This window comes from Pseudomonas sp. BNK-45 (genome assembly GCF_047456255.1).
Taxonomy (GTDB): Bacteria; Pseudomonadota; Gammaproteobacteria; order Pseudomonadales; family Pseudomonadaceae; genus Aquipseudomonas.
The window spans coordinates 3920723-3978393 of record NZ_CP179909.1 but is presented as its reverse complement, the minus strand read 5'-3'; the positions used below and the strand labels follow the sequence as shown (position 1 = coordinate 3978393).

Here is a 57671-nt window from a genome sequence, read left to right as displayed (position 1 = left end):
TGAACCGTCCAGACTTCTGGAGTTCGCTTATTCGTACGCTCAATGAATATGTGCAGATCGATAACTGGGTTGTACTGATCTTCAGCAATCAACAGGTGCAAGTGATCAGTCTTCCCGAGATTGCCGATGTGGAAGAGGTGGACGCCTTCACTCATCTATATGTAAAGGGACTTTACTTGCTGGACCCCTTTTACATCGCCAACCGGGAAAACCCGCAAAGCGGCTTCTTTCACTTATTGGACATTGCCCCGGAATACTTCGTTGAAACCGAGTACTACCACCAGTACTTCGCCCAATACATTTCCATGGATGAAGTGCAATACAACGTGCAACTGGATGCCGATAGAACCCTGTGCATTTCCATCGGCAGCCGGGTTCGTTTCAATCAAGAACAAATCACCATGCTCGACCTCATCAAGCCTTGGGTGATGGCACTGATGCATCAACGCATGTGCTTTGAGATCGATCTGGAGAAGAGCCTCGCCGCCCCGCCGCAATGGCCGGAAACCATCGGCCAACTGGGCACCCAGATAACCACGCGGGAAAGCGATGTACTGCGGCTGTTGCTCAGCGGCTTCTCCAACAAGGAAATCGCCGGCAAACTCTCCCTCTCCGCGGAAACCGTCAAGGTTCATCGCCGTAACATCTACGCCAAGCTGAACATCAAGTCACAATCCGAACTCTTCGCTCGCTTCTTCATGCCCAAACAGGAGGTGCTCTCTTGACGCCAACAACCTCGCTGACGCTCCTTCCCGGGAAGCCGTAAACAAACCACTGCTTAGCCTGGATGCCTCACGAACCCCGCATCCCATCAGCAACACCCTCCAAGCCCCTCTCAACACGGATGTCGAACACCCCATGTTTAAAGCCATTGTCTTCGGCCTGCTCTCCTGCGCTTTGGTGCTGCCTGTGTTCGGGCTGGCCATTTCGCAGTTTCTACCTCCTGCGTTCGTTGCCCTGGGCGAACCGGGTTGGAGACAACAGCACGATCAACTGGTCAGCCTCAACACCGTTCAGTGGCTGACGGTGCTTGGCTGGGCCCTCGCGGCGGGCGTTGGGGGATTTGTCAGCACCCGGACCCAGGCGACCCGCACCTTGCGTCCCGCCATCTGGGTCGGGGTCATCATCCTGCTGGTCTGGGGCATACCGGTGGGGTTCTTCTCGGGAAGCCAAATGGGCTGGGTGCATTTCACCTGCTGCCTGGCCATCATGCCGGCGGTGCTAGCGGGAGGTTCGCTGGCGCGCAGAAAGGCTGAATCATTCACCTGAACATCAACAGCAAGCAGGTAGCCCTTCGATGGATATCCAATTTCGCGGTAACGCAATGCCTGGCAACCCCGCTGCCGGCACCTGCGATGAGTACAGCCTGAGCGGCATTTCCAGCCTGGACGAGCTGATCGACGCCTACCGCCAGATCGCTGGCAACCACCCGGGCTTCAGGCCCCTGCTCTCGCTGGATGACCTGCCCCAGGCCCGCTACACCTCCGGGCATGCACGCAACAACCTGGGGCTGGACGATGCCTCGGAACAGGACATCGCCCAGTTACCGGCAGAGTGCTTCGAACAGGGCGAATACCTGGGCTATCCCACCACCAAAGCCGAGTTCGCGATCTGCTTGCGCAACTTCACCGATCTGGTGGCAGGCAGCTCGTTCGAAGACGCGTGCGCCCACGGCCTGACCCTTGACCCGCCCGCCCTGCAGGAATGGATGGACTATCAGGACCACCCTGTGTCACTGCTCGACCAACCCCTCTCGGCACTCCTGGTTCCGGTCGAACATGCCTGCCAGGCCCTGGCGGCGTTTCCCAACGGCTATTTCAGTTGCGACCTGGGCCCTGCGCAAAACTATGCGGTAGCGCGCCATTTCGCCCAGGCCCACGGTTATGAATTGATGGGGGTTGGCGCGTCTTACCTCGGTTTCCTGCGTGCAGTGCCTGCCGACCTGAGCGTAGCCAACGCAGTGGCGAGCGATTTTTGTGCGCTCTACAACACCCCTGAGGAGAACCGGCAAACGATGATTTCAGCAGTCGTCCCAGCGATCCGCGACCGGACACACCTGTGGCTACGTTACGTGGAATGACGCTCGGAGAAAGGGCACTACCACAGCAGACGATTGATGGTGGCCGAGACGGGTCATGAATCGACTAGAAAAGCCGATCGGTTAAATCTGCTTCAGCTTTTCGGCAAACAGAGCGATTTGGGGCGGGGTAAGCAACAACGACCCATTGATCTGCCAATCACAATCGTCATCTGACGTTGAGCCTAAGTAGATGCGTAAAAAAACACCCTCCGGAAAAAATGGGTCTTTGCTGGCAGAGAAGGCCAAGTCCTGGCCTTCAGAAAGCCAATCTTGAGTAACGCCCTCTTCAAGTTGCGCTGCCAGCATTAAGAACTCCTCCAGCGGTTGCGGCACATCCCCCGCTGAGTTTTTTTCCGAAGCTATTTCTGCTTGCAGCGCAGTGCCGGTGAGCCGAACCAGAACACAGCCCGGCCGGCCGCTTGGGCATGGCAGGATGGTCAGCGTCAGTCCATCCTTTTGACTTATTTCTGCGGGCATAGACTCTCCATTGTCGCCTGTATGAGTCCTTCAGGACGCACGCATCGTTGTCTCGTAGCGGGTTAACGGGTTTGCCAGAGGATCAGGTCGATCTTCTTCAACTGAGTGAAATGTGCATGATCTGCAACCAGGCTATCGAACTGTTGAATCCAGTTTCGAGCTTCGCTTGTGCCGAGGAAATCTTGGTACCAGCCCTCGATAGCGAGATAACATTTTTTCAAATCGTCGAGCTTCGTTTTGCTGTTGCCGGTAGGTGCCTTCAAACCGAGATTTTGCAACACATACATGTCCCAAACAGGTTTGTGAGGATCAAGAGTCGCAACCATCTTGCTGGAGAACGATGGTTCAAAACGGCCGGTCGCGGCGTAAAGCGCATCAATCACCGTATCGAAGCCCGGCTTGCTACCCCGCAACTGCTCCATAAGCTGATAGTAGGCCTGGTAGTAGAGCGGCGTCCGCTGACGCATTCTGTAAAAGCCGTTATACGCACGTTGGAAGTCTATATCTGAGGTTACGTTCACCTGGCCGTATCGGTTCATCAGCGCTAGGTACTTTGCAATCCCTGGCTTCGCCTTCTGAATCGCATCCGTCACATCCTTGCTCATTTATACGACACCCTCACGATATGAAGGGCATATTGTAGCGTCTAAATCGCCCCGTTTTTTGCTCAAGATATTGAGACCTCCAAAGAAGGCGAGCCAAATAGGCTTTCATCCATCCACCCTTAACCGAACGCAGGCACCTCGCAAGCGCAGGGCCTTGGCCTCTACGCCGACTCACCTTTATCAACCGGCAACGACGCCAACATTTCAGCACGGCACACCTCAAGAATCTCATCCGCCAGCGCGGAATCATCCGGGCAGGCTCGCGACAACAGGACCGCACCGACCGCACGTGACAGCAGGTCGATCATTTTCTTTCTGCCCTCGCCCGCCAGCGCGTCCGGCCCGGTCGGGTATTTCTTCCCCAGGGTTTGCAGGGTGTGCTCGATTCCTTCGGCAAACGTCGCTTTCAGATCATCCGACTGACGCGCCGCATCGCCTCCCAACGCGGCCATGGTGCATCCATCGCCACGCCGGTCCCGGTGCGCTCTCGACACATAGACATCAATGAACCCCGGCACATCAAGCGCCGCCGCCGCGGCCAGGGATTTGGACAGGCTGCAGGCCGAGGCTTCGGCCATCAGGTCGGCCTTGGAGCCGAAATGCTTGTAGAAGCCGCCGTGGGTGAAACCGGCCGCCGCCATCAGATCCGACACGCCGACCCCGTCGAAGCCGCGCTCACGGAACAGTTCAGAGGCCGTTTCAACGATGTGCTCTCGATTGGCCTGCGCCTGGGCCTTGCTCACTCTCACGTGCAATACCTCATGTTCATTGGGAAATCATGGTCCCAATCATACATAGATGTCGACCATAATCAAAACCGTTGACAGTTTAGATTTCGATCATCATCCTAATTGCACGCACCACCGACCTCCACCACCAGGCACGGAAGAGACACCCGATGACCGATCAGAATCTGTTCACCCCTTACACCCTTGGCACCCTCGCGCTGTCGAACCGCATCGTCCTTGCGCCACTGACACGCAACCGCGCGGGCGAAGGCTTTGTTCCAAGCGAATTCGCGGCCACCTATTACAGCCAACGCGCTAGCGCAGGCTTGCTGATCAGCGAAGCCACGCAGATCTCCCAGCAGGGCCAGGGCTATCAGGACACCCCCGGGATCTACACCCAGGCGCAGATTGATGGCTGGCGCACGGTGACCGACGCGGTGCATGCCAAGGGCGGCAAGATCTTTATGCAACTGTGGCATGTCGGCCGCGTATCCCACGTTGATCTGCAAGAAAACGGCGCCGCCCCCGTGGCTCCTTCCGCGCTGCGCGCGGCCACCAAGGTGTTCGTCAATAACCGCTTTGAGGACGTCTCCGAGCCCCGTGCGCTGGACATCAGCGAACTGCCGGGGATCGTCGCCGATTTCCGCCAGGCCGCGGCAAACGCTGTCGCTGCCGGGTTCGACGGCGTGGAAATACACGGCGCGAACGGCTATTTGCTGGATCAGTTCCTCAAGGACAGCGCCAACTCGCGCACCGACGCTTACGGCGGTTCGATTGAAAATCGCGCCCGTCTGTTGCTTGAGGTGACGGCAGCCGTGATCGACGAAATCGGCGCGGATCGCACCGGGGTACGCCTGTCACCGGTGTCGCCGGCCAACGACGTTTCCAGCCGCGATCCGCAGGCGCAGTTCAATTACCTCGTCGATCAACTTGATGCCCTGGGCGTGGTGTACCTGCATGTGGTCGAAGGGGCGACCGGCGGTCCGCGCGAGGTGGCGCCGTTCGACTTCAGCGCCCTGCGCCAGCGCTTCAAAAACACCTACATCGCCAACAACGGCTATGACCTGGAGTTGGCGACGTCGAGGCTGGCCGAAGACCAGGCCGATCTGATCGCCTTCGGTCGCCCGTTCATTGCCAACCCGGATCTGGTGGAGCGCCTGCAAAGCGGCGCGCCGCTGTCCGCCTTCAATCCCGCCACGCTCTATGGCGGCGGCGCGACGGGCTATATCGACTACCCGACCTTGGCTGAATCGGGCACCAGCGCCAGCTGAGCCCTACCTGATCGCACAACCTGCCTTTGCCACCCCTGAAAGAGAGATGAATCCATGAGCACTCGCCCTACCGTTCTCATCACCGGCGCCTCCACCGGCATTGGCGCCGTCTACGCCGAGCGCTTCGCGCAACGCGGCCACGATCTGGTGCTGGTCGCCCGCGATCAGGCACGCCTGGACGCACTGGCCGCCCGACTGCGCAGCGAACACCGGGTCGCCATCGATGTCATCGCGGCGGACCTGACCCAATCCGGCGATCTGACCGCCGTGGAAACCCGCCTGCGCGACGACGCTCGAATCGGCATCCTGGTCAACAACGCCGGCGCCGCCCTGTCCGGCAGCTTCATCGAGCAAAGCACCGACAGCGTTGCGCAACTGGTCGCCCTCAACACCACCGCGCTGGTGCGCCTGGCCAGTGCCATTGCCCCGCGCCTGGCCAAGGCCGGCGACGGCGCGATCATCAACATCGGTTCGGTGGTGGGCCTGGCGCCGGAGTTCGGCATGACGGTGTATGGCGCGACCAAGGCTTTCGTGCTGTTCCTTTCCCAAGGCCTGAGCCTGGAGCTGGCGCCCCGGGGCGTGTACGTGCAAGCCGTGCTGCCGGCGGCGACCCGCACGGAGATCTGGGACCGCTCAGGCGTCGACATCAACACCCTGAGCGACATCATGGAAGTCGGCGATCTGGTGGATGCCGCCCTGGTCGGTTTCGATCGGCGCGAACCGGTGACCATCCCGCCGCTGCAACAGGCCGAACGCTGGGATGACCTGCAGAACGCGCGTCAGGCCCTGCTGGGGCAGATCCGTCAATCCGAGGTTGCCCAGCGTTACCAGGCCCAACAATGATCGTCAGATAGCGAGCATTCGCGGCGGATTCGCGGCAGGCACTGCGACGAATCCGCTCCGCTGTTCGGAGTAGCAATGAATCCCATACAGACAACTCGCACCCCGGCTGTGCAGACCTCGTTCATCAACGCGGCGAACCAGTCGATCATGGTCAGGGGCATTCCCTTCGCCTACCGCGATACCGGTCCCGCGGGCGGCGTGCCCCTGGTGCTGTTTAACCATTGGGGCGCGGTGCTGGACCACTTCGACCCGGCCATCATCGATGGACTGGCCCAGACCCGGCGGGTCATCACCACCGACTATCGCGGCATCGGCGGCTCGGGTGGCAGCGCGCCACTGACGGTCGGCGAAATGGCGCAAGACGCCATCGAGCTGATACAGGCCCTGGGGTTCAAGCGCGTCGATGTACTGGGCTTTTCACTCGGCGGCTTCGTCGCTCAGGACATCGCCCTGAAGGCCCCGCAATCGGTGCGTCGCTTGATTCTCACCGGCACCGGGCCGGCCGGCGGCAGCGGTATCGACCAGGTCGGCTCGGTGACCTGGCCCTTGATGCTCAAAGGCCTGCTGACCTTGCGCGATCCCAAGTTCTACCTGTTCTTTACCTCGACGCCCCAGGGTCGTCGAGCCGCCGCGGAGTATCTGCAACGCCTCAAAGCCCGCAGCAAGCATCGCGACAAGGGCCCGACGCCCGGCGCTTTCCTGCGGCAGCTGCAAGCCATCACCGCGTGGGGCAGACAGGCGCCGCAGTCTCTCGAGCGCTTGCAGGCGCCAACGCTGATCGTCAATGGCGACAACGACATCATGGTGCCCAGCGTCAACTCCCATGCCCTGGCCAAGCGTATCCCCAACGCACAGCTGGTGATGTACGAGGATGCCGGGCACGGCGGCATTTTCCAGTACTACGCTGACTTCGTGGCCAAGGCCCTGGCGTTCCTTGACGACTGAGCCCCCATGAGCACCACGCCACCCAGCACCGGCCCCCTATTACAACCGACACGAGCCGCACACCGATGAAGGCATTTTCAATTGATCGCTATGGCAAGAACACCGGGCACATGCGCGAAGTGCCCACCCCCGAGGTGGGTGCCCACGACGTCTTGATCGAGGTGCACGCCAGCGGCGTCAACGCGCTGGACTCAAAGATCCGCAACGGCGAATTCAAGCTGATCCTGCCCTACGCATTGCCCCTGATACTGGGCAATGACCTGGCGGGCGTCGTGGTTGCGGTCGGCCCGCAGGTGCAAGCCTTCAAGCCGGGAGACGAAGTCTACGCGCGACCGCCGCAGGAGCGGATCGGAACCTTCGCCCAACTGATCGCCGTGCACGAAGACGCGATTGCCCTGAAACCGGCCAATATCGACATGACCCAAGCCGCGTCCATTCCTCTGGTCGCACTCACTGCCTGGCAAGTGCTGGTGGAAACCGCCCAACTGAAAAAGGGCCAGAAAGTGCTGATCCATGCAGGCGCGGGCGGGGTCGGCACCCTTGCGATCCAGCTTGCCAAACACCTCGGCGCCTTCGTCGCCACCACCACCAGCACGGCGAATGTCGAATGGGTCAAAGCCCTGGGCGCCGATCAGGTGATCGACTACAAGCAGCAGGACTTCGAAAGCGTCCTGCATGGCTACGACGTGGTGTTGAACAGCCTGGGCAGCGACGTCCTGGAAAAGTCCCTCAAGGTCCTCAAGCCCGGCGGCCAGCTGATCTCCATCTCCGGTCCACCCACCGTGCAGTTCGCCCAGGAGCAAGGCTTGTCCTGGCCGTTGCAGCAGGTCATGCGCCTGCTGAGCTGGGGTATCCGGCGCAAGGCACGCAAGCTGGGCATCCGCTACGCCTTTGTGTTCATGCGGGCCGATGGCGCCCAACTGCAACAGATCACCGCGCTGATTGAGGCGGGAATCATCAAGCCGGTGCTTGATCGCAGCTTCGCCTTTGCAGCCACGGCAGAAGCACTGGAGTACGTCGAGCAGGGCCGGGCCAAGGGCAAGGTCGTGGTCAGGATCAAATGACGACTCCATCGACCGATGACTCAACCGAGCGGGCCGAGCCTGAGCACCTTCCAGCACCTTGCCAGTCATCGCCAGAGCAGAATCCGGCGACGTCAGCGCCGGAGCGGAACAGGCAGGCACGGCAACCGGACGTGGTGCCTGTTGAACCGCGAGCGATCGTTTGGCGCAGCCTGATGCTTGAGCAGTAGGAGGAAACAGGGCGATCCCGCCCTCTTCCCCCGGACATTTGCCTAGTGCGCACCACCCGCTTCTGCAGCACCTAGCTCCCGCAAAATCCTTTCCAGCTCCGGCCGCGTCCACTTCTCCCAGGGCATGACATCCTGCGCGTCACCACGATGCCAATACTCCCCCGCATCGAACGCGAGATAGATGGAAAAGGCCGGCTCAGGCATGTCCGCGCTCAAGGACACATCGATGATGTCGCTGAACAAGGTGTTCATGATTGCATCGCAGTCATGAAAGTCGCGGCGAGCGCTGGTAAAGAGCCGGGCCACGGCAATGGCCACCTGGTTCAACAGCTCGCACCGTTCGATCTGCAATCCCTCATGGAGAAGATTCAGCTCCTGGCTGGAGCCGTTTTCGATGGTTTCCAACACCCACTGAAGATCAGCCTCACTCAACACTGTGGTCATTGCCCCGCATACCTTTTATCCGAATGGCCGACCTTGGCACCTGCCAAACGCCCTGTTCATTGACTTGCGGCCACCGATCAAGGCCCATCGGTCCCCCATCGCCAAAAACCGCCCCACTGGCGCGTAAAATCCCGGATAATGCCCGCCATTTTTTGCCTCGTCACGCCGGTGCCCCCCATGGAAATCAAGGTCAACTTTCTCGACAACCTTCGACTTGAAGCCAAGTTCGACGACTTCACGGTGGTGGCCGACCAACCGATCCGCTACAAGGGCGATGGCTCGGCGCCGGGGCCGTTCGACTATTTCCTCGCGTCCTCGGCGCTGTGCGCGGCGTATTTCGTCAAGCTGTACTGCCAGACCCGCAACATCCCCACCGACAATATCCGCCTGTCGCAGAACAACATTGTCGATCCGGAAAACCGCTACAACCAGATCTTCAAGATCCAGGTCGAGCTGCCGGCGGACATCTCCGACAAGGACCGCCAGGGCATCCTGCGCTCCATCGACCGCTGCACGGTGAAGAAGGTGGTGCAGACCGGTCCCGAGTTCATCATCGAGGAAGTGGAAAACCTCGACGCCGACGCCCAGGCGTTGCTGATGCCGCCATCGAGCGCGACCCAGAGCACCTACATCGCCGGCAAGGACCTGCCCCTGGAGCAGACCATCGCCAACATGTCCGGGATCCTCGCGGGCCTGGGGATGAAGATCGAAATCGCCTCGTGGCGCAACATCGTGCCCAACGTCTGGTCGCTGCATATCCGCGATGCGCAGTCGCCGATGTGCTTCACCAACGGCAAGGGCGCGACCAAGGAAAGCGCCCTGGCCTCGGCCCTGGGCGAGTTCATCGAGCGCCTGAACTGCAACTTCTTCTACAACGATCAGTTCTGGGGCGAGGACATCGCCAACGCCGAGTTCGTGCACTACCCGGACGAGCGCTGGTTCCAGCCGGGGCGCAAGGACGAGCTGCCCAAGGAGATCCTCGACGAACACTGCCTGGCCATCTACAACCCGGATGGCGAGCTGCGCGGCTCCCACCTGTACGACACCAACTCGGGCAATATCGAGCGCGGCATCTGCTGCCTGCCCTACGTGCGCCAGTCCGACGGCGAGGTGGTGTACTTCCCCTCCAACCTGATCGAGAACCTGTTCCTCAGTAACGGCATGAGCGCCGGCAACACCCTGGCCGAAGCCCAGGTGCAGTGCCTGTCGGAGATCTTCGAGCGCGCAGTCAAGCGGCAGATTCTCGAAGGCGAGCTGGCCCTGCCGGACGTACCGCAGGAGGTGCTGGCCAAGTACCCGAGCATTCTGGCGGGCATCCAGGGTCTGGAAGAACAGGGCTTTCCGGTGCTGGTCAAGGATGCCTCCCTGGGCGGGCAGTTCCCGGTGATGTGCGTGACCCTGATGAACCCGCGCACCGGCGGGGTGTTCGCCTCCTTCGGCGCCCACCCGAGCTTCGAGGTGGCGCTGGAGCGCAGCCTCACCGAACTGCTCCAGGGCCGCAGCTTCGAAGGCTTGAACGACCTGCCGCAGCCGACCTTTGAAAGCCAGGCGCTGATGGAGCCGAACAACTTCGTCGAACACTTCATCGACTCCAGCGGCGTGGTGTCGTGGCGCTTCTTCAGCGCCAAGGCGGACTTCGAGTTCGTCGAGTGGGACTTCACCAGCCAGGGCGGCTTCAGCGAAAGGGAACAGGCCAGCGCCGAAGAGGCCGCGACCCTGTTCGGCATCCTCGAAAGCCTGGGCAAGGAAGTCTACATGGCGGTGTACCAGCACCTGGGCGCCACGGCCTGCCGCATCCTGGTGCCGGACTACTCGGAAATCTACCCGGTGGACGACCTGATCTGGGACAACACCAACAAGGCGCTGTTCTTCCGTGAAGACATCCTCAACCTGCACAGCCTGGACGAAGACGGTCTGCGCTCACTGCTGGAGCGCCTGGAAGAAAGCGAGCTGGACGACTACACCGACATCACCACCCTGATCGGCATCGAGTTCGACGACAACACCGCCTGGGGCCAGTTGACCATTCTGGAACTCAAGCTGCTGCTCCACGTGGCCCTGGGGCAGTTCGACCCGGCCAAGGAGCTGGTGGAGATGTTCCTGCAATACAACGACAACACCGTCGAGCGCGGGCTGTTCTATCAGGCGCTGAACGCGGTGCTGGAGGTGGAACTGGACGACGAACTGGAGCTGGGCGACTACGAAGCCAACCTGCGACGCATGTTCGGCAACGAGCGGATGGACGCGGTGATCGGCTCGGTGGACGGTAGCGTGCGCTTCTACGGCCTGACCCCGACCAACCTGCAGCTCGAAGGCCTGGACCGGCACCTGCGCCTGATCGACAGCTACAAGAAGCTGCACGCGGCACGGGCCAAGTGGACCGCAGCCAAGCGCTGACACCCCGCCCTCCCCGGCACCTGTAGGAGCGAGCTTGCTCGCGAAGCCCTCAAGAACGCCGCGTTCCCCAGTGAACGCGGCGTTTTCGTTGGCGACCATCGCGAGCAAGCTCGCTCCTACAGTGACTCGTCAGGCCTTGGGCGCCCCGGGCGGCCAGGGCTTGCGGTCCTCTCTTTCCGGCGGGCCATACAACTCCTGCTCCCACTCCTCGAATGCCGGCACCGCGGTGTAATCCGCATCGCAATACTGGCGGATGTACTGCGCCGCGCGGTACTCGGCGTACTTGGCATTCACCGGCACGCCCTCCTCGTCCAGCTCCAGCACATTGGCAAAGATCGCGTAGACCATCTCCAGCATGCTCGGCTCTTCGCCAAGGCAACTGCGATAGTCGACGCCCTCCAGCAGCGGGTAACCGAGGGTGCCGTTGGCGACCCAGAAACTGAACGTGCGCAGGGCCCCGGAAAATTCCGGACTGAGCTTCTTCGGGTAAAGCATGCTGATCGTCTCTGATTGATGTCGGGCGGGGGCGGATTCCCAATGAGCGGCCGCTTTGCAGGCAAGGCACTCGCCGTTAGCTGACGGCCAATGAGCGCTGTTCGGCAACCACGCGATTACGCCCGCCCTGCTTGGCCAGGTACAGCAACTGGTCGGCCTTTTCCAGGGCGGCGGTGATCGAGCCCTCTCCGGGCTGCCACAAACTGACACCCAGGGACACCGTGATGTGACCCACGGTGTCGATGTCCGCGGCGGCGATCGAGGCCCGCAGACGCTCCGCCACCTCGGTGGCCGTGCGCAGCGAACTGTTGGGCAGGAGCAGGACGAACTCCTCGCCACCGGCCCGGCACGGCAAGTCGTCGGCGCGAGAGTTTTGCTTCATCAAGCCGGCAATCGCCCTCAGGGTTTCATCCCCCACGCCATGGCCGAAGGTGTCGTTCACCCGTTTGAAGTGATCGATGTCCATGGAAACGATGGCGAACGGCTGGCGGACCTGCTGCCAGTGCGCCAGGGCGTCTTGCATCGCGCGTCGGTTGGCCAGCCCGGTCAGCGCATCACTTTGCGCCTGCTGGTTGAGCCGGCCGATTTTTTCCTGGAGCAGGCTGGTGCCCAACAACAGCGCCCGGCGGATCTGCCAGCTTTCAAAATACTGCGCCGGGATTGCGCTGATGCGCGCATAGCTGTCCGGGCTGTCCAGGCGCTTGGCACTGTCGGCCAGCCGGGACAGCGGCGCCGAAATCCGCGCCCCCAGCCACCAGATCAACACCACCCCGAACAACCCCAGCGGCAGTATGCCCTTGGCCACTTTGGACATGGTTCCCTGCAGCAGGGTCTGGATATTGCCCAGGGGCTGCTGGGAGATCACCCCCCAACCGCTGCTGGGCACCCGGGCGAACCCCGCAAGCATCTCCACGCCCTGGGCATCCTGCGCCTGCAACGCCCCACCGCCCTGGCTCAAGGCCGCATCGACGATCGGGTCCTGGGCGACGATCTCGCCAATGCGCTCGGGGTACGGGTGATAGAGCACTCGCCGGTTGCCGTCGACCAGGTACACATGGGCGCCATCCTGGCGCACTTGACGGTCCATCAGGTCTTGCAGGGCGTTCTTGTGTTCCAGGCGAATGCTGCCACCGACCAGCCCCAGGTACTGGCCTTGGCTGTCGAACACCGGCTGGGAAACGAAGACCAGCAGGTTGCCGGCGATGGACTTGAAGGCCTTGCTGATGATCGGCTGACGCTGCTCCAGGGGCGCCGGGTCTTGCAGGGAACGGCCGTTGAGATGCAGGTGTTCGGGCGCCGAAGCGATGATGGTGCCGGCGGCATTGGTGACCAGCACCGAGTTGAAGCTGTTGTCCTGCCCGAGCAAGCGCCGGGCTTCGCCCTCCAGTTGCCGGGCATCGCCGAACGACCCGCCCAGCAGGCCGGCCGCGTATTCCAGGCGTTTCTGATCGGAGCTGAGCACCTGCTCCACACCGGAGGCGATCCGCGTGGCGTAGGCCTGATTGACTTGCAAGGCGCTATCAATCAGTTCCTGTTTCTGAATCTTGAACATGACCCAGAAGCTGTTGGCCAGGGTGGCCAGTGCCGCAAACAGCACAAAGACCAGAATCAGGACACGCAGATTAAGCTTGGGCTTGGGCCGGGTAGGCATTGAACGACATCCGGGTGAGCGAGCAGACAAAAAAATCGATGTGGCGGCCACCGCCTGCCAACACAAGATCATTTGCGTCCATGCACCCTCGACACACCAATCATCATGCGTCGGACATCGTCAAAACGCCTGCATCGCTTGGCTATAAGAACGCCTGGCGTTAGAGCCGCGCAGTCTACCGAGGTTGATCCGATTGGCAACTAGGAAAATAGTCTTGCCTCGCGCCGCGCGCAGTCCGCGGTTTTCACGCCCGCTGCAACCCGTCACAATGCCTCGCCCCAAGCCAGGGCTCCCCCAGCCTGGCGCCCGTATCACTGATCGCAAGGACCGCCCATGAGCTTCTTCAGCCAGTTGTTCGACCGCCTCAAAAAACCGGCCCCGTCGGCCATTGGCGCCACGCATGCCGCCGACACGGCGAGCCCGGCGCTCGACTCGGTCGAGCCCACGGCGGATGCCGAAGCAGCCAACCTGGCCTTGCTCGAAGCCGGCGCCGCCTGCCTTGAGCGTCACTGGCAAGCCGTCGGCACCTGCGAGGCAGACGTTCTCGGCTTCGCCATCAGCCCCAGCTTCATGGGCGGCCCCCACTGGCCCTCCACTCGCCAGGCATACCGTATCGTGCGCCGCAACGAGCGCATCATCCTCGCCACCGAGGGCCTGTCCGACCCGTTCGATGGTGTGCAAGGCGACGACCTGGGCAACGGTTTCGAGATGGAGCTGTTCATCGAAACCCCGGACATCCCGGCCCACGCCCAGGGCGCGGCGGGCGACGTTTCGCCCTTTGCCGACAGCTGGACCTTCGAACTGCTGCGCTGCGTGGCCGGCACCGTGGCCGATGCCGGCGGCTACGGCTCGCGCCTGGAGCGCTACGGCGTGCTGTCCCTGGAACTGCCCGGGGTCAGCCAGTCCCGGGCCATGAGCGAGCAACTGCCGGCGCACTTCGTCAGCACCGACGACTGCGCCGGGGTGCTGATCGGCGGCCCGGCCCCGGACTTCCCGACCCGCCTGGACGACATGCCCCTGTCGCCGGTGACCCTGGTGCCGGTGGTGCTGATCACCGCCTCGGAGCTGGACTACGTGCGCAACGGCGGTGCCCAGGCCCGGGAAGACCTGGCCGCGCGGCTGAACGCGGCTGGCCTGGGCCATGTCAGCCACCTGCAGCGCGCCAGCGTGATCTGAACGTGGGAGCCCTGAAGCCGATGCACGCCGCCGATGACTACTTCGCCTTTCACCTGTTCGCCGCGCGCTTCCCGAACCAGGCCGAGGCCGAACTGTTCACCTTCGAACAGTGGGAAGCCGAGCCTGCGGCGGATGCCAGCGCCGCCGAGTTCAGCGCCTGGGAAGCCCGCAATCCCAGCTGGCGCCTCAAACAGGAGCTGGGCTATTACATGGACGCCGATTTCGTCGAACTGATCGACCATGAAGATGGCCCGCCCTACCTGGAATCACTGATCCGCAGCGACGCCGAACAACAGCAACTGCGCACGCGTATCGACCCCGGCTACAGCCACTACATCCTCATCGCCAGTGATTCGATCCATGGCGATCGGCAATCGGATGCCCCCGGCCCCAACCAGCGCAAACCGGCAAACACGGCAACGCTTGTTTACCTGGGCGAGTTCAACGATTCCTCTGCACCGCGCTAAATGCTAAAAAGGCCCCCTGCTTTCCAGGCCACCCCTGTCGTGCCAAGCCGTATCACGAGAACCACCATGCACAGCCAATACCCGAAGACCCGCGCCCCGTTGCGCCCTCTTGACCTCCTCACCCACCAGCCAGCGGCGGTAGCAGCATGATCGAAGTCACTGAAGTGTCCATTGCCGACCTGCGCGCCGCCCTGGAATCGGGCCGGACCACCGCCGTGGAACTGGTCCAGGCCTATCTGGCGCGGATCGATGCCTACGATGGCCCGCAGACCGCCACCGCGCTGAACGCCGTGGTGGTGCGCAACCCCGAGGCCCTGAAGGAGGCCAAAGCGTCCGATGAGCGTCGCGCCAAGGGCCAGACCCTGGGCCCGTTGGACGGCATTCCCTATACCGCCAAGGACAGCTACCTGGTCAAGGGCCTGACCGCCGCCTCGGGCAGCCCGGCCTTTGCCGAGCTGGTGGCCTACCGCGACGCCTTCACCATCGAGCGCCTGCGGGCTGCCGGGGCCATCTGCCTGGGCAAGACCAACATGCCGCCCATGGCCAACGGCGGCATGCAGCGCGGCGTCTATGGCCGCGCAGAAAGCCCCTATAACGCCAACTACCTGACCGCGCCCTTCGCCTCCGGCTCGTCCAACGGCGCCGGCACCGCCACCGCCGCCAGCTTCGCCGCCTTCGGCCTGGCCGAGGAAACCTGGTCCAGCGGGCGTGGCCCTGCCTCCAACAACGGCTTGTGCGCCTATACACCGTCGCGCGGGGTGATCTCGGTGCGCGGCAACTGGCCGCTGACCCCGACCATGGACGTGGTGGTGCCCTTCGCCCGGACCATGGCCGACCTGCTGCAAGTGCTGGACGTGGTGGTGGCCGAAGACCCGGACACCCGCGGCGACCTGTGGCGCCTGCAGCCCTGGGTGCCGATCCCCAGCGTGACCTCGGTGCGCCCGGCGTCCTACCCGCAACTGGCAGCCGACGCCTCGGCGCTCAAGGGCAAGCGCTTTGGCGTACCGCGCATGTACATCAACGCCGACCCCGAAGCCGGCACCAGCGACAAACCCGGCATCGGCGGCCCCACCGGTCAGCGCATCCACACCCGGCCCTCGGTGATCGACCTTTGGCAACAGGCGCGCCAAGCCCTGGAAGCCTCCGGCGCCGAAGTGCTGGAAGTGGACTTCCCCCTGGTGTCCAACTGCGAAGGCGACCGCCCCGGCGCACCGACCGTGTACAACCGCGGCCTGGTGAGCAAGGAATTTCTCCATGACGAGTTGTGGGAACTCTCGGGCTGGGCCTTCGACGACTTCCTGCGGGCCAACGACGATCCCAAGCTCAACCGCCTGGCGGATGTCGACGGGCCGCAGATCTTCCCCCACGACCCGGGCACCCTGCCCAACCGCGAAGACGACCTGGCCGCCGGCATGGACCAGTACGTGACCATGGCCAAGCGCGGACTCAAGAGCTGGGACCAGATCGCCTCCCTGGCCGACGGCCTGCGCGGCCTGGAACAGACCCGGCGCATCGACCTGGAAGAATGGATGGACCGCCTGGGGCTGGACGCGGTGCTGTTCCCCACCGTCGCCGACGTTGGCCCGGCGGATGCCGACATCAATCCCGAGTCGGCGGACATCGCCTGGAGCAACGGCGTGTGGGTGGCCAACGGCAACCTCGCCATCCGCCACCTGGGCGTGCCCACGGTGACCGTGCCGATGGGGGTGATGGCGGACATCGGCATGCCGGTGGGCCTGACCTTCGCCGGCCGCGCCTATGACGATTCGAGCCTGCTGCGCCTGGCGTCGGCCTTCGAATCCACCGGCAGCAAGAGGCTGATTCCGCCACGGACGCCGGCCTTGCACCGCGCCAACTGAGCCGCTTGGTCAGGCCCGCACTGAAGCATGAGTGGGCCTGATCGCCAAGGCTGCAACGGCGGCGCCCAACGACAAAGCGTTAACCGCGCTGCATGGGGCGGCCCAGGCAAGCCTGGGCAGGCCACTGCCTGATCAGCCCAGGGCCATCACTGCTCATCCTCAGGCTGCAACGGCGAGTGCTGCCAGTCGAAGTGCTTGAGCAACTGGCGGCACAGGTCATCCAGTTGCGGATGATAGTGATGGGTATGCGGCACCGGCAGCTGCGGCTCGCCATGGCCGAATCCCAGTGCGCGCAGGGCCCTGGCGTAATCCTCGATGGGCCCGTAGGCGTAGATCAGATTGTGCCGGTCCCAGACCACGGTGGCCTGTTGCTCGGGCGAATACACCCACAGATCGAAGCGGCTATCGCCACACAGGAAGGGTTTGAAGTCATGGATGAAATCCTCGACCTCTTCCCGTGACAGCGGCGGACTGCAGTAGCGGCCCGCTGGCGATTCGTCCCGCGGCGTATGCAGAACGAAGAGCAGGACCAGGGGTTCGGCCAGGCAGCGCACCAGACTGAGCAGCACCTGCGGGTCCGAGCCAGGCGCCCCGGCCACCACGCGCTGTCCTTCACCCACGGGCTTGACCACGAATACAGGCGGATAACTGTGTTCCACCCACTGGTTGTCTATCCTGTGCCCAAGTCTGTACATACCAGCCTGATCCTCCTGATCGCTTCTGCGGTTGAGCCAAACGGCCGCGCATTATGCCGGCAAATGTACGGCTTGCGGCAGCGTCGTCGCGCCTGCAATTCAGGCACTGTTTCAGCCGGCGACTGGCGTACAATCCCCAGCCTTCAAGGACAGCCGCCACCAGGACAACGATGACCACACACCGCATTACCCTCGCCAATGGCTGGATTGCCGAATTTGCCGAACAAGGTGAATTCCGCATGGGCGCCATCAGCTGGAACCTGCACCTGCGCGGCCCCGAGCAACAGGCCATCCGCTATTTCGAAACCCAGATCGTGCTGGTCAACGACGAGGATGGCGAGCAGGCACGAAATCACATCAGCCTGTCCGAGGACGGGGTCTACGGCTACCTGGGCAACGGCATGAGTCACGGCTGGGTGATCGACTTTTCCCGCGGCATGATCGCGCCCCACCGGGTCACGATCAGCCACTATCACCACGCCTATGACGAGTACATTTCGCTGCTGGAGCAACCGGCGTACAAGCGTATGCGGGAGTACATCAGTGTCATCGGCCGCACCGTCTACCTGACCTTTCCCTTCACCCGGGACGAGGATTTCCCCAAGGTCTGGGACGAGTACCTGGCGATCCGCCGACGGCAGCTGGACGAGCTGTATTTCCGCAACTGAGCCTGGACCTGGCCGGTCAATGATGGGCCTGACCCAGGCGCCCGCCGCCGCGGGCACTTTTTTTTAAGGCGCGGCCTGCCGCGCTAGCGGGTCAACGCAAGCTCCAGGACACCCCCAGGTACACCCCCAGCCCTTCCCCCGGCGTCGAGCGCGCCAGATCCTGCCCCTTGTCGTCGTAGCCTGGAGTGACGGTGGCGGCGTAGCGCTTGTCGGTGAGGTTGCGCAGATCGATCCAGGTCTGCCAGTCGTTCTTCGGCGCGTTGTAGCCCAGGGTGGCGCCGAACAGTGCGTAAGGGTCGGCGTAATAGCTGTTGGCGTAGTCCACCGCCACCTTCGACACCAGCTGGGTGTTGACCGCGGCAAAGAAGCCCAGGGGCCAGTCGTAACGCAGCTCGCCCTGGTAGTAGTGCATGGGCAGGCCCGGCAGGCGGTTGTCGCCAAAGCGCGCGTCGTCGCGGTAGTGGAAATCGCTGAAGGTGTAGGCCTGGCGCAGGCTCAGGCGGCCCACACCCGGGCGCGACCACAGCTCGCTGTGCAGGCTGGCTTCCACGCCCTGGTGCACCGTGGGGCTGGCATTGAGTTCATAGGGCGTGGTGGCGCTGGGATCGGGCAGTACCGAGAGCAGTTCGTGGCGCACCTGGGCGTAGTACCAGGCCAGGCTCCACTGACCCAGGCCGCTGTCGCCACGGCCGCCCAGCTCCAGGGTGGTGGCGGTCTGGTTGCGCAGCGTGATCGGATCACGCTGGGCGCCGCTGGCCACTCCGCTACCGGCTGGAAAACGCAGGTTCGAGCTGTAGATCAGCGACCAGGGGTGCGGTGCTTCCACCGAACGGCTGAGGTTGCCGAACAGCTGTGCATCCGGCGTCAGCTGATAGCGCAGGCCCAGGCGCGGCGCGTAGTCCCAGTCGCCAAGGCTGGTCTTGCCGCCGCCCTCGGGGTAGGTCACCGCGCTTTCGCGACGGGTGTAGATGGCCGCCAGCCCGGTGGTCAGCCACAGGTCGTCGGCGATTTCCAGGTCATTGCCAACATGCAGGACAGTGTCCGAGCCCTGGTAGGTGAAGTTACGAATCCGCGTGCCCGGGGCATAGCCGGCGGTGTTACCGCCAGGAATCCGCACGAACTCACTGGCACCGTCATTGGGCAGGTGCTTGGTCACCCGCAGGCCCAGGGTGCTGCGGCTTTCCCGGCCCCAGAGGCTGTCGCGGCGCTTGTAGTCCAAGGTGCCGCTGACGTCGCTGTAGGCCACCTTCAGGCGGTTGGGGCCTTCGCGCAGGTCCATCGGGTAGTCGTGGTAGACCAGGCCGGTCTGGAGGCTCGAGTCATCGTCGATGTAGTAGGTGGTCTTGTTGCCGACAAAGGTGCTGCCCGGCTGCTTGCGACGGTCGTCGCGGCTGACGTAGGCCGGGTTGGCCGCCCGCGGGTCGTGCTCGATGGAACGCTTGCTGACCCGTCCGGCCAGATCGTTGTCGGTCTCGCGGTAGCGCAGGTAGAAACGGGTTTCCAGGTTCGGATTGAAGCGGTAGCCGAAGTTGCCGATCACCCCGCGGCTCTGGCTGCGGGTGTGGTCCTGGTAACCGTCGGCGTTGACATCGGTCAGCGAGACGTAATAGTCGAAGTCCCCCAGCACTTGCCCGGAGCTGACCTGACGCTGCTGGTAACCGTGGCTGCCGGTGGCGTAGCGCACCTGCAACAGCGGCGCGTCGTAGCCGGTATGGCTGACGTAATCGATGGCCCCGCCCAGGGCCAGGGCGCCACGGTCAAAGCCGTTGGCGCCGCGCAGCACCTGCACATGGTCGACCCACAACGGCTCCAGCAACTCATAGGGCGTACCGCCGGGGCCGGTCAGCGGCAGGCCGTCGAGCATCGTGTACAGCCCCGAGGCATGGGCGCCCGGCGCGCGGTTGATGCCCGAGCCGCGGATCGAGATCTTCACCCCTTCGTTGCCCGCCGACTGGGCGTACACCCCGGGCTGATAGGCCAGCACATCCTGGTTGCTGGCGACCCGGCCTTGCAGCGGCCGGCGCATGTCCACCACATTGCTCCCACCCGGCACCTCGGCCAGCCGTACCGCGGCCTCCTCCACGCCCTGCCCCTCGTCAACCGGCGCCTGCCCCAGCACCTGCGCCGGCGCCAGTTCCACGCTCCGGGTCTCGGCGATTGCCGGGCAGGCAAGGGCCAGGCCCAACAGGGCCGTGGGCAAGGATTTTGGCGAAGACATCGAGAAAACTCCGACAGGCAGAAAGGGGGCAATGCAAGTTGCGACGCAGGAAAGAACCAAGAGAACACAGCGGAATCAGGCTTTTTTCGCCAGGAAAGCGGATGTCGGCAGTCACGCCTTCACGGGCGAAGCCACAGCGTCCAGCACTCAGCGCTAAGGGTTCTTGGCCCCCGCCAGAAAGTGCGCCACCAAGGCATTGGCATGACCATGGCCCATGCCGTATTCGGACTTGAGCCAGGCCACCAGCTCCATGTGCTTCTTGCCGCTGACGGCGCCAAGAAGCTCCAGCCAGTGGCTGATGGGCTGACCGTAGTTTTTTTCAATGGAAGGAAAGTACGACGCCGGGCCTTTGACCTGGCTGGCTTTGCTCTTGCTGTCTTCACTCATGCTTCACCCCGTGCTTTTTTGCTGCTCTTGATGTTCTCGATCAGGTCGACCACGTAGTTCTGGTTGAAGCCCGCGACAAAGGACCAGAACAGCAACTTGCCGTAGGCGGCATAGCCGTCGGCGTGCTGGCAGAAAATCACATAGAAACTGTTGTCCGGGTACCTGCAGCTCCTGTCACCGACGATCTCGGGAAACAGCTCCCCTTGCACCACGCCGGAGATAAACAGGATGTACAGCAGGCCCGCGAGGATGCCGCCGATGAACGACGGCAGCAGCACGTTGAACCAGGAGCTGCACAGGCTGACGATTTCCTCCTCGCTGAGGTGGGACAGCTGCCGGTGAAAGCCTACGTAGCCGCCGATGTTGCCGACGATGAACACCACCGAGGGAATGGTGTAGCCGTCGGCCATGGCGACCGCCCCCAGGGACGCCGCCAACAGCAGCACAAAGATGATGAACAGTCGCTTCCAGAGGATGTTCAGCGCGTCCTGGCGGTTCATGTTCGGCTCACCGGTTCAGGTTGTCGTAGGGTTCCGTCCACCTGGATGACGATAGTTGAGCCGTGCCGCGCGGGGGTGTTTTTTCGACCGGGAACCCTTGCCCTACTGGCCGCGCCCGCCGCGCCTTCAGGCCGGGTAGCCGGTGATCTCGCGAATGCTCTGGTACAGCGGCTTGAGCTGGCGATACATGCGCAGGTAGACCTCGCGGTACAGCCGCTGGTACATCTGCTGCGCCTGCGGCTGGGGCTCGAACACCGCGCCGACCCGGGTCATGGCGCTGATCGCCGTGGGGAAGTCCGGGTACAGGCCCAGGCCCACCGCACAGGCAATCACCGCCCCCAGCCCCGAGGCTTCATAGACATGGGGGCGTTCCACCGGCAGGCCGAAGATGTCTGCGGTCAGCTGCATGGCCGCGTCGCTCTGGGAGCCGCCGCCGGCCACCCGCAAGCGGGTTATCTTCAGCTTGGAGCGTTGTTCCATGCGTTCCATGCCCTGGCGCAGGGCGTAGGCCAGGCCTTCGAGAATCGCCCGGTAGATGTGGGCCCGGGTGTGCACGTCGCCAAAGCCGATCATCGCGCCCTTGGCCTCCATGCCCGGCTCGCGGATGCCCGGCGACCAGTAGGGTTGCAGGGTCAGGCCCATGGACCCGGGCGGCACCGCCTGGACCAGGGCGTCGAACAGCTGTTCCGGCTCCAGCCCCTGCTCGGCCGCCTGCTGCACTTCCCGCAGGCCGAACTGCTGCTTGAACCAGCTGACCATCCAGTAGCCGCGAAAGATCATCACCTCGCAGTTGTAGTGATCCGGCACCGCCGCCGGGTACGGCGGGATCAGCGGCACCACTTCCAGGTAGCGGGAACGGGTGGTGGTGATGGTGGCCGTGGTGCCGTAGGACAGGCAGGCCGTGGTCGAATCCTGGACGCCCGAACCGAGCACCTCGCAGGCCTTGTCGGCACCGGCGGCAATTAGCGCCAAGCCCTCGGGAATACCGGTGTGGCGACTGGCTTCGGCGCTGATCCGGCCCAGGGTTTCGCCGGGTTTGAGCAGGGTCGGCAACTGCTCGCGACGCACCGCCAGGGCCTGCCACTTCCAGTCGCTGGGAGCGGCCCAGCACAGGCGCTTGTAGTCGAACGGCAGGTAAGCCACGGAGCAGCCCACCGAGTCGACGAAGTTGCCGGTCAGGCGATGGGTGAGAAAACCCGAGAGCAGCAGGAACTTGTCAGTGGCGGCCCAGACCTCGGGTTGCTGCTGGGCCACCCAGTTGGCTTCGGCCTGGGCGCGAAAATAGTCCACCGTGGCCTCGGCGCCGATCAATTTGAACAGCCAGCCCCAGGGGCCCTTGATGCGCCCCTCGACGGCGGCCTGGCGCTGGTCGAGCCAGAGAATCGCCGGACGCAGGGCGCGGCCCTGGGCGTCGACATTGATCAGGGTGCCGCGCTGGGTGGTCAGGGACACGCCGCGGATCTGCGAACGGTCGATGCCGGTCTGCTGCCACAAGAGCTGGCAGGCTTCGCCGAGCTTGGCCCAGTAGTAGTCCGGGTGCTGTTCGGCCCAGCCGGGCTGGGTCGAAAAATACGCCTCCAGCTCCACCTTGCCCTTGCCCAGCAGGTTGCCTTGGAGGTCGAACAGCAGTGCGCGAACGCTCTGGGTGCCGTTGTCGATGGCCAGCAGGTAGTCCTGCTTCTTGTTGTTGTGGTTATCCATGGGGCTCTCTTGGTTGAGCATCGTTAGGCATTGGCGGGCAGGCTGTGATGGCGTTGCCACAAGGCCCGGTAGCGCTGTTCCTCGGCCTGCCAGCGGCTATCGTCCCAACCCAGCAGCGGCTGGCACAGGCGGCGGATGGCCGGCAGGTACTGGGCGGCGCCCTCGGCCAGCAGCAGGCCGATGCGGGTGCGGCGCAGCAGCAGGTCGTCCAGGTGCAGGACCATCTCCGTCTCGGCGGCGAACGCCAGCTCGGCCCACAGGGTGTCGCTGGCACCGATGCAGTCGCCGCCGAGGCGCGCCACCTGTTGCGCCAGGCGCGGCAGGTCGCGGCCATAGCGGCCGGCCAGACGCCGAGTCTGGGCGCGACTCAGGCCGGGGATGTCCAGCGCGGCCACGGGCGCGAACACCGGGGCGCCGTCATCCACCACGTCCCGCCCGAGCATCGCACCGCAGGCTTGCAGCACTTCGATGGCCTGGGGGCGGAAGGTGGTGAGCTTGCCGCCGGCCAGGGTCACGCAGCCGGGCTCCTGCCACAGCACGTGTTCACGGGTGACGTTGGACGGCTTGCTCTGCTGCCCCTCGCTACCGGCCACCACCGGACGTACCCCGGCCCAGGTCGACAGCACGTCCCCGGGACCGATCTGTGCCTGGGGAAACTGCTGGGCGCAGGCGGCCAGCAGATAGCGCAGTTCTTCCTGGCTGATGCTGGCGCTCTGGTCCAGGTCGTCGCGGTGGTCGAGGTCGGTGGTGCCCACCACGGTGGCACCTTCCCAGGGGAAGACGAACACCGGCCGCCGATCCTCGCCATGCATGAAGCTCAAAGCCTGGGCCACCGGCAGGCGCCAGCCCGGCAGCAGCAGGTGACTGCCGCGCAACGGTCGCAGCTGCCGACGGCTGCTCGCCGGGCGCAGGCGCTCGGCCCAGGCCCCAGTGGCCACCGCCAGGGCCGCGCAGCCAAGGGTGTGCACGGCGCCGGTTTCACTGTCCTCGATCGCCACCCCGCACACCCGCCCGTTCTCCCGCAGCAGGCGGGTCACCCGCAGGCCATTGATGGCCACGGCGCCGTCAGCCCGGGCCTCGGCCAGCACCCGCAGCACCAGCCGCGCATCGTCGGTCAGGGCATCGAGAAAGCTGGTGCCGCCGAGCAACCCCGGTTCCTTGACCCCGGGGGCCAGGTACTGCAGTTGCCGGGCATCGTGAAAGCGATGATTACGCCGCCCGGCGAGGGCGTCATACAGGCTCAGCAGGCCGCCAAACAGCTTGGGCCCGGGAAACTGACCGCGGTAATGGGGCATCAGGAAACTCATGGGCTCCACCAGCCCCGGGACTTCCTGCAACAGGCGCTGGCGCTCGCGCACCGAGTCCCGGGTCAGGCGCCACTGGCCCTTGGCGATATAGCGCAGCCCGCCGTGGACCATCTTCGAGGAACGGCTGGAGGTGCCCCAGGCAAAGTCCCGCTGCTCCAGCAGCAGGCAGCGCCAACCGCGCCGCGCCGCCTCGCGCAGAATGCCGGCGCCGCTGATGCCGCCGCCGATGACGATCAGGTCCCACGGCTGCGCTGCCAGCTCCGGCAGTACCTGTTGCCGCCACTGGGCATTCCAGTCCTGGCTCATGACCTCACTGCTCCAGTAGCGTGCCGGGGTTCAGGCGCCCGGCGGGATCGAAGTGGCGACTCAGCGCCTGCAGGGTGTCGATCGCCAGCGGGCCCTTCTCCCGCAGCAGGTACGGCGCGTGGTCCTTGCCCACCCCGTGCTGGTGGCTGATGGTACCGTGGTGATTGACGATGGTCTGGCTGGCGGCGTGCTTGAGCGCCTGCCAGCGGGCCAGGGTCGCCGGGTACTGGGCGTCCGGGCGGAACACGTAGGTGGTGTAGATGCTCGAACCTTCGCCATAGACATGGGACAGGTGGGTGAACACATGCACCTGCTCGCCCTCGGCGGCCAGGCCATCGCGCAGGCTGCCCTCGATGCGCTGCAACAGGCGGTCGACATTGCTCCAGTCGGTGGCGGTTTCCAGGGTGTCCACCAGGTAGCCGGCGTTCCACAGGCTTTCGCGCAGGTAGGGAAAACGAAAGCGGTTCTGAGCCCACTTCTTGCCCAGCAAGGTGCCGGTGAACACCCCGCCGAAGGCCTTGAGCTGGCGCCGGGCGTGACGCAACGACAGGGCGTTCTGCTGACGATTGCCGGTGACGCCGAAGGTCAGCAGGCACTTGCCCGCCCCGGCGCCGCGCAGGGCCAGGTATCTTTCCAGCCAGGCGATCTGCGTCGGATGGCCGGCCAGGGCCAGTTGGGTCTCGGTCTCCACGGCATTGGACAGGCGCAGCATCGACAGCGGCACCCGAGCCTGGGCCAGGGCGCGCACCGCTTGCAGGGCCTGGGACCAGTCGGGCAGGAACACCCCATAGAAGCGCTCGTCATCGGGCAGGCGGCTGACCCGTACCTTGACCTCGGAAATGATCCCGAAGCGCCCTTCACTGCCCAGCACCACCTCGCGCATATCCGGCCCGGCGGCAGACGCCGGAAAGCTGGCGATGGGCATCGGCCCGGCAAAGGTTTCCAGGGTGCCGCCGGCGAACAGCTGCTCGATGCGTCCGTAGCGCAGCGACTGCTGGCCACTGGAACGGCTGGCAACCCAGCCGCCCAGGGTCGACAGCTCCCAGGACTGGGGGAAATGCCCCAGGGTGTAGCCCCGGGCGCGCAGCTGGCTTTCCACCTGCGGGCCGCTGGCGCCGGGGCCGAAGGTGGCCAGCAGGCTGTCTTCGTCCAGCTCCAGCAGGCGGCTCATGCGCGCCAGGGACACCGTCAGCACTGGGCGTTCGGACCAGGGCGGGTTGATGTGCCCGGCCACCGAGGTGCCACCGCCATAGGGAATCAGGCACAGGTCGCGGTCCTCGGCCAGGGCCAGCAATTGGCGGATCTGTTCGGCGGTTTCCGGAAAGGCCACGGCGTCGGGGTAGACCCCCAGCGCGCCTTCGCGCAGGGCCAGCCAGTCCGCCAGGCTCTGGCCGCGGGCGTGCAGCAGGCGTTCCTGGGGATCGATGCAATACAACGGGTGGGCAGCAAGGCGTGAAGCCGGCACCTTGGCCAGCGCCTGTTCCAGAGTCGCCTCCGGCAAGCGGCGCCCCGGCCCCAGGCGTTCGGCGAGAAACCCCGCGCCCTGGGCCGGCAATTCGACCACCGTGGATGCATCCCCCCAGCCGTTCCAGCGTCGCATACGTGTGTCCTTGTGCTGTTCTTATAGGTCTTGCTTCAGGCTCCCTATACTAGTGCGCGGCTGAACGCTGTCACGGTCGCATCGCGCCAGAGGATGTAGCCGATTGAGTCAGACACAGGTGACATCCGGCGCCAGTTACCGAAGAATCCGCACCCTCCCCATCACAGGCTCGCGTCCATGCCGACAACCCTGAAAACCTGCGCACCGCTGTTCTGGTCCACCGACCTGGGCATCGACTACGGCGCGCCGACCTTGCACCTGCACGACTTGCTGCCCGTGGTGGGAGAGGAACACTCGGCCTTCTTCCAGCACCGGGACGGCATCCTGATCGGCGAAACCCTGCAACTGATCTGGTGCCCGCCGGTTGCCGACCTCAATGGCTGGAACGAACAGCCTTCGGAAATTGCCCTGAGCCAGCTGCTGCGGGTGCGGATCACCGGCCCGGCGCCCGAGCCGCCGACAGCACGCAATGCCATCCACCATGGCCGGCCGAGGTACCGCTTCCTGGTCCTGTCCTGCCAGCCACTGCCGGCGGCACTGCGCGCCCAACCGCTGGCACAGGACGCCTGGCACATGCCGCTGATCGAGAATGGACAGGGCAGTTGCCTGACCTGGGAGGCCATCGACAACTGCAGTCGCGCCGAGGTCCAGGGGCTGATCTACCTCAGCGCCTACCGCCGCGACGAAACCTATATGGAAATGTTCATCGAGGACCTGGGCGGACAACTGTTCGGGCTGCTTTCGGTGCACCTGGGCCCGGGGGGCGACGACTATGATTTTGGCCGGCGCCTCCTGCAAGGCGCGGAGTTGCGGGCCATCCGCCGCGCGCTGGCCATGGCCCGGCCCCTGAAGGATTCACAGCCCGACTACCTGGTCCCCTGACCCCCGGGGCGGATAAAAGCGCCCAGAAAAAGACTAAGCAGCTGTTTTCAAACTCATTTTTTTGCATTGGGGGGCTTCACAGCCCGTCTATAAGTTGGTAAATTTGCGCCCGTTCTTGCAGCGGACCTCCCCGGACCGGCAATCAAGGCAAGTAACGTCGCAACAGCTACAGGGGCGTCGCCAAGCGGTAAGGCAGCAGGTTTTGATCCTGCCATGCGTTGGTTCGAATCCAGCCGCCCCTGCCATTTTCTTTATGTCTATCCCATCAAGTGTTCTGCCAACAGCTCCAGCAAGGCGCTGACCTTGGGCAGTGCCTGACGATTCTTCATCCATAGCAGATGGATTGCCTGTCCCTGGGTTGCACAGTGCGGCAGCACCTGTACCAGGCTGCCCTCATCCAGCTGGCGCTTGACCAGCCACGACGGCAATTGGGCAATCCCGTAGCCCGCCATCACCGTCATCAGCAACCCCTGCCCATCCCCCACCACGCAAGCGGCCGGCATCACCCGACGCTCGATCTCCCCTGGCCGGCTGCCGGGAAAAGTCCAGGGGTTGACCCGTCCATCCACCCAGCCGTAGGCGATGCAGCGGTGGCGCAGCAGATCGGCATCGGTCAAGGGCGTGCCCTGATGCTCCAGGTACGCCGGCGAGGCACAGAACAGGTGCCGCTCGTGGCCCAGCTGACGATGCCCCAGGGCGACGGGCCATTGCGCGGGTCCGCCGAGTCGCACGGCAATATCGACACCGGCCTCCAGGGGATCGGCAAAGGCATCGGCAAAGGTCACGTGGGGTTGCAGCAAAGGGTGCTCCCGGGCAAAGCGCAAGATCAGCTCCAGCACTTGAGTGCGACCAAAGGCCCCCGGCAGATCGACGCGCACCTTGCCCCTCAGTTCGGTGTTTTCCGCCTGCAACGCCCACTCGGCCTCTTGCAGATCGGCCAGTACCTCGGTGCAGGTGCGATAGAAGGCCTGCCCCGCATCGGTCAGCGCCAGACTGCGAGTGGTGCGCTGCAACAGCCGGGCCTGCAGGCGGCCTTCCAGGCGGGCGATGGCCTTGCTGACAGCGGACGGCGTCAGGTTCAGACGCTCGGCGGCGGCCTTGAAGCTGCCGGAGTCGGCGACACAGACAAAAACATCGATGCCCTTCAGGCGTTCGGAAGCAAACATGCAACGTCCTTATTCATGAATCAGTTTCCATTCACTAAAGAAAAATCATCATAAAACAGAAGCCAATTCCTCAGTAAGCTCAATCCCCCCGACTCAACCTGCACCACTTGAAGAGGCATGGATGCTGTACACCCTGAAAAACTACCCGGGCACCATCAAGCTGTTGCTGTCGGGTTCGCTGATCCTGACCCTGGCGCGGGCTATCACCCTGCCCTATCTGGTGATCTACCTGTCCGCCAGCTACGGCCTGAGCGTCGCCGACATCGGCCTGGTGATCGGCAGCAGCCTGATCGTCGGCTCGCTGCTGAGCCTCTACGGCGGTTACCTGGTGGATCGGATCGCCACCTACCGGCTGATCCTGGCCTGCGTCGCGGTCTTCACCCTGGGCTTTGTCGGCGCCTTTGCCGCCCCCGGCCTGTGGCTGCTCTACCTGTGCCTGGTATCGATCAACCTCGCCTACGCAGTGTTCGATATCGCGGTCAAAGCCGGTTTTGCCCAACAGTTACCGGTGACCGAGCGCAGTGAAGTGTTCTCGATCAAGTACACCCTGACCAACATCGGTTATGCCGTCGGCCCGTTGCTCGGCGCCTGGCTGGCCCAGCAAGGCATGAGCCTGCCCTTTGTCGCGTCGAGCGCCCTGGCGGCGGGATTCTTTGCCCTGTACCTGACACAGGGCGACAGGCAGCTCCAGTCCGGCGCCAGCCCCCATCAGCCCCTGTCCTTTCTCGCGCTGGGCCGCCAGCTGCTGCGGGATTACCGCCTGATCTGCTTCACCCTGGGCGGCTTGCTCAGCGCGGTGGTCTTTGGCCAGTTCTCGGCTTATCTGTCCCAGTACCTGGTGGTCACCGAGTCCGCGCAAGTCGCCTACACCACCATCAGCACCCTGGTGGCGACCAATGCGTTGCTGGTCATTGCCCTGCAGTACGCCATTGGCCGCAGGATCACTCCCAACCACCTGAAGCAGTGGCTGGCGGCAGGCCTGAGCCTGTTCCTGGTGGGGGTCGCCGGGTTCGCCCTGTCCACCAGCCTGCCGCTGTGGGTGCTGTCGATGGTGGTGTTCACCCTGGGGGAAATCATCGTGTTTCCCGCCGAATACATGTTCATCGACCTGATCGCCCCCGAGCACCTGCGAGGCCTGTACTACGGCGCGCAAAACCTCTCCAACCTCGGCGGGGCCCTGGGCCCGATACTCTGCGGCATGGTCCTGGCAAGCCAGCCGGCGCACTGGATTTTCTACATGCTGGGGGCGTTCATTGTCCTGGGCGGACTGTTCTACTGGCTGGGCGCGGCCAATCTGCAACGGCCCTCGGTGAACGAAACCCAGGCAGACGTCATGCCCTGAGGGCCCCGCCCGGCCAACCGGGCCCTCACCTGCCATTCACAGCGCCCCTGAAGGTTCGTTCCCCTTTGTACCCTCCCCTACAAAGAGCAACGCGCCATGAAAAATACCGATCTCAGCCACCTGATCCTCAGCGACCACGCGCGCATCGAAGCCGCCATCAGCACCGGCGCGGCCTGGGAAGTGTGGTTTCAGGTGGAGTTCCTGATCCTGCTGCGCTCGGTCCATGTGGCCGCCGCCCGCGAGGTGCCCTATCCGGCGCCCAACCAGGCCTTGCGCCTGGACGTGCTGGCGCAACATAACGTGGAGAACTACGCGATCGAACTCAAAGTCGAAAGCGCCACCAATGCCGGCAACAAACTCTTGGCCGAAACCCAGAAAGACATCGACAAGCTGACCCAGTACACCGACCCGGTGGCTGCGCGCTGGGCCGTCGCCCTGGGCTACAGCGACGTGGCCAAACGCGGGCTGCGGGATTTTGCCAACACCCACAAGGGACGGGTGATCTATCAGGAGTCCGGGGCCCTGGGCTGCATGATCGCCACGGTTTGAACAGGCCCGCCAAGGCAAGGCCATGCCCGACGCCTTCCCGATCTGGTCGCCAGCATTGGCCCCCGATCTTGAGCAACAGGTGTCCACGCCGGAGACGGTCATCGACTAGCGACCGGCGTTGAGGCGGGACCGGGGCAACCCGCCGACTTGAATCAGCGGACGGCAGTATCTTTTCGCCAAAACGTTCAGATAAGTCCGATGACGGTGGCCGCCCGCTCCTTGTTAAGTTGTCCGCTGTTTTTCAGCTGTCCGCCGCTGATCGACAATCTTCTCGTTGATCAGCGGCGCTTCGGCCAATGGAATCAGCCGCAATACGTCAAGGAGCGACCCATGTTCAGCCCGGCCGACCAGACCCACTTCAGCCTGGACATCCAAGGCATCCAGCACGACTTCCAGGTGCTCTCGTTCCAGGGCACCGAGGCCATCAGCCAGCCGTTTCGCTTTGACCTGCAACTGGTCAGCGAACGCCCCTTCATCGACCTCGAACCGCTGCTGCACCAACCGGCCTTTCTCGCCTTCGACCTCCAGGGCCATGGCATCCATGGGCTGATCCAGCGCATCGCCCAGGGCGACGCCGGCAAGCGCCTGAGCCGCTACAGCCTGTCGCTGCTGCCGCACCTGGATTACCTGCGCCACCGCAGCAACCAGCGGATCTTCCAGCAGCTTTCGGCGCCGCAGATCATCGCCCTGATCCTCGAAGAGCACGGCATCCTCGGCAATGCCTACCAATTCCAGATTCAACACCCTTGCCCCGAGCGCAACTACTGCGTGCAGTACGACGAGAGCGACCTGCACTTCATCCAGCGCCTGTGCGAAGAGGAAGGCCTGCACTATCACTTCCAGCACAGCCGCGAGGCGCATTTGCTGGTGTTCAGCGATAACCAGAGCGTGTTCCGCACGCTCGGCCGGCCCACCGCCTACGTGCAGGGCAGCGGGCTGGTGGCCGATGAGCCGGTGATCAAGGGCTTCAACGTGCGCCTGGAAACCCGCACCAGCCGCATCACCCGGCGCGACTACGACTTCGAAAAGCCGCGCCTGCAAATGGAGGCTGCCTACAAGCCCGACGCCAAGACCCAGGAACCGGACCTGGAGGACTACGACTACCCCGGGCGCTTCACCGATCGCCAGCGTGGCAAGTTCCTCAGCCAGCGCGCCCTGGAACGCCATCGCGCCGACTACCTGCAAGCCGAAGGCTGGGGCGATGAGCCGCGACTGGTCAGCGGGCATTTTCTTGAGCTGACTGATCACCCGCGTGGCGAGTGGAACGACCTGTGGCTGCTGACCCGGGTGACTCACGAAGGCAAGCAGCCCCAGGTGCTGGAGGAATCGATCAGCAGCGACACCGAGGTTACAGACGGCTTCCAGCAGGGTTACCGCAACCGCTTCCTCGCCACCCCCTGGGAGGTATTCTTTCGCCCGCCGCTGGACCACCCCAAACCCCGGGTCCTGGGCAGTCAGACCGCAGTGGTCACCGGCCCGGCAGGAGAGGAAATCCACACCGATCCATACGGCCGGGTCAAGGTGCAGTTCCACTGGGACCGCGAAGGCCAGGGCAACGACCAGACCAGTTGCTGGCTGCGGGTCGCCTCCAGCTGGGCCGGCGACCGCTACGGCGCCCTCGTCATCCCGCGCGTCGGCATGGAAGTGCTGGTGGAGTTTCTCGAAGGCGACCCCGACCAGCCGCTGATCAGCGGTTGCCTGTACCACCAGGAACACCCGACGCCTTACGCACTGCCGGTCAACAAGACCCGCAGCACCTTCAAGACCCTGAGTTCGCCGGGCGGCGGCGGTTTCAATGAAGTGCGCGTCGAAGACAGAAAAGGCGCCGAACAGATCTTCGTCCACGCCCAGCGCGACTGGGATGAAAACATCCAGCACGACCAGAAAATTCGCGTCGGCCACGAGCGTCACGAGACGGTTGAAGGCAGCAGCTACAGCGAACTCAAGGCCGAGGAACACCGCACCATCCACGGCGAACGCAAAACCGAAATCCGCGCCGACGACCACCTGAACGTGGCGCACGACCAGCACATCAAGCTGGGCACCGCACAACTGCTCCAGGCCGGACGTGAGATTCATCTGCAAGCGGGCCAGAAGCTGGTGATCGAAGCGGCCAGTGAACTGACGGTGCAAGCCGGGGGCAGCTTTATCAAGCTCGACGCCAGCGGCGTCAGCGTGAGTGGGGCGTTACTCAAGGTGAATGCGGGGGGCGCTGCGGGGCAAGGCAGCGGCGCCACCTGCCTACTGCCGGTCGTCCCTCTGCCCGCCACCACCGCCAAGGCCGGCACCTTGCTGGAGCCTGCACCGTCGCAGCCGGCCCCCGAGGTGATCCATCGTCTCAGCGCGGTGATCAGCCCCCTTCCGGGCGTGCCGGGATACGAGGACGAACCCTATCAGCTGTTCGCCGATGGCGCGCTGATTCAGCAAGGCCTGACCGGTGCCGATGGCGTGATTCGCTTCGAGCATGTGCCCGGTACTCAGGCCTATGCGGTTGAACTGATCAACGGGCACCGTTTCGAGATCGAGCCCAAAGACCAGAGCGACGAACCCGAGTCCCCGCACCAGCAACTGGCCCGCCGTGGCTATCGCGACTATCAAGGGCAAATGGATCAGCTTGAAGCCCTGAACACCAAGGACGACTATCGAATGGCCGCGCTGAACCCGGTCATCCCACCCAAAAACCAGTAAGTGCGGGGAATCGGGCAATGCCTGTCGACTACAGCAAGGAAGTGCTTCAGCTCAAACCCAAGGAAGACAAATTCATGTGCTTGAGCATGGAATGGTTCGCGAAAAAAGCGCTGTTCCCGCCGCGAGCGGGGATCAAGATCACGCCGCTGATCAACGGCGAAACCGCCTTCGGCGCCGTGCATCACGCGATTGAGCGAGCCAACCGCAGCGTGGAAATCATCAGTTGGGGCTTCGACCCGGCGATGCGTTTCAAACCCGATGGCGATCGCATCGGTGAACTGCTGGATGTACGAGGCCGGCATGGGGTCAAGGTGCGGGTGCTGATCTGGAAAAATGCCCTGGCCAACTTCCTGGAAAACACCATCCCCGGCGATGGCCTGGCCGGCTCGGGCGGCACGGCAATCGGCTCGGGCATGACCCGGGGTAGTGCCGCCTCCAACCGCACCCTGGAAGACCGGCAGCGACTGGAATATCGCCGCACCGTGCATCAACACGAATTGAACAAACTGCGAGCCGGTGAGCTACCGGCCTATGGCGCCAGCGGTTACCGCTATGAGCAGCGCGAGCAGGAGCTGCTGGCGATACTGCGTGACGTCGAGGCGCAGCTCAATGCCCAGGGCGCCTACAGGACACTGGACGGCTCGGGCGCCCCCGGCTACTCCCCCGATGATCAGCAGTACACCCGGGAATGGTTCCGCCGAATTCACGGTGGACGCATGCAGAACGTCGAGTTTCGTACCCGGGACTTTTCCCTTGAAATCCCCTTGAACGCCGCCATTCGTGGACCGCAAATGGCCACGGAAAAAGGCCGACTGGCCACCCTCTACCGACTGATCCAGGCTGAGGCCCCCGACAGCAATTTCGCCCATATGCTGGCCCTCAGCCTATTCGCCAGCCATCACCAGAAAATGGTCCTGGTGGACTACGAAGACAGCGCCAACGCAGTGGGTTTCGTCATGGGCCACAACATGCACCGCAACTACTGGGACACCAGCGCCCACCTCTATCACGACAAGGCCGCTCGACGCAGCCCGGGCTTCGGGCCCTGGCAAGACCTGTCGCTCAAGGTCCAGGGCCCCGCCCTACACGACCTCAACCACAACTTCAGCAGCGCCTGGGACCGGGAAACCTTCTGGATCAAGCAATGGTTCAGCGATGGCCTGCGCCAACAGCGCCAGGCCATCAAGCCCGACCACTTCAAAGCGGCCGGTACGAGCATGGCGCAAATCTGTCGCACGCAACCCCAGGAAAACGCCGAGACCTCGATCCTCGAACTGCACCACAAGGCCCTGGGCAACGCCCGCAACTACGTCTACATGGAGAACCAGTACTTTCGCTACCCGGCCTTTGCCAAACAGCTGCGCGAGTTGGCCGCCGCCTACCTCGCGGCAGGCCGCGACCAGGACCTGTACCTGTTCGTGGTCACCAACAACCCCAACTCCGGCCTGTATTCCAGCACCACCTATGCCGCCTTGCAGGAACTGGGGCAGGAACAACTCATGCCCCAGGCCCAGCGCAGCCTGGCTGAAGAGATGCTGCGCAAGCGCAGCCAACTGGCCTACCTGCAAAGCCACCCGCACAACGATCCCTATCTACAACGCGCACAGCTCAACCGAGCCGAAGTGCTCCAGCGCGAGATCGCCGAACTCGAGCGCCAGGGCGTCACCCCCGATATAGAAGCGCGACTGGGCGGCCTCAAGCCCGAGGACATCGCCGAACTCGGCAAACCCAAAGCCGACGACGGCGAAGACACCAAACCCTACGCCCTCAAGGACCTGCCCGGACTCAAAGTGGTGATCGCTACACTCACCGCCTGTAGCCCCGAACCCGGCAGCACCCTGGCCGAAGGCGAACAGGCGTACTTCCGGGACATCTACGTGCACTCGAAGCTGCTGGTGGTGGACGACGTGTTCAGCCTGCTCAGCTCCGCCAATATCAATACCCGCAGTATGCACACCGACTCTGAACTGGGACTGGCCGCGCCGGATGCGGAGTTGGCGAAGACTTGGCGGGAGGAGTTGTGGAAGTTGCATGTGGGTAGATCGTTTAGTGGTGGCAATGGACGGTGTGACTCGGCGAGAAATTTTAAAGAATGGAATCATGTCATGGATAAAAACTGGGAAAGTAAAAACAAAAATGAACCTTTGATGGCTCATCTAACACGTTTTTGGGATGTGGAGACACCTTATGCCAAAGCAGTTGATTAAAGTCATAGGCTTTTGCGCCTGTATTGTCTTACTTCTATTGAACGGAGCAGTTGCCGTGGCATACCCAATTTTTACCTGCGCCTATGAACTAGATAACAACCCGCCACTGGACCCACAGGCTGAGTCTTGGTTTCAACAAGCGCGCATTCTAGAAAAAACACACGGGGTTAAGGATTGGAAAAAAATAGTGAGGCTTTATGAGCAAGCCATTGCCAAGGATCATTGGAAAGCCATGCACAACTTGGCCGGCCTTTATCGTACGGGTTGGCCCGGAAGGCCTGGCGTTGAACAAGACACCGGCAAGATGCTCGATCTCTATGAGCGCATGGTGAAGCTTAAAGTACCACTGGGTTACTACAATTGGTCCGTTATTACTGAACGTGGGAAAGGAGTCCTAAAATCTGAGCGGATGGCTGCCTCATATCTTTTTCAAGCGGCACAATTAGGCAGCCCCTTAGCACAAGCTCAAATAGGTCAATATTTTGCTTATGCGCTGCCGAGACACAAACAAGATGATGACATGGCGGAACGTTACTATCGGTGCGCAGGTGCTCAGGAAGACCCTGAAGCGATTCTAAAGACAGCTAGCTTTTATCAGATCGCCAAAAAAAACAAACCTCGTGCCCTGTTCTACTATCAGCGAGCAGCATCTTTAGGAAGCTCTACCGCCCTCGATAATTTACAGGGAGCATTCGAACCAACCCCTAGACCAATCCATAACTTTGGATATAAGCCAGACGAAAACCTCTATGAGCTTTACTCAAGCTTATCCAAGGAACTTGATGAGAATCCAAACCTACGCTTCCCCAACCTAATGAAAGACCACCCTCTCCCCCCACACCCGACCCAAGGCTTCGACGCAGAACACCCGGACCGCAGGCCGGAACTATAAGCAAACCGTCATGAACGCCGCCCCCCGCTCTTCCCTCCCCGCCAACCATCACCACAACCCCTTCCCATCAGCCCAAAAAAGGGGGCGATCAACGATCGCCCCCCAAGCGTGCTACCACGAGAGATTCCTACAGTGTCAGTTGCCCACGCTCCTCATCGGTCAGGCGCGCCCGGGCCTGGTCGCTCAAGGGGCCGGCGCCCAGGACCTGCACCGGGCTGTCGGGGTTGTAGCCCGGGGCGCGGCTGGCTTCTTCGCGCTGGCGTTGCACCGGCTCGGAGCCAAAGCCCAGCACTTCCACGGTGACGATCGAGGCCCGGCCCTGCTTGGCCGCCGCCTGCTGGTTGCGGGCGGCATCTTCCGCGGCCTGGGACGCGGCGGAGCCGGCGGCGCTGGCCGAGGTCATGGCGCCGGTGTTGACGGTGGCGCTCACCGGCACTCCGGAGGACTTGCCCTGGGTCTGGATGTTCGCCGCGTTGACCACCCGCAGCGCGGCAATGTTGACGTTGCCCGACACGCGAATCCCCGCCTCGCCGGCGTCGATGGTGCCCAGGGGCGCGATCAGGTCGATGTCGCCGGCCGGCACCTCGGGAATCGGGTTGAGGGTAGCGATCCCCGCCCCGGTGCTGGGCACCGACGGCGACAGGCCGACATTGCCCCAGTTGTCATAGACCCGTTTGGGCGGGGTGTAGACCACGGTGGTCTTGGAACCCCGGCCGGCGTTGATGTCGCCGGCCGCCGACCAGCCCATGATCGAGCCGCCGAAGGTGGTCATGATCCGGCTCTGGCCCAGGAGGATGCTGCCCAGGGAGTACAGCTGGATGTCCCCCGCGCCCTGGGTGATGACTCCCGCCGACGCCGGTGGCGCGGTGCCTTCGATGCCGAAAGTCTGGTTGCCGCCCGGGGTCAGCATCTGGATATTGCCGCCAAAGTTGGTGTGCACCCCGGCACCGCCGAACAGGGTGATGTCGCCCTTGTAGGTGATGGGGTTGCCGGCCACGTCGCTGCTCGGGAACAGCGCGGCAATCGCCGCCCGACCCCGGGCGTAGCTGCCCTGGCGCACACCGCCTTCCTGGTTGTACTCGCGGCCGGCGGCCTTGAGCTCGGCGAAATACACCTCGCGGGCGAACACCCGCTGCTGCTCGGCCGGCAGCGCCGCGTAATAGGCCCGGGCCTGGGCGCTATCACCGACGAAACCGAAGCGCGCGCCCAGCCAGCCCAACAGTTCGCTGTCATAGGTCTTGGCCACCTTGCCAGCCGACAGGCTCTCGCCGGGCTGGGCCAGATTGGCCGGCTCCAGGTAGGCCGCGACGAAACGGCGGAAGTCCGGGCCGTTGGCGCCGAACCCGGCCTGCATCACGATGCTCGCCCCGGGTCGGCTGTCCCCCGGCGCCACGGCGCCGAGGCTGGTGACGCTGACCTTGTCCTCCATCAGGATGTTGCGCCCCGCCGTCAGCTCCAGGGTGCCGGGGCCGGCGACGTTGAAGCTGCTGTAGAGGATGTCGCGGCCGGCACTGACCACCGAGATATCGTTGGGGTTGTTGTGCACGAACAGGTTGCCGGCAAAGCTGTAGCCGCCGAACTCCTTCTCGCCGCCCGTGGCACCGCCCAGTGGCGTGCCGCTGCTGACGATATCGCGCCCGGCCATCATCCATACCGGGCCTGCGCCGGCATGGTAGGTCTGCCCGTTACGCGGATCTTCCATGGTGGTGATGGTCAGTCTGCGCCCGCTGTTGACCCCCAGCAGGTCTCCGCTCAATGCATAGAAGCGCGCCGGCTCCTGGGGATTGCGCCACTGCAGGCTGGCGCTGTCGGGGCCAAAGGCGAACAACGGGGCAACGCCGATCTTGACCCGGCTGCCGTCGCTGGACAGGTTGCCACTGCCCAAGACCTCGACGCCGTTGAGGAAGCCGACGAATGCCGGTTTCCAGATCGTCGCCAGGCTGTCCGGCGCCGCGCTGGAGCGGCTGATGCTGAGGTCGCCACCGTAGATCGAATTGCCCGCCAGCAGTTGCAACTGCCCCAGGTTCGAAGGCGCCAGCACCAGAGCCCTGAGAGGCCCCAGGTTGCCCGCGTCCATGACCGAGGCCCGGCCGTAATACAGGCTGCCGCTGGCGGCGACAGCGCGCAATGTCGCGGGATAGACCGCCGCCATATCGGTTTCCGTGGTCTGGGTCAGCGGCGTGAGGTTGCCCCCGGCGGAGAACAGGTCCACCGCCGTGCGTTCGCTCCACAGGCTGAACCAGCTTTGCCCGATGCCGTTGACCGCCCCGCTCTTGAAGGCTTGGGCATTCATCTGCGGAGCACGCCCCGGGTCGGCCACATCCTGTAGCACCAGGTCGCCGCGGGTGGCCAGGCTGAAAGTGGCGTCTCCCGGCAACAGGCTCAAGCCCCCGGTGGCGATGGCCGAGGTGGCGCGAAGTGGCTCGTAGGCGCGGACCTCGCTCGGGCTCTGATCCACCCGCTGGTTGCCATAACGCAGGGTCAGGGCGCCCAGGGCGCCGCCGCTCAGTTGGGCATGGCCGCGCACATCAACCAGGGCGCCATTAAGATGGCCCTGGGTGATCTGGCTGCCCGGATTGAGCACCCCACCGACCCGCAGGTTGAGATCGCCACCCCCGGTCAGTTGCAGGCTGCCATCGGCCGCCACCCGCCCGGTGCTGCCTACCGCCAGCACCAGCCCCTGGCTGCGGGGGCTGATGTTTTGCGCCATGGAGTCCGCCGCCAGCGGCCGGAGGATCCCGCCGTCGCCCCCGACCTCGACATTCAGGTTGCCGCCGCCCAGGGTGCCGAACCCGGTGAACCCCAACAGCTGGTCGGCGGCGCCCTGGTTCATGTTGGGGGCGTAGGAGCCGAAGTTGATCCACCAGGCGGTGGCTTGCGCCTGGCTGCCGCTCACGCCATTGCCCTGGCGCCACAACCAGTTGCCGACGTTGGCCGAATCCTGCCCCAGGTCGCTGTTGACCGGGCGCTGCTGGTTGCTCGTCGCCAGGCTGGTGATGTTGCCGGTCAGGTTGCCCCCCACCTTCAGCAACAGGTTGCCGCCACCGTCCGGGTACCAGGCACGGTACAGGCTGTCGGGACCGCCATTGACCAGCTTCTCGTTGCCTCCGGCGATGTTGCCCAGCACCTTGTCGTTGCTGCCCAGGGCCCGTGGGCGGTTGTAAGGGTCGTTGGCCGCGGTGCCGGTGGAAGAACTGCCCGCGGTGTAGACACCAAACAGCGACTCCATGCTCAGGTTGCCCGCGGCCAGCAGGTCGAGGTCCGCCGCCCCGGTACGGATCACGCTGAAGCGGGTGCTGCCCCCCGCCAACAGGGTGTACTCATCGCCCCCCGAAGCGCAGTACCCCAGGTAGTCCTCGCAGATGCCGGGATAGGCTTCGTCGAAATCGATCGGCTGGCCCACCCGGCTGTCGTCGCCGAACCATCCCAGGGAGCCCTCCTCGGTCCAGACCAGGGTGCCCTGGCCGAACATCCCGTAGTGGCTGTCGGCCAGACGCAGGTGGCCGCTCAAGGGCTTGGGCTGCAGCAGGCGGCTGTCGGCGGCCTCGGTGTCGGCCCCCGCCACCAGGCGTATCGACCAGGACTGGGCACCTTCGGCGAGCATCGGCGCCACCGCCCAGTTCTTGCCCTGGCGGCCGGAGTCCTGGGCCCGCAGTTGTACCGAGGTCGCGCCCCCCGGCAACTTGACGTCGGTGCCCGCGGGCAACAGCGCGCCACGCAGCAGCGGCTTGTTGCCACTGAGGGTGACCATCTCCCTGCTGCCCAGGCGCCCGGGCAGTGGCACGCCCTTGGGCCAGGTCAGAGACGCGACGCTGGCGTCGCTGCCCAGCAGGTAACCGGCATCCAGGGTGCTGCCGGCAGCCAGGGTCTGGCCCTGGCTCAAGAGCGTGCCCGCGGCGAACAGCACATTGCCCGAAGCGTCGCGCACCGCTGCCGCCAGCACGGTCCCCGCCGGCAACACCAATGGCTGACTGAGGGTCGCCGCCACCGGCAGGCGGGTGCCCGCCGGCAGGGTCTGGGCCTTGATCGGCAGATCGAAATTGAGGATCGAGCCGGCCGGGAAGCGGCTGCCATCGGCCAGGGTCACGCCGGTGCCCGGCACCACCTGGACGCCGCCGGTGTAGTCGATACCGGCCAACAGCACCCAACCGTTGTCATCGTCGGTCGGCGGCGGTGGCGCAAAGCCGTCGTTGATGCTGCCGTAGATATTCAGGTCGCCGCCGGCGCGCAGGGTCAGGCTGCCCACCTCGCCCGAACCGTAGACATTGTCGTCCTTGCGGGTATGGGGATTGAGACTGGCGTAGCGATAACCGGACAGATCGAGATCGCCCTGCACCACCAGATCGCCATCCGCGGTTTTGCTGACGATTTCCACCCCGGGCCGCAGGTGCAAGGCATCGGCGTAGGTCGCGTTGTTCAGGCCGGCGAGCTTGTTCTGCAGCAGGTCGCTGTTCTGCAGCGCGGCGTTGATGAACGCCGTGCTCAAGTCATGTTTCTTTGTCAGATAGTCCTGGGTGATTTCCTGGTAGGGACGACCGCTGACGGCGTCGTTCTTCTGCGGCGCATCGTCATAACTGACCATGCCGTTGACCGCGATCGAACGCGCGCCCCGGATATCCAGCCGGCCACGGGCGTCGATGTCGATGTCGTTGCTGCTGCCGTCCGACTTGAACAGCCGCGGCGCGTTCAGCTCCAGGGTGCCGCGGCTGCGGCCGTCGTTCTGCCCCGCGGCGCTGCCCACGGCCACGTCGGTGCCATGGCGCAGGTCGATGCGCGCGCCATCGGCCAGGGTCAGCCGGCCCAGGCCGGAGCCGAGCACCACCGTGGCACGGTTGGGCGAGTCGATGATCTTGCCGTAGCTGTCCACCCGCAGCCGGCTGCCGTGGGCATCGAGCACCGCGCCGGCCTCCAGGGTCAGGCCGTTGCCTGCCGCCAGGTTGATGCTCCCGACCCGCTCGCCGCTGGCGTCGATCAGGCCATTGACCCGCAGGCTGCCGTGGTCCACCGAGACATTGACGCTGTTGGCCTTGACCCCGTTGCCGATGCTCAGGTCGCCCTGCTTGAGCTGAAAGCTGCGCGCACCAAAGACCTGGCCCTGGTTCAGACGCTGGTTGAGCGCGGCAAACTGCTCGTCCAGGGTGCCGCTGCCGCCCAGGCGCTGCGCCTGGATTTCCACCGCGCCCCCCAGGTACGGCACCTGGGTGCCGCCGGCATCGTAAGAGCCGCTGCTGGCGCCGAGGAGCTTGCCGGCCAGGTCCACCTGCCCGGCAGCACTGTCCAGCGCCACCGCCCGCAACTTGCCGGCCTGGTTGTTGCTGGCCGAGAGATCGATGGTCGCGCCGGCGGCCTGCAGTACATTGCCGGCGCGACTTTCCAGCAGCACTTCGCCACCGGCGCCATAGCGGGTCAGGTCGTTGAAGGCAATAGCCCGGCCCGCCACATCGATCAGCGAGCCGTCGGTCAGGCTGACATCCCCCCGAGCCCCCAGGGTCACCTTGCCGCTGGGCAGCACCACGGCGCTGGCCAGACGGATGCTGTCGCCCTGCAGGGACAGTTCCGCGCCCTGGCCATTGGCGGTGCCACGGGGCCCGGCCGAGGCGCTGATATCGATGGCGCCGCCGGCGGTGATGCGGTTCACCGAGCCGGCCTCGCCGGTCATCAGCGGGGTGAGGATGTTCAGGTTGCCGCCGCTGTAGGCAAAGCCCTTGACCGGGTCGTAGGCGCCCTGGCTCTGGTAGACCGCGAGGCTGCCCTTGTGGTTGGCGGTGATGCGCTGGCTGGCGTTCAGGTCGACGTTGGCAAAACCCAGGGCCAGGCGGTCGAAGGTTTGGGTCGAGCTGGGCTGGGCAAAGGCGCCATAGCCGAACTCGATGCGCTCGGCGTTGACCTCCAGGCGCCCGCTGCCGGTTCCGGCGCCCCCGGCCACCACCGCCCCGGCGGGCGTCTGCCCCCCCTGCCAGATCAGGTTGGCGGTGTGGATGCGCGCCACGTCGCTGGCCTCCCCGGCACCATAGATCGCCGGGGTGGAGAGCATCAGGTTGCTCAGCAGCGACTTGCCGGTCAGCGGGTCATAGGTGTCCAGGGTGGTGCTGCCATAGAAGTTGAACGCGTCGCGGGCCGAGAGCTGCAAGGTTTCCAGGGCCGGCGCGCCGAACCGGGTGTCGCCGTGCAGCAGGCGGTCGAGAACTTGCTGGGTCAGGGTCATGCCACTGGGCAGCCGGCCACCGGCCGCCGCGGCCGCCAAGGCTTCGGGGCTGCCGACATTGATCGTGTTCAAGCCCAGGTTCAGATGCCGGGTGCCGTAGCTCAGCTGGTCACCCAACTCGAAGTTCCTGTCGCTCAAGGCAACGATGCTGCCTTCGGAGTACAAGGCGGTCTGCCCGCTGCAAGGCGGGCTGGCGCAGCTGCCCAGCTTGATGCCGCCGCTGGTGCCTGAGGCCTTGCCCTTGTTGATCACATTCAGCAGGCCGTTGGACACCGCCAGCACGTTGGCCATCTGGTAGGTGAAACCGTCACGCGCGTCGTAGCTGGCCTTGCCCCGGCCGATGCTGTTGATCGAGGCGCCCTGCTCCACAACGATCGCCCCGGTATTGCTCACCAGGAACACTTCAGGGGCGGCCAGGGTCGCGCCCTCGCGCAGGGTGATCGAACCCTTGGCGGCATTCAGGCCCTCGGCCAGGGTGATGAAGTTGCCGGGCTGGCCATACTTGATCAGGGTCATGCCGCCGAGCATCAGGCGCGCGGCGCCCAGGGCATTGAGGCTCTCGGCCTCCAGGGTCACGCCGGCAAAACCGCTGGTGGCCGACCTGCCGGCCGCTACCACCTCGATATCGCCGTTGCCCATGTTCAGCACCGCCACGGTGCCGCCGTAGCCCCCGGCAGCGGCATCGAAGCGGCCGATGCCCTGGAAGGAGAAGGCCTGCGCACCGGCCCCCGGTTGCAGGGCCAGCTTGAGGGTCTTGGCATCCACCGGCAACATCGGCCGCGGCACCCCGAGCTTGGCCGCATCGGCCAGGGCAAATTGGGCGTAGCCGGTTTCGTTATATTGCGAATAGCGGCGCAAGGTGTCGGCCGAGGTCAGGATCAACTGGCTGGCGACGCTGTTGCTGATCCCGGTATGGGCGATCGACAAACGCCCGGCGGTGGACCAGGAGCCATTGCGCAACTGCTGCGTGGCGCCTTCGCTGCCCAGCCCGGCCAGGCCGTTGATCTCGACCCGGAAGGCCCCCGGCATCAGTGCATAGGTGGACGGCATCAGGGTGTAGGTGCCCGCCGCCAGCCCGGGCACCCCGGCGCCGATGCTGATCTGCTGGCCGATCAGCGGGTCCACCGCGCCGCCCTCCGGCGCCACGGGCGCATAGCCCGGCTGCACCCCGGGGACAATGGCGTAGATCGGGTTGCTGCCCAGGCCCGGGAGGACAAAGTTGCCGTTGGCGCCAATCTGCACCAGCGGGCTGTAGCGGGCATCGGTGGAGCCGCCGCGCCCGGAGACGAACCCGGCGCCCAGCAGCTCGCCGCCGCCAGACAGGTCCACGGTGGCGTCGGGCAGCACCTGCACCGACTTGCCACCTAGGATCACCCCGACGCTCAGGTCGCTGTTTTCATTCGCCAGGGAGCCCTGGCCGAGGAAGGTCACGGTCTTGCCGTTGTACTTGTAGATTTGCCCGTCGACCGTGCCGCCGTAGGGCAGCACCAGGCCCTTGCCGCTGACCGAGGTCAGGCTGCCGGGCAGCAGCTCGACCTTGCTCGAGCCCAGGTTACCGATCTCGATCAGGCCCAGGGGCGCGCGCACCACCCCGCCCTGCTTGATGGTGGCGGCGCCCAGTTGCAGGCGCCCGAAAGCCGAATAGGGCACGGCGCTCTGGCCGTTGCCGGTGCGGCCGATGGTCAGGGTCCGCGCGGGGTCGAAGTTGATGCTGACGCCCGAGGCGTCATTGAGGTAGCCTGCCAGCACCCGGGCCCCGACCTCGGTGGCCGGGTACAGTTGCGCCGCCCGCAGGGTCATGTCGCCGTGGGTCAGCAACTGGGTGCTGATGCCCTTGGCGATGACGTCCGCGCCGGCACCGGCGAGGAAACGCAAATCGCCCTGGCTGGTCAGTTGCACGTCATCGAAGCCCCGACGCTCGACACCCACCAGGCTGCTGTCCGCCTGGATCAGGTTGCCCTTGCTGCCGAACACCACGTTGCCGCGCACATCGATCAGCTGGGCGCTGGCATTGAACCGGGCCTGGGTGGCCCGTTGCGACGGCGTGCCGGTGGAGACCGGGCGCAGGTACTGGTCCTTGGCCTCCGGCGGCGCGAGGATGCCTGCCAGCAACAGGTACGGCGCCGACAGGTTGACCCGGGAGTTGGCCGCGGCGCCCTCGCTCAGGTTCAGCGCGCCGCTGTACAGGCGCAGGCTCTGGCCCATGTTCAGCGACACGTCGCCGTCAAAGCTCAGCAGGCCGTTGCTCAGCAACGCCAGATTGTCGAAACCGCCGGCGCGGACCTGATCCACCCCGAGGCGCCCATGACCGTATTCCAGGCCCGCGGCCGCCGCCTCGGCACTGTCCGGCAACGTGCTGCCCTGGTGGACCTGGCTGAGCACCAGTTCCCGCGCCTTGAGCACCCGGTCGTTGACCGCGTTCTTGATGTAGTACGGGCTTTCCAGGGCCAGGGACAAGCTGCCCCCCGCCGCCCCGGCGCCGCCGGCCCGGGCGACGAAGCTGCCGTCCAGGTACAGGCCGTTGTTGGAGGCGAAGCTGATGCTGCCACCGTTGCTGGCCACCTGCACCCGACCCTGGCCGGGAATGTCCAGGGCCGCCTGAGCGCCGGAAGCCTCAAGGCGCGCGCCCTCGCGCACCACCACGAACAGGTCGCTGGCCTTGGCGATGCCGGTGGCCAGGTCGATCTCGCCGCCGATGGCGATCTTGCCGCCATCGCGCACCTGGCCGTAATGGCGCCCACGGTTGTCCACCGCGCTCACCGCCCGCGCCGCAACATCGATCAGCGCCTGTTCGCCAACCCAGATCGACCGCCCATGACCGGCGGCATTGGCCGCTTCGGCGCTGGCCGGCGGCAGGCTCAGGCCACCGAGGCTGACGCTGCCGCCCCAGGCATTGAGGGTGCCGTTCATGGTCAGTTGGCCGACGCTGCGCAGGTTGATCGCCTGCCCCGGGTCGACGCTGATCACCGCGCCCTGCCCCACGTTCAACGCGGTGCTGGCCAGTTGGGCAGCCGTGGCGTACTGATTGCCGGCGCTCAGGGTCAGCCCGGCGCCACGGCGCTGGGTCAACACGCCCTTGAGCGGATCCTGCTGGTACAGCTCCGGCAGCCAGCGCTCCAGCACCGTGGCCGGGTCGCTGCCGGTGGCACTGCTGCCGGCCTGGGGCCCGACGCGGTAGACCGGCAGGTTGACCTCGACCTTGGCGCCGTCGGCCACGGTCAGGCCCTCGTTGCCGGTGATGTCGTAGGCGCCGAAGCCCTTGTTGAAGAAGCCCTCGGCCAGTTGCAGGGTGCCGGCTTGCGCGGCGACATCCTTGGCACCGATCAGCACCTTGTGCGCCTGCAAGGCCAGGGTGCCGCCGCCGTTGACCCCATAGCCGCGCAGCTCGCCGTTCAGATCGAGCTTGCCGTCGGCGGCCAGGGTCACGTCGCCGCCCTTGCCGCCCGTGGCCTTGCCGTCGTAGCCGAGGCTGGCACCGGAGCTGGCGTCCACCAGGGTGCCGTTGCCCAGGTTGAGGTCGCCGCTGCTGCGCAACGACAGCTTGCCGCCGTGGATAAAGGCCAGGCCGCTGTTGTCCGCAGGGTCCAGGGCCAGATTGCTCCAGCGCCCGGACACGTCGAGCTTGACCCCGGCGGCCACATCGACCCGGGCCTGGGCGCCGCCGCTGGGCGCGAGGATCACGTCGCCGACCACGAAGTTGCGGTTCACATCCACCTGCTTCAGCACGTTGCCGGCGTTGAGGCTGCCGCCATGGGCGGTCAGGTTGGCATTGAGCTGCACCTGGGGCCCGAACAGGGTGATGTCGCCACCGTCGGCCACCTTCAGCACGCCGTTGACCTGGATCTGCTGCTTGGCGCCGACCTTGATCGCCCCCAGCTGGAAACCGTTGAGCTGATCGCTGTCGAGCACCAACTGGCCCTGGCGATTGGCCGGAAGGGCCGTGGCGAGATCCAGGCCGTCGGCGATCTTCTGCTGGTTGCCGGCGATCAGCACCTGATCGGTGCTGGCCCCCAGGGCATGGCCCAGGGTGCCGGTGGTCTTGTTGTAGATCGGCGTGTAGTTGCCAATGATCAGTTGCGCGCGCTGGGCCGCGGCCTTGTGCGACTGCTGGTAGCCGTCGAGCTTGACGTTGGGCGCCTGGGTCTGGCGGTCGCCCTTGAACACCTCGCTGATCAACTGGCCTTCGAGCACCGCGTTGCCGGTGCCGATCACCAGCTTGCCGGCGTCGCGGCCCACGGTATAACCGGCTTCGTAGCGGCGCTGCTGGGCGATCAGCGGGTTGTAGTAGTAATCGGTGCGGCCCCAGCGCGGGCTGCTGTCCACATAGCCCTTGTAGAGGCCGGTGTAGAGCAGGTCCCCCGGGGCCCGGGAGAGTTCGTACAGGCGCCCGTCCACGCCCTTGAGCCAGGTCTGCTGGATGTAACCGGCCTGCACGTCGACGGTGCCACCGGAGAGGTTCAACTGGGCGCCGGACTGGGTCACCACGTCCTTGCCGGTGAAGGTCAGGGTGCCGCCCTGGGCCATCCACTCGCCGATGTTGTGGCCCTGGGTGCCCAGGTAGCCGCCCACTTCCAGCAGGCCACCGGCGGTGTACCAGCGGTCGGTGGCGTAGCCGTTGGTGCCGGCCGGGACGAACACCAGCTCGCGCAGGTCGACCCAGACATCGTTGTTGATCAACTGGCCGCTGTCGCGGTTGCCCGCCGAGTCGCGCTGCTCGTTGCCCTGGACGTTGATCTTGATGGTGTTGGACTCCATCGCCACCTTGACCCCGACCGCGCCCGCGACATCGATCACCGCGCCATCGCGCACCAGGCTGCGCTGGCCGGCGCTGACCGCCACCTGGCCACCGGTGGCCAGGGTGATGGAGCCGTTCTGGAAGTCCACGGTGCCACCGCTGACGATCTCCACCCGCGACTGGTCGCTGCGGTCGGCGACGCTGCTGAGGTTGTTGAACTGGCCGGTGATCAGGTTGGTCGGGGTGCCGTCGAGGTTGATCTGGCCATTGTTGCGCTGGCTGTCCAGGGCGGTGCTGCCACTGCTGTCCAGCAGGATCGCGGTGGTGCTGCCCTGCCCCAGGGTCACGCTGCCGGTGCCGTCGCTGGCGGCGTTGAGCAAGTGAATCGTGCCGCGGGTGTCCACCGAGGTGCTGGCCAGGGCCACGCCGTTCTGCTGCACCCGGTGCCCGGTGAGGGTGATGTCGCCGGTCGACGCCATGATCAGGCCGCTGTTGCTGACGTTGCCGGCGCTGCTGCCGGGCTTGAGCGCGGTGGCGACTTCATTGCCGCGGGTGGTCGAATGCTGGTTGCCACTGGTGCCGACCCCACGGCGGATGTAGAAACTGTCACCCGCGGCCAGGGTGGTCTGGCCCTTGGCGGTGACGATGGTGCCGGCGTTCTCCACCTCCGCGCCCAGCAGCAAGGCGTAGCCACCGGATTCGGTGGAGCTGGCCGCCGGGTGGGTCTGGATCAGCGCGCCGCGCTGCACCTGGACCTTGCCCAGGGCGTCGGTGAAGGTCGGCTGGGTGCCGTTGGCGTCGACATAGAGCCCGCGCTGGGTGAACTGCTCGTCGCTGATGCTGGCCGCGGCCGCCACCAGGTTGCGCACGTTGACCTGGCTGGTGCCGCTGAAGATCACCCCGTTGCGGTTCATGATCATCACCGTGCCGGCGCCCTTGATCTGGCCCTGGATCTCGCTGGGCCGACCGTTGGGGTCATTGACCTTGTTCAGCAGCGCCCAGTTGGACTGCTGCTGGAAGTCGACCGTGGTGTTGCGCCCGACGTTGAAGGTTTCCCAGTTGAGGATGGCCTTGTCGGCGGTCTGTTCGATGGTCACCGTGGTCTTGCCACCGGACTGGCTCTGCACCGGCCCCTTGGCGTTGATCCAGCCCTGGGTCAGGCTGTTGTCGACCTTCAGCCCGCCCTGGCCGAGGCCATCGGGAATCTGGCTCACCGTGCCAAACGCCGCCTGACGCGCGGCGGCCTGGGCCGCCTGCTGGGCGGCGATGGCGGCGACCGTGGAATTGAGGTTGCTCAAGGAACGCTGCAACTGCTGATTGGCCCGGGTCTGCTGCGACAGCGGTGGAATCCCCGGCACCTGGCCGCTAGTGCGCGCGGCCGTGGCGGCCTGGGACGCGCCCTTGTCGGCGAACCAGCCGGAGCTGAAGGCCGTGGCGCCATGGGCGCTGCCGGCCATCATCAACAAGGCGATGGCATGGGCCAGGGGCTTGAGCCGCAGGATCGGCAGTTCGCCGTCATGGCGCATGGCTGGGGATTTGACCGGTGGTTTGCAGCGAACCATTACTACTCATCCTTTGTGATGACGCCCAGGGGTGCGCGACGCTTGTATGGCCCAGGGCACGCGTCACTGCTTCAGGGAATAGGCCGTTGGCGCGGGGCGCGACCGAACGGATGTCACGGAAAATTCATCTGCGGGGTGTAAGTGCCGCAAAAAACAAAATCAGCAACGGCCGGAGCCGTTGCTGATCGGGTGTTGCGAACAGCCCAAGGGCCGTTTACTGCGGACGACCGATGTTGTTGCAGACGTTGCTGTTGCCGATGCTCAGGCCGTTGGAGGCGGTCAGGAAGGTGGTGCGGATCACGCCCTTCCAGGACGCCGGCAGTGGCACGAAACGGTTGGCCTGGATGGCGTCGTCGTTGTTCGACGAAGTGTTCTGGCCGTAGTGACGGGCGAAGAAGTCACGCACTTGGCTGGTCTGAGTGGCGTCGGCGTAGCACTGGCTGAAGATCAGGTTGGTGAAACCCAGGATCGGGTAGCCGCTGTCCGGGTAAGGCACGGTGCCCGCAACGCCGGCCTTGCCAAAGACCGGAACCCACTTGTCCGGATTGGCACGGTCCGCCAGGGCTGGGATCGCCACCCCACCGATGGCGGCGGAAACGTTGCCAGGAGCCGGCGAGACACCGGCGACGCGGGCGACCTTGGTCGCATCGTCCAGGCCAGCCAGGGTCGGCGCGGCGTAGTCCGGGCTCATGTAGGTGATGCGGCTGTCGGCGGCGTTCAGCGCGGTCATCACGCCCTGGCTGCCGGTCGCGGCCACAGCACCGGCAGGCAGACCGCCGGTGTAGCTGGAGGCGAAGGTGGTGGTGACGTTGAAGGTGCCGGTCTCGGCGCACTTGGCGTTGAGGAAGCGGGTGAACAGCTCGGTGGTGCCGCTGCTTTCGCTACGGTAAACCACGGTGAGGGGGCCGGTACGGCCGGAAGACGGGATATCTTCCCACTTCGACAAGCGCCCCGAGAACACGCCACACAGCTGATCGACGCTCAGGTCAACGGCGGTGGCACCGGCCTTGTTGAACGGAATGGCAACCGAAGTGGCCACCGAAGGCACCTGGATCAGCGGGCCCCAGGCAGCGTTGTGAGCCGCGGCGTAGTTGGACAGCTCGGTGCTGCTGAGCTTGGAGTCGCTACCGGCCCAATGCACGTTCTTGCCGGTAGTGCCGGCCACGAACTTGGTGTAGTCGTTGTTCAGGAAGGCAGCCTTGCCATTGCCGCTGCCTACGCCGATGTAGGGAGCGAAGCCGGCGGTCAGTACGCCAGCGGTCTGGTACAGCGGTTGTGGCAGGGTGGCGCCACCGCCGTTGATATCAGCCAGGGCAGCCTGTGCCGAGCACAGGGCTGCCAGGGTCAGGGATGCCGCGAGAACGTTGCGCTTAAACATGAAGAATCTCCTTTCGTCGTGTTCGTACGTTGGGTGAATAGCGCTTGCATGACGCCATGGCACTCGGGCCAGAAGCCTTGATCCAGACGGCTTGATGGGTGAGGCCATGGGAAGAGAAGTTCGCAGTTTCCGGTGACAGATAAAGGAAAAAACCTCGGGAGAAACCGACTGTTTTTGCAAAAGATTCTCGGGTGTTCAGCAAGGGTTTTCCGGCCTTTGCCGGCAAGGTGACAGCAAGATTGCCCGAGCTGGCGCCGGCATCGCTCTGCAAGCGCCGAAGGTGGCGCAGACAGCGCCGGAACATGACAGAACAAGGAACCCGAGCTTGGCCGATGGCCGGGGCGGGAGTGAGGTAGGCAGCGTGAAATTTTCTGGCTGTCCCGCCCTGCGCTTCGGACCACACCTTCGCTACGCCTCTCGTAGGAGCCGGCTTGCCGGCGAAGGGGCCCGCAAGACCTGCATCGCCGGTGCCGACGCCTTCGCTGGCAAGCCAGCTCCTACGGACCGGGCCAGACCGGGCCGGACGGGGTCAGGTCGAATCGGGTTGTGTGGCTCAGGTCACCAGCTGGTTGATCTCGATGATCGGCAACATCACCGCCATGACGATCACCAGCACCACGCCACCCATGACCACGATCATCAGCGGTTCGAGCAAGGCGGTCATGCCCATGGCCCGGCGTTCGATGTCCCGGGACAGGGTCTGCGCCGCGCGCTCCAGCATCGGCGGCAAGGCGCCGGTCTTTTCGCCGCTGGCGATCAGGTGGATCAGCACCGGCGGGAAGACCTTCTCCACCCGCAGCGCGGCCGCCAGGTTGGCCCCCTCGCGCACCTTGGCCGTGGCCTCGCTGACGCTCTGGCTCAGACGGTCGTTGGACAGGGTCTGGCGCGCCGCGTCCAGGGCCCGCAGCAGCGGCACCCCGGCGCCACTGAGAATCGCCAGGGTCGAGGCGAAACGCGCAGTGTTCAACCCCAGGACAAAACGCCCGAACAGTGGCAGACGCAGAATCCGACTGTGCCAGCTCAAGCGGGCCCGGGGGTTGCGCAGGTACAGCCGCCAGCCCCAGAACCCCGCCGCCATGGCGCCGAAACACTCAAGGCCCCAGGCACGAATGAAGTCGCTGGCGTTGAGCATGGCCAGGGTCAGCCCCGGCAGGTCCTGGCGCGCCTGGGAAAAGGCGCTGACCACCTGGGGCACCACGTAACTGAGCAGGAAGATGACGATGCCGATGGACACCAGCCCCACCACTCCGGGGTAGATGAAGGCGGTGAGGATCTTGCCCCGCAGGCCGTTGCGCTCCTCGATGTAATCCGCCAGCCGCTCCATGACCTGGGCCAGATCGCCGGACTCCTCGCCTGCGGCGATCAGCGCCCGGTAGATTTCCGGAAAATCCCGCGGTCGCGCCGCCAGGGCCTCGGCCAGGCGCATGCCGCTGCGCACATCGGCGCGCACCGCGCTCAGGGCCTGGGCGATGTGCTTGCGCTCGGCCTGCTCCACCGTGGCGCTGAGCGCCGCCTCCAGCGGCAGGCTGGCCCCCAGCAGGCTGGCCAGCTGGCGGGTGGCCCAGGCCAGGTCGTTGTCCGAGAGCCTGGGGCTGAATACGCCTCCGGTGCCAGTGGCGGCGCCGTTGCTGTCCAGTTGCACCTGCAAGGCGGTCAGGCCACGGCTGCGCAGGCTGGCGAAGGCCGCGCCCTGGCTGTCGGCTTCCAGGTGCCCGGATTCGATCTTGCCGAGGGCGTCGGCGGCTTCGTAGCGATAGCGATTCATCAGGCGTCCCGTGTCACACGTAGGATTTCTTCCGCGGCGGTGGCGCCGCTGCGTACCCAGCGCTCACCGTCCTCGCGCATGCTGAGCATCCCGGCCCGACGCGCGGCGGCGCGCAAGGCCTGCTCATCAGCACCCTGATGAATCAGGCTGCGAATGTCGTCGTCGATGCAGAACAGCTCATGGATCCCGGTCCTCCCGCTGTAGCCGATGTGATTGCAGGCCGGGCAGCCCACCGGGCGCCAGGTACCGGGGTTGGCCGGATCCGCCGCCTTGCACTGGTTGCACAAGCGCCGCACCAGACGCTGGGCCAGCACCCCGAGCATCGACGAGGCCAGCAGGAACGGCTCCACCCCCATGTCGACCAGACGGTTGACCGCCGACACCGCGTCATTGGTGTGCAGGGTCGCCAACACCAGGTGCCCGGTAAGCGAGGCCTGGACCGCGATCTGCGCAGTCTCCAGGTCACGGATCTCGCCGATCATGATCACGTCCGGGTCCTGGCGCAGGATCGCCCGCAGGGCCAGGGCGAAGGTCATGTCGATCTTGGCATTGACCTGGATCTGGCTGATGCCCGGCAAGTCGTATTCCACCGGGTCCTCGACGGTGAGGATATTGCTGGTGCTGGCGTCCAGCCGGGCCAGGGCGGCGTAGAGGCTGGTGGTCTTGCCGCTGCCGGTGGGCCCGGTGACCAGGACGATGCCGTGGGGCTGGTGGATCAGGGTATCCAGGCGCGCCAGCAAGTCCGGGTCCATGCCCAGGGTTTCCAGCTGCAGGCGCCCGGCCTGCTTGTCCAGCAGGCGCATCACCACCCGCTCACCGTGGCCGGTGGGCACGGTGGACACCCGAATGTCGATGGGCCGCCCGGCCACGCGCAAGGCGATGCGACCGTCCTGGGGCAGGCGTTTCTCGGCGATGTCCAACTGGGCCATGATCTTGATCCGCGACACCAGCGCGCCGTGCAACGCCTTGCGCGGCGACACCACGTCACGCAGGGTGCCATCGACCCGGTAGCGCACCACCGAGTGCGTCTCGAAGGGTTCGATATGGATATCGCTGGCCTCGTCCCGCGCGGCCTGGGTGAGCAAGGCGTTGATCATGCGGATCACCGGCGCGCCGTCCTGGGTGTCCAGCAGGTCGGTGATTTCCGGCATGTCCTGCATCAGGCGGTCCAGGTCCACCTCGTTCTCCGCTGCGCCGACCACTGCTGCGGCGCTGCCGGTGTCGGCGTAGGCCGTGGCCAACAGACCGTCGAGTTCCTCGTCACGGATCCGCTCCAGGCGGGCGGGGCCGAACTGGCGGCGGGCTTCGCCGATGGACCAGCCGGGGGTCGAGGGGCAGACCAGCAGAGTGGCGCCCTCCTCGCTGTGGCGCAGGAGAATGCGGTGGGATTTGGCCCAGGCGTAGGGGAGCTGGGGAGGCATTGTTTGGGTCTCCTGATGGGGTGCATATCCGTTGCTGCGGGTGCTGCTACTTACGGTTTCGCTCTTACAGCGAGTTTGACGGGGTACATATCCATTGCTGCGGTCACGGCCACTTACGGTTCCGCTCTTACAGCGGCTCACTTTGGAAAAGCCCCAAAGTAAGCAAAGGGCTCCTGCCCCTCCACTCGGTGCCTCGCTTAGGCTCGGCATGCCCGAACTCCGGCATTGATCCGTGGGCCGCCGCAATGGGCCATCCATGGCCCAGTGCGGCTAACCCGGCGTCCTGCCGGGTTACCCACGGCTCAATGCCTGCGTTCGGCCATCGTGTCTAAAGGGGCAGGAAGATCAAAAGCAAGATCAAAAGCAAAGGCAAAATCTGACGGCGGCCTGCCGGCCGGCCTGGAGATGGATCGGTGTGCACCGCCCCCCTGTAGGAGCTGGCTTGCCAGCGAAGACGTTCGCCAGGGCGACGCATGTCTTGCGGGCCTATTCGCCGGCAAGCCGGCTCCTACAGGTAGCGCGTAAAACGCGCTTGGCTTTTGCTTTTGATCCTCAGGCCCCTTCCCAGCAGGCCGAGCGCAGGCGTTGCGTAGGGGGCAGCTCGGCAGGGATGCCGAGCTAGCCGCCACCCGGCCAGGGATGGCCGGTTGGCGGCGGGCCCCCGGAGCAATGCCGAAGCGAGGGCACCCCGAGCCCCAGCGAGGGGCCGTATGGAGGGGCAAGCGTTTTTGCTTACTTTTTTGGCGTTTGAAAAAAGTAAGTCGCCGTAAGGGCGAAACCCTAAGTGGCCGTGACCGCAGCAACGGATATGTACACAGCCCACCGCGGTCAAAGCGACCCCCTGAGCAGCCCTGGCCACAGCCACAACTGGGTACCCCGTAGCACAGTGCCCCAGAGGCGCAACCGCCAGCCACCGCAGCCGCCACCATGCCCTCCACCCCACCATCACCCATCAACGCCCCCTTCATTGCACCGGCACCGCCCGAATCGGTGCCCGCGGCGTCTGCGGCACGCCCTGCAACGACACCGGCACCGCCCCGGGAATCGCCTTGCTCGCCGCCGGCAACTGCGGCGCCTGCATATCCGGCATCGCCCAGTTGCGCTCCGGCTGCAACTCCCCCTGGGCCCGGCGCATGAAGTCATAGCGATTGAGGGTGATGCTGCGCCCCGCGCCACTGTCGCGAATGATGTAAGGCCGCAGGAACACCATCAGGTTGGTCTTGGTGATGCTGCGTTTCTCGTTGCGGAACAAGGCGCCGATCCCCGGGATGCTCGACAGCCACGGCACCGCGTCGTTGCTCTGGCTGTAGCCGTCCTGCAGCAAACCGCCCAGGACCATGATCTGCCCGTCATCCAGCAGGATGCTGGTGTCGATCGCCCGTTTGTTGGTCACGGTCCCGGCGTCCACCGAGGCCCGGGGGTCAACGCTGCTGACCTCCTGGTAGATGTCCAGCTTGACCGTGCCGCCCTCGGAAATCTGCGGCCGCACATTGAGCTTCAACCCCACTTCTTCGCGCTGCACGGTCTGGAACGGGTTGTTGCTGGTGCCGCCACCGCCGGTGACGTAGCTGCCGGTGACGAAGGGAATGGTCTGGCCGACGAAGATGCTCGCCGCTTCGTTGTCCAGGGTCAAAAGGTTCGGGGTCGACAGCACGTTGGTCCCGCCCTTGCTCTTCAGGGCCCGGGCCAGGACCTTGAGGTCCAGCACCTTGCCGATCCCGGGGATGTCCACGGTGCCGTTGACCACGCCGATGTTCAGGCCCTTGGGCAGTGCGTCGATGCTGGTCTTGCTGGCCGGGGTCCCCACCAGCCCGCTGCCGCCGAGGTTGACTCCGCCAAAGCCGCCGCGGCCGCCGAGGTTGCCGGCCTGCCACTGCACGCCGAACTCGCTGGCGTCGTCTTCGCCGACTTCGACGATCAGGCTTTCGATCACCACCTGGGCCCGGCGCTGGTCGAGCTGGTCGATGACTTCCCGCAGGTTGCGGTACAGCGGGTCCGGCGCGGAGATCAGCAAGGTGTTGGTGGTGGCGTCGGCCTGGATGGTCACGCCGCCGGCGCTGAAGGCGGTGTTCTGGTCGTTCTGCTGGCCGTTGCCACTCAGGCTGCTGGCGCTGACGCCCTGGCCATAGGCGCCGCTGGTGCTGGCGCTGCCGTTGAGGTTGCCGCTGGCGGTGGGCGTGCCGCTGCTGTTCTGGGCGCTGCCCTGGGTGCCCTGGGTGCTGGCGCCCATGCCGCTGAGCATGGCTCGGGCGCCATCGTTGCCGGTGCTGTCGCTCTCGCCGGTGAGCAGGCCGCGCAGGGCCTGGGCCAGCTTGCCGGCCTGGGCGTTGCGCAGGTAGACCACGTGCAGGTTGCTCGGGTTGCTCTGGGCATTGTCCAGTTTGTACACCAGGTTGCGCGCCAGCTCGGTGCGCTCCGGGCTGCCGGCGCGAATGATGATGGAGTTGGAACGCGGATCGCCGATCACGCTGATCTTCTGGGTCGGGTCGGCGCCCTGGGTTTCCAGCAGTTCGGCCACCATGGTGGCAATGTCCACGGCGATGCCGTTGTGCACCGCCACCACATCGGTGTCGATGGCGCTGGGGGTGTCGATGCCGTCGATGATCTGCGCCACCCGCTGCAGGTTCTCGGCGTAGTCGGTGACCACGATGCTGTTGTTGCCCGGGTAGGCGTTGATCGGATTGTTCGGCGAGACGATGGGCCGCAGCACCGGGATCAGGTTCACCGCGTTTTCATACTGCAGGCGGAAGGTGCGAGTCAGCATGCCGTTGCCCGCCGGTTTGTCGCCGCTGTAGATCGGCCCGCCCAGCAGCTTGGCATCGGCCTCGGGCACCACCTGGGCCACCCCGCCCACGTCCACCACGGCAAAACCCTGCATGCGCAGGGCCGCCAGCAGCATGTCGTAGGCCTGATGGGCCGGCACCTGGCCCTCGCTGACCAGGGTCAGGTTGCCCTTGACCCGCGGGTCCACCAGGAACTGCTGGCCAGTGGAACGGGCCAGGGCGCGCACCACCGCCTGGATATCGGCCTCGACGAAGTTCAATTGCACCGGCTGGTCCCCCAGGGGGTTGCGCGGCACGCTGGTGCTGCGTGGCGTGCCCTGGCCACGGCGGCTGTCGGTCACCGGGTGCAGGACTTTGGGTCGCGTGGCCTGTTGCGCCTGCACGCGTTCGCGGTCCGCCAGGGCGTCGCCGCTGCGCCGGGTGTCGGCCAGGGGCTGGCCCAGTTCACTGTCCACCAGCAAGGGCGGCGGCGTGGTGGAGGTGGTGTTGCTGCAAGCCCCCAGCGCCAGCAGCAGAAAAGGTGCGACCTTGCGACACTGGCGCACGTAGTTGGAGCCTGACCCCTTCATGAAGCTTCCTTAGCGCCCTGCGCCTGATCCATGCGAACGGTCCCGGACAGTGTGCCTGCCGAGTCTTGGGCGGTGGCCGGCGCGGCGCGTTGCAGCCGGGCCTCCACCACCTGCAGTGAAAGCTGTCGGGGAGTCCCCAGCAGCCAGCCGACCACGGCATCCGCCGGGGCCTGCTCAAAGGTCAAGCGCCAGCTCTCGGGGCCGGCTTGATCGGTGCGTTGCAACTGGTAGCGGTCCTTGAGCCCGGCCCGATCCAGGGTCTGGCGCAGGGACTGCTCAAGGTCGACGCCCCGGCGATCCGTGCCCGCGGCCTCGTGCAACAGCACTTCCAGGGCCTCGGCCTGGGAGCGCAGCTTCGGCGTCTCGGCTTGCCAGTAGTCGATCTTCTTCAGCGGCGGCTGAATCAGCAGCCACCACAGCAACAGCCCCAGCACCCCCAGGGCGGTGGCGCTCAGCAGACGTTTCTCCCGGAGCGCCAGAGCCTGCCAATGGCTCCGGGCCTGGGTCCGCAGGCGTGACCAGCGCGCCTGATACTGGGCCAGCCCGGGCTTATTCATCTTCGGCTCCCGGGGCGTCGGCGGCGAGGTCAGCGGGCTCGCCCGCGGCCGGGCTCAGGGTCCAGCCGTTGCCCTCGGCCTGGACGCTGTAGCCGGCCTGGGTCAAGGCGCCCTGCCAGCCGCTGTCGGTGCGTTTCGGGGTATCGGGCAGCAGTTCCAGCTGCAGGCGCTGGTCGGCGAAACTCAGGCTCTGCACGCTGCCCACCATGAACGGCATGGCGCTGCCGGCCTGCAGCAGCAGGTTGACGAACCCCTGGCTCGGGTCCGCCGCCCCGCCCTGCTGCGCCGCCAGTTGCTGGCGGGCCTGTTGCAGGGGATTGAGCACCACCGGCAACTGCGGAAACACCTGCCGGACCCGCTGGCTCATCTGGTTCTTGAGGCGCAGGCCCTGCTCGGCCTCACGGGCGGCATACAGGTTCAGGCCCACGACCCACACGGCCACGGCCAGGGCGCAGCAACCCAGGGCCCGGCCCCAGCCCTGGACCGCGCCGCGGGTCGCCATCGCCCCCGCCTGCAGGCCCCAGGCCGGCGCCGCGCCGCTCCAGCGCTGTTCGACCGGCAGGCGCTGCAGCGCGCCCTCCGGCGCGTCGTCACCGATCCAGCCCAGCCCGGCGCCGGAGGCGCGCAACTGTTCCAGGGTTTCCTCGACCAGAGGCTCCACGCTGGCCTGGGCGGCGCTGTGGCGCAGCAGCAACTGACCGTCCAGCAGGCACAGGTTGTGCTGCCCCGGCGCCGGCACCGCCAAGGCGTATGGCGCCGGGTACAGGCCCGAAAGCTTCAGCCCGGCCTGTTGCAGCAGCTCGCCCAGGGCCTGCAGGCGGCTGATGGGCAGCCAGCTCAAGGTCACCTGGCCCTGGGCATCCCGCGGGCCGTGGGCGACATGCATCGGCTCGCCGCA

General features: G+C 65.1%; 39 protein-coding genes and 1 tRNA gene (2 of these 40 running past the window's edge). 19 read left to right on the top strand and 21 right to left on the bottom strand.

Annotated elements, in window-relative coordinates:
- The 3 genes from ACMGG8_RS18340 to ACMGG8_RS18330 form a co-directional block, all read left to right on the top strand.
- Positions 1–725, top strand: partial view of a helix-turn-helix transcriptional regulator gene (locus ACMGG8_RS18340; protein WP_060839497.1) — the 3' portion only. It extends 61 nt beyond the left edge of the window; the window shows 725 of its 786 coding nt (coding positions 62–786); its start codon lies off the left edge, out of view; its stop codon occupies positions 723–725.
- Between the two features lie 133 nt (positions 726–858).
- Positions 859–1269 carry a hypothetical protein gene (locus tag ACMGG8_RS18335; protein ID WP_414158089.1) on the top strand — a complete coding sequence of 137 codons (411 nt, stop codon included), beginning with the start codon at positions 859–861 and terminating at the stop codon, positions 1267–1269.
- A 28-nt stretch (positions 1270–1297) separates the two neighbouring features.
- The gene (locus ACMGG8_RS18330; RefSeq protein ID WP_414158088.1) at positions 1298–2080 is read left to right on the top strand and encodes a hypothetical protein; all 783 of its coding nucleotides are present in this window, start codon (positions 1298–1300) and stop codon (positions 2078–2080) included.
- A gap of 81 nt (positions 2081–2161) precedes the next feature.
- Here ACMGG8_RS18330 and ACMGG8_RS18325 read toward each other — a convergent pair whose 3' ends face one another.
- From ACMGG8_RS18325 to ACMGG8_RS18315, 3 genes are all read right to left on the bottom strand, one after another.
- Complete coding sequence (locus ACMGG8_RS18325) at positions 2162–2557, bottom strand: hypothetical protein (RefSeq protein ID WP_414158087.1); 396 nt, start codon at positions 2555–2557, stop codon at positions 2162–2164.
- A 62-nt stretch (positions 2558–2619) separates the two neighbouring features.
- On the bottom strand, positions 2620–3162 hold the full coding sequence (locus tag ACMGG8_RS18320) for a hypothetical protein (protein WP_129406192.1): 543 nt from the start codon (positions 3160–3162) through the stop codon (positions 2620–2622).
- A 161-nt stretch (positions 3163–3323) separates the two neighbouring features.
- Positions 3324–3911: a TetR/AcrR family transcriptional regulator gene (locus tag ACMGG8_RS18315; protein WP_414158086.1), complete on the bottom strand. Its 588-nt coding sequence runs from the start codon at positions 3909–3911 to the stop codon at positions 3324–3326.
- A gap of 149 nt (positions 3912–4060) precedes the next feature.
- Between ACMGG8_RS18315 and ACMGG8_RS18310 the strand changes: the two genes are divergently transcribed.
- The 4 genes from ACMGG8_RS18310 (at position 4061) to ACMGG8_RS18295 (ending at position 8013) form a co-directional block, all read left to right on the top strand.
- Positions 4061–5161, top strand: coding sequence for an alkene reductase (locus ACMGG8_RS18310; protein WP_414158085.1), 1101 nt, complete (start codon positions 4061–4063; stop codon positions 5159–5161).
- Positions 5162–5215: 54 nt separating this feature from the next.
- Entirely contained in the window at positions 5216–6004 is a 789-nt protein-coding gene (locus ACMGG8_RS18305; RefSeq protein ID WP_060839504.1) for an SDR family NAD(P)-dependent oxidoreductase, read from the top strand.
- Between the two features lie 75 nt (positions 6005–6079).
- Positions 6080–6949 (top strand): alpha/beta fold hydrolase, encoded by an 870-nt coding sequence (locus ACMGG8_RS18300; RefSeq protein WP_060839505.1) that lies wholly within the window; start codon positions 6080–6082, stop codon positions 6947–6949.
- A 65-nt stretch (positions 6950–7014) separates the two neighbouring features.
- Positions 7015–8013 carry an NADP-dependent oxidoreductase gene (locus tag ACMGG8_RS18295; protein ID WP_414158084.1) on the top strand — a complete coding sequence of 333 codons (999 nt, stop codon included), beginning with the start codon at positions 7015–7017 and terminating at the stop codon, positions 8011–8013.
- A 230-nt stretch (positions 8014–8243) separates the two neighbouring features.
- Here the strand turns inward: ACMGG8_RS18295 and ACMGG8_RS18290 are convergent, their stop codons facing one another.
- Positions 8244–8645: a hypothetical protein gene (locus tag ACMGG8_RS18290; protein WP_414158083.1), complete on the bottom strand. Its 402-nt coding sequence runs from the start codon at positions 8643–8645 to the stop codon at positions 8244–8246.
- A gap of 177 nt (positions 8646–8822) precedes the next feature.
- Here ACMGG8_RS18290 and ACMGG8_RS18285 point away from each other — a divergent pair, with 177 nt between their 5' ends.
- Positions 8823–11042, top strand: coding sequence for an OsmC domain/YcaO domain-containing protein (locus ACMGG8_RS18285; protein WP_414158082.1), 2220 nt, complete (start codon positions 8823–8825; stop codon positions 11040–11042).
- 129 nt (positions 11043–11171) lie between these two features.
- Here ACMGG8_RS18285 and ACMGG8_RS18280 read toward each other — a convergent pair whose 3' ends face one another.
- A complete protein-coding gene (locus ACMGG8_RS18280) occupies positions 11172–11537 on the bottom strand; it encodes a hypothetical protein (protein ID WP_060839509.1) in 366 nt (121 codons plus the stop codon).
- A 76-nt stretch (positions 11538–11613) separates the two neighbouring features.
- The gene (locus ACMGG8_RS18275; RefSeq protein WP_108543992.1) at positions 11614–13188 is read right to left on the bottom strand and encodes a diguanylate cyclase; all 1575 of its coding nucleotides are present in this window, start codon (positions 13186–13188) and stop codon (positions 11614–11616) included.
- 333 nt (positions 13189–13521) lie between these two features.
- Between ACMGG8_RS18275 and ACMGG8_RS18270 the strand changes: the two genes are divergently transcribed.
- The 3 genes from ACMGG8_RS18270 to ACMGG8_RS18260 all read left to right on the top strand — a co-directional run bounded on the left by ACMGG8_RS18270 (position 13522) and on the right by ACMGG8_RS18260 (position 16690).
- Positions 13522–14364: a suppressor of fused domain protein gene (locus tag ACMGG8_RS18270; RefSeq protein WP_060843737.1), complete on the top strand. Its 843-nt coding sequence runs from the start codon at positions 13522–13524 to the stop codon at positions 14362–14364.
- 2 nt (positions 14365–14366) lie between these two features.
- Complete coding sequence (locus ACMGG8_RS18265) at positions 14367–14831, top strand: hypothetical protein (protein ID WP_232513168.1); 465 nt, start codon at positions 14367–14369, stop codon at positions 14829–14831.
- Positions 14832–14977: 146 nt separating this feature from the next.
- Entirely contained in the window at positions 14978–16690 is a 1713-nt protein-coding gene (locus ACMGG8_RS18260) for an amidase (protein ID WP_414158081.1), read from the top strand.
- Positions 16691–16836: 146 nt separating this feature from the next.
- Here ACMGG8_RS18260 and ACMGG8_RS18255 read toward each other — a convergent pair whose 3' ends face one another.
- Positions 16837–17385 carry a hypothetical protein gene (locus tag ACMGG8_RS18255; protein WP_129406201.1) on the bottom strand — a complete coding sequence of 183 codons (549 nt, stop codon included), beginning with the start codon at positions 17383–17385 and terminating at the stop codon, positions 16837–16839.
- Positions 17386–17555: 170 nt separating this feature from the next.
- Here ACMGG8_RS18255 and ACMGG8_RS18250 point away from each other — a divergent pair, with 170 nt between their 5' ends.
- Positions 17556–18053, top strand: a complete 498-nt coding sequence (locus ACMGG8_RS18250) for a hypothetical protein (protein ID WP_414158080.1) — start codon at positions 17556–17558, stop codon at positions 18051–18053.
- A gap of 91 nt (positions 18054–18144) precedes the next feature.
- Here ACMGG8_RS18250 and ACMGG8_RS18245 read toward each other — a convergent pair whose 3' ends face one another.
- From ACMGG8_RS18245 to ACMGG8_RS18220, 6 genes are all read right to left on the bottom strand, one after another.
- Positions 18145–20271 carry a TonB-dependent receptor family protein gene (locus ACMGG8_RS18245; protein WP_414158079.1) on the bottom strand — a complete coding sequence of 709 codons (2127 nt, stop codon included), beginning with the start codon at positions 20269–20271 and terminating at the stop codon, positions 18145–18147.
- A gap of 153 nt (positions 20272–20424) precedes the next feature.
- The gene (locus ACMGG8_RS18240; protein ID WP_060839516.1) at positions 20425–20658 is read right to left on the bottom strand and encodes a DUF4287 domain-containing protein; all 234 of its coding nucleotides are present in this window, start codon (positions 20656–20658) and stop codon (positions 20425–20427) included.
- Positions 20655–21158, bottom strand: a complete 504-nt coding sequence (locus ACMGG8_RS18235) for a hypothetical protein (RefSeq protein ID WP_060839517.1) — start codon at positions 21156–21158, stop codon at positions 20655–20657. Before ACMGG8_RS18235 ends, ACMGG8_RS18240 begins: the two co-directional genes overlap by 4 nt.
- 126 nt (positions 21159–21284) lie before the next feature.
- Positions 21285–22859, bottom strand: a complete 1575-nt coding sequence (locus ACMGG8_RS18230; protein ID WP_414158078.1) for an FGGY-family carbohydrate kinase — start codon at positions 22857–22859, stop codon at positions 21285–21287.
- Between the two features lie 23 nt (positions 22860–22882).
- On the bottom strand, positions 22883–24472 hold the full coding sequence (locus tag ACMGG8_RS18225) for a glycerol-3-phosphate dehydrogenase/oxidase (RefSeq protein ID WP_414158077.1): 1590 nt from the start codon (positions 24470–24472) through the stop codon (positions 22883–22885).
- A 4-nt stretch (positions 24473–24476) separates the two neighbouring features.
- Complete coding sequence (locus ACMGG8_RS18220; protein ID WP_414158076.1) at positions 24477–26072, bottom strand: FAD-binding oxidoreductase; 1596 nt, start codon at positions 26070–26072, stop codon at positions 24477–24479.
- Between the two features lie 177 nt (positions 26073–26249).
- Here ACMGG8_RS18220 and ACMGG8_RS18215 point away from each other — a divergent pair, with 177 nt between their 5' ends.
- Both ACMGG8_RS18215 and ACMGG8_RS18210 read left to right on the top strand, forming a co-directional pair.
- Positions 26250–26954 carry a hypothetical protein gene (locus tag ACMGG8_RS18215; protein WP_060843746.1) on the top strand — a complete coding sequence of 235 codons (705 nt, stop codon included), beginning with the start codon at positions 26250–26252 and terminating at the stop codon, positions 26952–26954.
- A 170-nt stretch (positions 26955–27124) separates the two neighbouring features.
- A tRNA-Gln gene (locus ACMGG8_RS18210) sits at positions 27125–27199 on the top strand.
- A 12-nt stretch (positions 27200–27211) separates the two neighbouring features.
- Here the strand turns inward: ACMGG8_RS18210 and ACMGG8_RS18205 are convergent.
- Complete coding sequence (locus ACMGG8_RS18205) at positions 27212–28120, bottom strand: LysR family transcriptional regulator (protein WP_414158075.1); 909 nt, start codon at positions 28118–28120, stop codon at positions 27212–27214.
- 121 nt (positions 28121–28241) lie between these two features.
- On the opposite strand from ACMGG8_RS18205, the gene ACMGG8_RS18200 reads away from it, so the two are divergent.
- The 5 genes from ACMGG8_RS18200 (at position 28242) to ACMGG8_RS18180 (ending at position 35798) form a co-directional block, all read left to right on the top strand.
- Positions 28242–29462, top strand: a complete 1221-nt coding sequence (locus ACMGG8_RS18200) for an MFS transporter (RefSeq protein WP_414158074.1) — start codon at positions 28242–28244, stop codon at positions 29460–29462.
- Positions 29463–29558: 96 nt separating this feature from the next.
- Entirely contained in the window at positions 29559–30011 is a 453-nt protein-coding gene (locus ACMGG8_RS18195; RefSeq protein WP_060839524.1) for a hypothetical protein, read from the top strand.
- Positions 30012–30341: 330 nt separating this feature from the next.
- Positions 30342–32699, top strand: coding sequence for a type VI secretion system tip protein TssI/VgrG (gene tssI / locus ACMGG8_RS18190; RefSeq protein WP_414158073.1), 2358 nt, complete (start codon positions 30342–30344; stop codon positions 32697–32699).
- A 17-nt stretch (positions 32700–32716) separates the two neighbouring features.
- Complete coding sequence (locus ACMGG8_RS18185; protein ID WP_060839526.1) at positions 32717–34906, top strand: phospholipase D-like domain-containing protein; 2190 nt, start codon at positions 32717–32719, stop codon at positions 34904–34906.
- On the top strand, positions 34887–35798 hold the full coding sequence (locus ACMGG8_RS18180) for a tetratricopeptide repeat protein (RefSeq protein WP_414158072.1): 912 nt from the start codon (positions 34887–34889) through the stop codon (positions 35796–35798). Before ACMGG8_RS18185 ends, ACMGG8_RS18180 begins: the two co-directional genes overlap by 20 nt.
- Before the next feature lie 127 nt (positions 35799–35925).
- Here ACMGG8_RS18180 and ACMGG8_RS18175 read toward each other — a convergent pair whose 3' ends face one another.
- From ACMGG8_RS18175 to gspL, 7 genes are all read right to left on the bottom strand, one after another.
- Complete coding sequence (locus tag ACMGG8_RS18175) at positions 35926–48300, bottom strand: filamentous haemagglutinin family protein (protein ID WP_414158071.1); 12375 nt, start codon at positions 48298–48300, stop codon at positions 35926–35928.
- Between the two features lie 214 nt (positions 48301–48514).
- Positions 48515–49678 (bottom strand): substrate-binding domain-containing protein, encoded by a 1164-nt coding sequence (locus ACMGG8_RS18170; protein ID WP_060839528.1) that lies wholly within the window; start codon positions 49676–49678, stop codon positions 48515–48517.
- 553 nt (positions 49679–50231) lie between these two features.
- A complete protein-coding gene (gspF, locus tag ACMGG8_RS18165) occupies positions 50232–51443 on the bottom strand; it encodes a type II secretion system inner membrane protein GspF (RefSeq protein WP_060839529.1) in 1212 nt (403 codons plus the stop codon).
- On the bottom strand, positions 51443–52864 hold the full coding sequence (gspE, locus tag ACMGG8_RS18160; RefSeq protein WP_414158070.1) for a type II secretion system ATPase GspE: 1422 nt from the start codon (positions 52862–52864) through the stop codon (positions 51443–51445). Before gspE ends, gspF begins: the two co-directional genes overlap by 1 nt.
- A 964-nt stretch (positions 52865–53828) precedes the next feature.
- Positions 53829–56216 (bottom strand): type II secretion system secretin GspD, encoded by a 2388-nt coding sequence (gspD, locus tag ACMGG8_RS18155; RefSeq protein WP_414158069.1) that lies wholly within the window; start codon positions 56214–56216, stop codon positions 53829–53831.
- On the bottom strand, positions 56213–56773 hold the full coding sequence (gspM, locus tag ACMGG8_RS18150) for a type II secretion system protein GspM (RefSeq protein WP_414158068.1): 561 nt from the start codon (positions 56771–56773) through the stop codon (positions 56213–56215). Before gspM ends, gspD begins: the two co-directional genes overlap by 4 nt.
- On the bottom strand, positions 56766–57671 hold the 3' portion of the coding sequence (gspL, locus tag ACMGG8_RS18145) for a type II secretion system protein GspL (RefSeq protein WP_414158067.1). Its footprint extends 282 nt past the window's final position; 906 of the gene's 1188 nt are visible here — the last part of the coding sequence; the start codon falls outside the window, past its right edge; its stop codon occupies positions 56766–56768. Before gspL ends, gspM begins: the two co-directional genes overlap by 8 nt.

Excerpts from the sequence above, each read along its gene's own strand:
- ACMGG8_RS18320 (WP_129406192.1), bottom strand. The coding sequence starts at position 3,162 with ATGAGCAAGGATGTGACGGATGCGATTCAGAAGGCGAAGCCAGGGATT.
- ACMGG8_RS18255 (WP_129406201.1), bottom strand. The coding sequence starts at position 17,385 with ATGTACAGACTTGGGCACAGGATAGACAACCAGTGGGTGGAACACAGT.
- ACMGG8_RS18185 (WP_060839526.1), top strand. The coding sequence starts at position 32,717 with ATGCCTGTCGACTACAGCAAGGAAGTGCTTCAGCTCAAACCCAAGGAA.
- ACMGG8_RS18295 (WP_414158084.1), top strand. The coding sequence starts at position 7,015 with ATGAAGGCATTTTCAATTGATCGCTATGGCAAGAACACCGGGCACATG.
- ACMGG8_RS18220 (WP_414158076.1), bottom strand. The coding sequence starts at position 26,072 with ATGCGACGCTGGAACGGCTGGGGGGATGCATCCACGGTGGTCGAATTG.
- ACMGG8_RS18170 (WP_060839528.1), bottom strand. The coding sequence starts at position 49,678 with ATGTTTAAGCGCAACGTTCTCGCGGCATCCCTGACCCTGGCAGCCCTG.
- ACMGG8_RS18250 (WP_414158080.1), top strand. The coding sequence starts at position 17,556 with ATGACCACACACCGCATTACCCTCGCCAATGGCTGGATTGCCGAATTT.
- ACMGG8_RS18195 (WP_060839524.1), top strand. The coding sequence starts at position 29,559 with ATGAAAAATACCGATCTCAGCCACCTGATCCTCAGCGACCACGCGCGC.
- ACMGG8_RS18305 (WP_060839504.1), top strand. The coding sequence starts at position 5,216 with ATGAGCACTCGCCCTACCGTTCTCATCACCGGCGCCTCCACCGGCATT.
- ACMGG8_RS18325 (WP_414158087.1), bottom strand. The coding sequence starts at position 2,557 with ATGCCCGCAGAAATAAGTCAAAAGGATGGACTGACGCTGACCATCCTG.
- ACMGG8_RS18300 (WP_060839505.1), top strand. The coding sequence starts at position 6,080 with ATGAATCCCATACAGACAACTCGCACCCCGGCTGTGCAGACCTCGTTC.
- ACMGG8_RS18235 (WP_060839517.1), bottom strand. The coding sequence starts at position 21,158 with ATGAACCGCCAGGACGCGCTGAACATCCTCTGGAAGCGACTGTTCATC.
- ACMGG8_RS18280 (WP_060839509.1), bottom strand. The coding sequence starts at position 11,537 with ATGCTTTACCCGAAGAAGCTCAGTCCGGAATTTTCCGGGGCCCTGCGC.
- ACMGG8_RS18330 (WP_414158088.1), top strand. The coding sequence starts at position 1,298 with ATGGATATCCAATTTCGCGGTAACGCAATGCCTGGCAACCCCGCTGCC.
- ACMGG8_RS18225 (WP_414158077.1), bottom strand. The coding sequence starts at position 24,472 with ATGAGCCAGGACTGGAATGCCCAGTGGCGGCAACAGGTACTGCCGGAG.
- ACMGG8_RS18205 (WP_414158075.1), bottom strand. The coding sequence starts at position 28,120 with ATGTTTGCTTCCGAACGCCTGAAGGGCATCGATGTTTTTGTCTGTGTC.
- ACMGG8_RS18270 (WP_060843737.1), top strand. The coding sequence starts at position 13,522 with ATGAGCTTCTTCAGCCAGTTGTTCGACCGCCTCAAAAAACCGGCCCCG.
- ACMGG8_RS18230 (WP_414158078.1), bottom strand. The coding sequence starts at position 22,859 with ATGGATAACCACAACAACAAGAAGCAGGACTACCTGCTGGCCATCGAC.
- ACMGG8_RS18200 (WP_414158074.1), top strand. The coding sequence starts at position 28,242 with ATGCTGTACACCCTGAAAAACTACCCGGGCACCATCAAGCTGTTGCTG.
- gspE (WP_414158070.1), bottom strand. The coding sequence starts at position 52,864 with ATGCCTCCCCAGCTCCCCTACGCCTGGGCCAAATCCCACCGCATTCTC.
- ACMGG8_RS18260 (WP_414158081.1), top strand. The coding sequence starts at position 14,978 with ATGATCGAAGTCACTGAAGTGTCCATTGCCGACCTGCGCGCCGCCCTG.
- ACMGG8_RS18290 (WP_414158083.1), bottom strand. The coding sequence starts at position 8,645 with ATGACCACAGTGTTGAGTGAGGCTGATCTTCAGTGGGTGTTGGAAACC.
- ACMGG8_RS18310 (WP_414158085.1), top strand. The coding sequence starts at position 4,061 with ATGACCGATCAGAATCTGTTCACCCCTTACACCCTTGGCACCCTCGCG.
- ACMGG8_RS18215 (WP_060843746.1), top strand. The coding sequence starts at position 26,250 with ATGCCGACAACCCTGAAAACCTGCGCACCGCTGTTCTGGTCCACCGAC.
- ACMGG8_RS18245 (WP_414158079.1), bottom strand. The coding sequence starts at position 20,271 with ATGTCTTCGCCAAAATCCTTGCCCACGGCCCTGTTGGGCCTGGCCCTT.
- ACMGG8_RS18240 (WP_060839516.1), bottom strand. The coding sequence starts at position 20,658 with ATGAGTGAAGACAGCAAGAGCAAAGCCAGCCAGGTCAAAGGCCCGGCG.
- ACMGG8_RS18180 (WP_414158072.1), top strand. The coding sequence starts at position 34,887 with ATGCCAAAGCAGTTGATTAAAGTCATAGGCTTTTGCGCCTGTATTGTC.
- ACMGG8_RS18275 (WP_108543992.1), bottom strand. The coding sequence starts at position 13,188 with ATGCCTACCCGGCCCAAGCCCAAGCTTAATCTGCGTGTCCTGATTCTG.
- gspM (WP_414158068.1), bottom strand. The coding sequence starts at position 56,773 with ATGAATAAGCCCGGGCTGGCCCAGTATCAGGCGCGCTGGTCACGCCTG.
- gspD (WP_414158069.1), bottom strand. The coding sequence starts at position 56,216 with ATGAAGGGGTCAGGCTCCAACTACGTGCGCCAGTGTCGCAAGGTCGCA.
- gspF (WP_060839529.1), bottom strand. The coding sequence starts at position 51,443 with ATGAATCGCTATCGCTACGAAGCCGCCGACGCCCTCGGCAAGATCGAA.
- tssI (WP_414158073.1), top strand. The coding sequence starts at position 30,342 with ATGTTCAGCCCGGCCGACCAGACCCACTTCAGCCTGGACATCCAAGGC.
- ACMGG8_RS18285 (WP_414158082.1), top strand. The coding sequence starts at position 8,823 with ATGGAAATCAAGGTCAACTTTCTCGACAACCTTCGACTTGAAGCCAAG.
- ACMGG8_RS18175 (WP_414158071.1), bottom strand. The coding sequence starts at position 48,300 with ATGGTTCGCTGCAAACCACCGGTCAAATCCCCAGCCATGCGCCATGAC.
- ACMGG8_RS18335 (WP_414158089.1), top strand. The coding sequence starts at position 859 with ATGTTTAAAGCCATTGTCTTCGGCCTGCTCTCCTGCGCTTTGGTGCTG.